Raw genomic sequence first — 48,718 nt, forward strand, 5'->3', positions numbered from 1 at the left:
TAGCTAATCATTCCGGAAAAACCTTTGGAGATCTGTCCGCCGAAATTGGTATATATCTTGTCTGTCCCGACAGATGGAGGCATAGGGATAGAAACCAGAAGAGGATCGGTTACTTTATAGTAATAGTCTCCGCCTATTCTCAGACGGCTATCCAAAAATTCAAAATCTATACCGAAGTTTTTGTCGATCGTCTTTTGCCATTCCAGCCCTTTGTTGGCGAATTTTTCTATAATAGCACTTGTGCCGAAATGATTTTGGTATTCGGGGTTATAAATATATGTTCCGGACGAAAGATAAGCATCGAAGTTTTGGTTGCCCGGATTACCTATCGAGAACCTCAGTTTCAACAGATCGATCCAATCGACCTGAAACCAACGTTCGTTGTTGATATTCCATGCGATACCGGCTGCCCAAGTTGAGGTAAACAACTTTTGAGCTCCGAATACAGACGATCCGTCGAAACGTAAACTTGCATCGACCATATATCTGTTTCGGTATGAGTAGTTTCCGTTCAGGTAGAAGCTTGTCGATCGACTTGTAGCGTTTTTATATGTCGGCTTTGCGCCCTCGTCAAATCCTGCAGAGAATTGGGGGTTTTGATGGAGATCACTGGTAAATCCGTAAACGGAATATCCTGAGTTTTTGGTGCTTTTTTCACTAAAAGTCCATCCTCCTACGGCATTTATTTGGTGTCTGTCTTTAATGACTTTACCGTAAGTTAGCGTAATGTCTCCATTGTAAGAAAAAGTTTCACTGTCGTTTTTAGAATAAGAACCTTTTTTATCTACGCCTGTGAAATCCGGATGGCTCGGAGACTTGAATGCTTCATTTTGAGAGATCAACTTACTGATTCCTATACGGCCTCTCAATTGGAACGATTGAAGAAATCGCCATATAATGCTGAAATTGTCTCGTAAAGTGATGTCATTAGTGGCATCATTGTTAACTATGTTATAAAGATATAGGGGGTTATAGATCGGTTCTCCTGCAACATCAAGAGGTTCTAACAGTTCCGATACAGTACCATCGTCATTCGTTTTTCTGTAATAAGGATTTGCTTCGGCAAATTTTGAGAATTCTACCGGTTCTCGCTTTGAGTTTACCAAATCGACATTGAATTTGTTCGAGAAAATTAAAGAATTCTTGCGATAGGTGAGGTCGATGTTTCCGCTCATAATTTGTCTGTCAGAACCTTTCATTACTCCGCTTTCATCGTTATAGCTTAGTCCTATACCATACTGCATGGCTTTGTCCCCTCCGTCTACATATAGGTTGTGAGAGTGATTGAAGACCGCTCGCAAAGGTTCTGACAACCAATAAGTATCTACGCCTCTTTTTATCTCTTTCAGTCGGCTGTAATAGAGGGCGTCTAATGCATCCTGACTTTCCATATTGTCTTTAGCCGTGTAACGTCCGGCGAGAAGTTCGTATTGTAGCTTTTCTTCTCCGTTCATAAGATTGTATCCTGTTAGATCAGGCATCTGCAATTGGAAGTTTCCACTGTAAGAAACTCTTAATTGTCCGGGTTCGGGTTTTACGGTTTCCACAACAATGACCCCATTGGCAGATTTTGACCCGTATATTGCGGTGGATGCTGCATCTTTTAGCACTGTAACGTTAGCGATACGGTCCATGTTCAAGTTCATGATGTCATTTATTGTGACTTCTATTCCGTCCAAAATAAAAAGCGGTTGGTTGGCTGTATTGTCATAATCTGAAGAAAGTTCTCCGACAATACTGGTTTTCCCTCTAATCTCCATATCCGGCATTCGGTTCGGGTCAGAACCCCAAGTGTTGTTGTCCATTACTTTTAGTGAGGGTTCCAAAGTTTTCAAACTTTGAATTAGGTTTTTTGTACCGATTGTCTTTAGATCTTCTTTTGAATAAGTTGTTGCCGAACCGGTAAAACTGTCTTTTTTACGAACATAGATACCGGTAACCACGACATCCTGTATTTTTTTTACCTTTTCTTCCAGAACGATTATCGCAGATTTTTGTCCGGTGAAAGTAAATTCTTTGGGCTCCATACCCAAACAACTGATAATGATGATTTGCTTACCTTCCGGAATATTTTTTAATATGAAATTTCCGTATGCATCTGTCGAAGTTCCTGATGCCGGTTTGCTTTTGACGTATACCACAGCTCCCGGAAGAGGTTCACCCGACTGATCTTTTACAACTCCCATAAAAATTCTTTCTTTTGAAGTCTTTTCTTTTGAGTCTTTTGTATCCTTATCATTATTTTGGGAAAATAACGGGAAACCGGAGAATAAACATACCAAAAAAATATAAAAATATTTTTGCATGAGTAATATCTAAGAAATTATAGTTTAGTAAGTAGCATATTTTAAAATCAAAAAAGCTTTTATAAGCTGAAAAATAATATTGATAACATAGTCTAGGTTATATTCTTTATGTCTGATTGTTTTTGTATTGTACCCCGGCTATTGAATATTTTATCTAATTAGTTCGAATCTATTATTGTAAATTTCTATTGTTTTTAGTTGTTTTCTTACTTATTTCTTGTATTTTGAAGACATGATAAGCATTTGTGATATTTTGAATGATGCTTAAAATGGTGTGCAAATATAGGTGTTTGTATAGAAATACAGTATTAATTATTCTAAAATAATGATTTTATTATTTAGAATAATTCTTATTAATTGTGTTATGTGTTTGTAATACAAAACTTTGTGATAATATTTATTTTTGTAATTCTTTGTATATTTACTCAATAATTAGACCTACATTTTTTGAAAATGCATATAGGTGGGATGAGAAATGTTTATGGCATTTTGTATTTATTAGTCTAATTAGTAATATATTTTTGTCAGGAATTGATTCTTTTCGGAATAGGTTTATGAAATAATTTATTTTTGATTTTAGAATATTTCTATTTGCATAAAATAGATAATATAGAATAAATATGCATATAAATTACCATCCGGATGTCGCTCCTCCACCTCCGGATCGGCCACCTCCGAAACTACCTCCGCTAAAACCTCCGAAACCGCCGCCCCTTCGGTTATTCCCGGATGCAACGATGATCATAGGTATTATGTAAGTGCTTTTTTTCTGGAAATTACAGTGTGCACAATGGTATATTTTTTCACCTGTTCCGGTTGAAAACGGAGTTGGTGCGATTAGTATGCGATCTCGATCTAAGCTGTAAGCTTTTGCATGGCATTGCGGACAGGAACTGTATTTGGTATAACGATTTTCGTATGGATAAACTTCTGTATTTCCGCACTGGTCGCATAGCCAGACATCATAATCGACCGATTGTAGTTTTTCTTCGGTGTTTTCTTGCGGAGTTAAATAACGGTTATCTTCCTCTTCATTGAGTTTTCTCATTTTTGATCCGCATAGGTCGCATTTCCGAGGTTTGTTTCTCAATTGTTTTAATCGGATCGAAGCCCATATATACAGGAATAATACGAAAACCGGGAAGATAAAAGAGAGTACGGTTAAGGTATTTTTATATCCTGACAAAGCTCTATATTGCTCATAATTGTCTTTCGTTTTCGATGATTTCACGGAAGACCGTATCATAAAAAGCAATATCATGGAAAATAAAAGAGAGGTGATTGCATAATATTGTAATACTTTACCCCAGTCTTCTTGTGCGGTTTGACTCTGTACCCACAATTCATCTTGAGCTTCCGGAGTACTTAATCTGTGATGTATGGCATTCAATCCCTGTAACATTCCTTTATCGTAATTCCCTGTTTTAAATTCAGGAAGCATGTATCGAGTTTGGATGCGTTTGCAGATGGCATCCGGTAAAATACCTTCCAATCCGTATCCTGTTTCGAATGTGATTTTACGTTGGTCTAAAACGAATAATATCAACAGTCCGTTGTCTTTTTCCCTTTTTCCTATACCCCAATGTTCGAATAATGCGGTAGCGAATTGCTTTATATCGGCATCCCCAATGGAATTTACGGCTACGACGGCAATTTCAGCACTTGTTTTCGTTTGAAGAGAGTCCAGCAATAAGTTTATTTGCTGTTCTGTCGAGGGGGAGAGTATTGCATCCGGATTGCTTACGTATGCTTTGGCATTCTGTAAATGCACATTGGGGACGGTTTCGATGGTGTATTCTGTTCCGAAAAGTAATGTCGTAGAAAAAAGGAAAAAAGACAGTATGGAAAAATATATTCGTTTCATTGTTATTCGTTGTTGGTTATAAAGCCGGAAGGCTCATTCCGTTTATTTTTCGATATAAGTCCAGCGCATATACATCTGTCATGCCGGAGATGTAGTCGATAACGGCTTGAATTCTTTTATAGATATTTTCGTCCCGGGTTTCGTATTGCCCCGGCACTTTATTCAATAGCAGTTGCGAATATGCTTTACCGGGATTGATGACCGCATCGATCAGTTTATCCAATAGAACAGAAATGATGCGGTTACCGGCAAGTTCTATGTCCAGAACATCCGAAGCTTTGTAGATGTGTTCATAAGCTACATCGGAGCAATTTTTATAGGCATTTCGCGGAGTTTCGCCAATGTGGTTTATAAGTACGCCATCGAATTCTCCTCTCAAAAGCTCCTCTTCTCTTTCACAAAAAATTCGAGAGCATTCATCTACCAATACTCCTACTACGCAGGAGCGTAAATAAGCGATTTGCTCGTTGATGTCCGATACTATATTCAACGTTTCCTGAATGTGTTTCAAACGAGAACCCGAAAAGAACCCGAGAAACAGTTCTTTTGTTTTCTCGGTCGTTAATATTTTGAGCTTGTGTGCATCTTCTATATCCATTACCTGATAACAGATATCGTCTGCTGCTTCTACTAAGTAAACGAGCGGGTGTCGGCAGTATCGTATTCCGGGAATGTCCATACGCAGCATACCTAAAGTGTCTGCTACTTTGACAAAATCATCGGCTTCGGAAGTAAAAAAGCCGAACTTTCCTCTTTTTCCTGCAAGGTTCGATGCATAAGGGTATTTTACGATCGATGCCAGAGTCGAATAAGTCATAACGAATCCACCGGCCCGTCGTCCGTTAAATTGATGAGTCAGTAATCGAAAAGCATTTGCATTCCCTTCAAAATGGGTCAAGTCTTTCCATTCGTCTGTTCCCAGTTTATTTTTTAAGCTAAGACCGTTTCCTTCTGAAAAATAAGTGGCGATAGCTCTTTCTCCGGAATGTCCGAAAGGCGGGTTGCCCATATCATGAGCCAGGCAGGCGGCAGCGACAATAGCTCCGATACCGTGTAATTTCCCGGCCCAAGGTTCATTTGCATACTTTTCAAATAGGACGGAAGAAACATTGTTGCCTAATGATCTACCGACACATGAAACTTCGAGACTGTGAGTTAACCGGTTATGTACAAATACGCTTCCGGGAAGAGGAAATACCTGGGTCTTGTTTTGCAATCTTCTGAACGGAGCAGAAAAAACAAGGCGGTCATAGTCTCTTTGAAAATCGGAACGTGAATGTCTTCGTTCTTCGTGATAGCGTTCCAATCCGAATCGTTTAGAGGAGAGTAAACGCTCCCAAGACATTCTGGATTCTGTATATTTCATTTTGTTTCGAATACGATGTTGTTTGGCAAAAATACAAAAAAAATAATACCTCGATAAATGATCTCGTTTCTCTTTATTTAGAAGCGGATATTTATGACAAGATTAAAAATACAAAATAACTGAGGCAAATCGATTGTTTTTATAGAAAATAGTTCAGAGAAAGCATTAAAAATAAAAAAATAGCAAGATAGTTTAAGGTTATTTCGTTATTTTCGCAAGTTAATATATTGGGTTTTCGATAATGAAAACACGATCGAAATAAACAGGAAATTGTTGATTATGGAAGTTAAAGTAAAGATAGTTAACCGGTCGAGACATAAATTGCCGGAATATGGTACGGAGCACGCTGCAGGAATGGATATTCGTGCTAACTTGGATGAACCTGTGGTACTTAAACCGATGCAGCGGGTACTGATTCCTACGGGATTATATATCGAACTTCCCGAAGGATATGAAGCCCAGATACGTCCTCGTAGTGGGCTGGCGTTGAAAAAGGGAATAGGGATTCTCAATTCTCCGGGTACGATTGATGCCGATTATCGAGGAGAGATTGGTATTATTTTGATTAATTTTTCGAATGAAGATTTTGTCATTAATGATGGTGAACGCATCTGTCAAATGGTTGTAAAAGAATATTGTCGGGTAGATTGGGTCGAAGTGCAAACCCTTGAAGATAGCGACCGAGGAGCAGGAGGTTTTGGACATACGGGTGTAAAATAAAAGTGTTTTTGTATACAATTTTTTTTGTAAATGAGATATATAGATTATCGTTTATTGCTCTGTTTGACATTATTGTCAGTTTGTTTTTCTTGCGGAAGTAGTCGTAATTTCAGCAAAAAGCGAACGGATGTCGGAAGAGTTTTGTCTGAATCGGATCAACGTAAGTTCGACTATTTTTTTCTGGAAGCCGACCGGATGAAAAATCTCGGGAAACAGGATGCTGCTTTTGATTTGTTGCAGCAAGCTGCTGCTATAGATACGTCGAGTGCCGTTGTCAAATATAATTTAGCCAATTATTACCTGCATTTAAAAAAGCCGCAGCTTGCGTATGATTGTTTAAAAGAAGCTGCGGAGAAAAGTCCGGATAACTATTGGTATAATGTTATGGCTGCCAATCTTGCTCAGAATCTCGGTGATGCTGAGCAGGCGATTTCTCTGATTCGACGGATGATCGAATATAATCCTAATAAGCCGGAGTTGAATTATATGTTGGCGGAGGTTTATGCGCAAAAGGGCGATTTTCAGCAGGCCATAGATGCGTATAATCAATTAGAACAATCGATGGGTGTCGTAGAACCTATAATTCTTCAAAAAGTAAAACTGTATAAGGCCTTAAAACAAGATGACAAGGCTTTTGCCGAAGTGCAGCGTTTGATCGATGCTCATCCGAAAGATATTACTTATCTTATTTTGTTGGGAGATCTTTATCTTGATTCGAATCGGGATGAAGATGCCTGGAAAGTATATCAACATGCCGGTGAAATAGAGCCTGACAATGCATATTTGATGGTGTCTAAAGCCAACTATTACAATAAGAAGGGGGATAAAGAAGCTTATCAGAAGCAAATTCTGGATGCTTTGCTGAGTAAAAATCTGGATGTGGAGACTAAACAGAAAATATTGACCGGTTTTCTTTCGGAGTTGTTGCAGAAAAAAGAGAATTTGGATCAAGCGGATTCGATGTTTTCCGCATTGCTCGAAATGCATCCTCAAGAGGAGGAACTTCATAAATTGTATGCTGATGTATTGTGGATACGTCAGAAAAAGAACGATGCCATTGCGCAGATGCAGATTGCTGTAGATTTAGCTCCCGTACGTTTGGAATATTGGCAGCAATTAATAGGTGCTATTTTGGATCAGAAGAAATATGACGATGCTATTGTCGCAGGAGAAAAAGCTCTTTCTTATTTACCCGATGAAGCTGTTTTGTATATCTATTTAGGTTCGTCCTATATGATGAAAAAAGAGTATGATAAGGCTGTTGCAACATTAAGAACCGGCTTAAAGCATACCAATCCTGAAAATCGCGCCCTTATTTCTGATTTATACGGACAAATAGGCGATACCTATTATCAGGCGCAGCAACCGGATTCTGCTTATGCCGCATTCGATAAGGCTTTGGAATATAATCCCGGAAATATCGGGGTTTTAAATAATTACAGTTATTATTTGGCTCTTCAGAAGAAAGATTTGTCGAAGGCTGAAAGAATGAGCGGAGATGCTGTTAAACAAGAACCTGATAATCCGACTTATCTTGATACGTATGCATGGGTATTTTTCCAACAAGGAAATTATACGCTGGCAAAAATATATTTAAAAAGTGCATTGGACAAGGGCGGAAATGAAAGTGCTGCATTGTTGGAACATTATGGAGACGTTTTGTTTATGACGGGGGATGTCGATGGTGCTTTGGAGTATTGGAATGATGCCCTTGAAAAAGGCAGCGATTCTAAAATGTTGCCTCAGAAAATAAAAGATAAAAAATATTACGAAGAATGAGAAGATTCATTTGGGCTGTGTCCATAGCTTTCGGAGTTCTGTTTGTCGGATGTAAGACTTCCCATATCGGAGAAAAGATGAAAATATCCGGAGAACAGTCGGAGTCGGAAAAACGTGTTTTTTCCGATTGTCTGAAGAATAGTCCGGATTATACGTCTTACTCTGTGAAAACTTCTTTTGTGATAACCACAAGTGCGGGAAATTTGAAAAGTAAAGCGACAGTACGTATAATAAAGGATAAGATTTTACAAATATCGGTTCAACCGTTTTTAGGGATCGAAATGTTCCGTGTGCGGCTAACTAATGACAGTGTTTGGATTTTGGATAAAATGGGAAAACGTTATGTTGCGGAATCTATAGCGGCATATAAATCGAAATTACCGGTCGATTTGTCTCTTTCTACTATACAAGCATTGTTTTTGGGAAGACCTTTTTTACCGGGGAAAGATCGTTTGGATATATCGGATTACCGAAATTTTTCTTGGATGAAAGAAAAATCGGATTGGAGCTTTTCTATAAAAGATCTGTCCCGTTTTTCTTGTTTATTCGAGTTGGATGAGTTGGCACGTTTAAGAGAAACACGAGCTTTGGATATATCCGGACAGATGCAGATAACATGGAGCTATTCGAAATTTACGAATCAAGGGGAATTTTGGTTTCCTTCGGAAATGGAGGTCCGGACAAGCGGAATAGGAAATAAAAACTTGACTCTTAAAATGGAGAATATTTCTCCCGAGTGGAACAAGACTTTTAACGTAGATTTTTCGGTGTCTTCACAATATAGAAAAGTGCCGATACGTGATTTGTTAAATATGTTTTTGAAATGATAAAGCGTATATTGATAATTTGTTTGATGGCTGTGGTTGCCGTGACTTCTGTTGCTCAATCGTCTAAAAAAGTAAAAGATTTGCAGAAACAGAGGAAAGAAGCGTTGCAATCTATTGCGAAGACCGATAAGGAGTTGAAGACTACGAAAAAGTCGGCTCTCCAATCTTTGCATCAATTGAACAAGTTGACGGCTGAGATAACGAAACATAAGGAAGTGATCGCAGCTTTGAATGCCGAAATCTCGAATATTAATAAACAAGAGAGAAAGATTAATGAAACGATATCCCGACTCGAGAAAGATTTGAATGCCAAGAAAGAGGCTTATGCCAAAGCTATCCGGGGAATTGCAGGTAGAAATTCGGGTTATGAAACTTTGATGTTTGTTTTTTCATCGAATTCTTTAAATCAATCTTATCGAAGGATTCGTTATTTGCGGGAATATTCGGCTTGGAGGAAAAAGGAGGCGATAAAGATATCCGAACAACAGGCAGAGTTGGAAAAGAAAAAGGCCGAATTGGCTAAAACTCGTTCTGAAAAAAATGCGATGTTGGGAAAGCGTACCGATGCTGCAAATAAGTTGAAACAGAAAGAGAAGTCGCAGAAAGAGGTTGTGGCAGATCTTAAGAAGAAAGAAAAAGAACTTCAGAAAGAACTGAATGCCCAAAGAAAACAGGCTGCAGCTTTGAATCGCCGTATCGAACAATTGATTGCCGAGGAGGCTCGTAGAGCCGCAGAAGAAGCAAGACGTGCGGCGGAAGCGGCAAAAAAAGCGGCAAACGCCGATAAAAAATCCGGGAAGAATGCTTCTGCTTCTGCTGGGGAGGTTCGCAAATCTCAGACAAAAGGCGGTTACGCCATGACTAAGGACGAACTTGAGTTGTCGAACAGTTTTTCTCAGAATAAAGGACGTTTGCCTATGCCTTTATCCGGCAAATATATGATTGTAGGACATTTCGGACAGCAACAGCATCAAGAGTTGAAATATGTGCAGGTAAACAGTAGCGGTATAGATATACAAACGACACCGGGAACAACGGCCCGTTCTGTTTTCAATGGTGTGGTTACCCGTGTATTTGTAATGCCGGGTTATAACAGTTCGGTCATTATCCGACACGGGAATTACCTGACGATCTATTCCAATCTTAGCGAAGTGTTTGTAAAGGCCGGAGATAAAGTGACTACGAGACAATCTATCGGGAGAATTTATTCCGATCCGGAAGAAAATAACCGTACCGTATTGCATTTTCAGCTTTGGAAAGAGACTACTAAACTTAACCCTGAACCGTGGTTGAATAAATAATAATCAGGCAATATGGAAACCCGGATCGAAATACAGCAATATATTCCGGCTTTACAGCCTGAATGGGATTGTTTTATTGCAAATTCCAGAAATGGAACATTCCTTTTTTTTCGGAATTATATGGATTATCATTCAGACAGATTTATCGATAATTCTTTGTTATTCCGTTATAAAGGAAAGTTGATTGCCGTGTTGCCTGCTAATCGGGAAGGAGATGTATTGTGGTCTCATCAAGGATTGACGTACGGAGGTCTGGTGCTGTCTTCAAAATGTACGGCAGATAGGGTATTGAATATTTTTTCTCTGTTGTTCTCTTGGCTGTCGGAACAGGGTTTTTCTAAGCTCGTTTATAAATGCGTACCGGATATTTATCATCGTTATCCTTCTCAAGAGGATTTATATGCATTATTCAGGAATAATGCGAGGTTGGTTGCTCGCAATCTTTCCACGACAGTTTCTATTCCGTGCAGGATTCCTTTCAGCCAACTGCGTCGTCGCGGAATAAAAAGGGCTCTGTCTTGCGGGATTGTTGTACAGGAATCTTCTGATTTGGAAAACTTTTGGCGGGTGTTGTCTGAAAATTTGTCGGATCGTTATAATAGACTGCCGGTGCATACCGTAGAAGAAATGTCCCTTCTGAAAGGACGTTTTCCGAATAACATACGGTTATTTACAGCTTGCAAAGGGGAACGAGTTGTCGCCGGATGTGTGATTTTCGAGATGGATGAATGGGTTCATTCGCAATATATATCCGCATCTCCAGAAGGGAAAGAATTCGGAGCTCTTGACTTGTTGTTCCACTACCTGATTACTGATCGCTATTCAGATAGGAAAGTTTTTGATTTCGGACAATCTACAGAGAATAAAGGTTCTTTTCTTAATTCCGGATTGATCGCTCAAAAAGAAGGATTCGGAGGAAGAGGCATCGTATATGATACGTATGAATTGAGTTGGTAACCGAAGATTAACCTTGATTTAAACGAATGGAAAGAAAAAGTGATGTGATATTGGCGATCGAGAGAATGCCGCAATGGGTATTTTTATCGATTCTGTTTTTGTTCCAGCTCATATTTATTCCGCAAGGTCTCGATTTTGCTGATGAAGGTTTCTTTATGACATTTTATCAGCAAATTTTTAATGATCCTGAATCGGTTACATACGCATTTATGTATTGGTTTGCAGGCGTATTGGGAGGATCGCTTTATGCTTTGTTTCCTGAAGACGGTTTGCTATTGATGCGTTTTGCCGGAGTTTTGATAATTGTTTTAACAGCAGCGTTTGTCTGTCGTATTTTAAAACCTTACTTACCGCTTTGGACTATCCGTGTCGGGGTAGCTATGTCTGTTCTGTATATTTTCGATGATGTGCCGAGTCTTTATTATAATAATGTCAGCGCGTTATTGTATGTAGGGGGGATCGGTTTGTTGTTAAAAGGAATACGTGCTGAAAATAGTAAGGGCTGGATTATCGGGGCCGGGATGATATTTGCACTGAACGCATTTACCCGGATTCCGAATGTTCTTGGAGTCGTATTCGTTTTAATAATTCTTTATGAAGCTTGGATTTTCAGGAAAGGAATCAAATGGGCTGTCTGTACTGCAGCTTATTTTCTGACGGGATATTTCTCAGCACTACTTTTGGTTTTTTTGTGTATGTGGAGAGTCGGTCATTTGCACCCTTTCTTTACATGTCTCGATTGGATATTTCATATAGGTCAATCTTCTGAGGCATCTCATAATATTTATTCGATGTTCAGAACAACGGTCAGACAATATTTAGAAATAGGGTTTACCGGGTTGTTTTTTGCATTTTGGGGAATATGTTTCTTTTATTTGATAAGGAGATTCAGGAATAAGACTTTTATCAGAATAGTCGCTATTTTTGCATTTCTTGTTCTTGCTTCTTTTTTATATTTTTATGGAGCGTTATATTTGCTTTATTTCCTTTCGTTAGCTACAGTTTTGTTTTTATTGTGGAAAGAACCGTCGTCTATAAAAACTGTGGCTTTAGCTGCCGGAATGTTACTGGTTATTCAGCCTTTGGGGAGTGACGGAGCTGTTGATCTCGTGGGTAGATTTTCGATGTTTTTGACTTTGCCGTTGGTTGTAGCTTATTCGGAAAAGGAGGTTCGGGAACTCTCTGTTTCGAGAGGAATTTCGAATCGTATACTGAGAAAAACGGGATCGATTTTGTTGATATTGTTTGTCTGTTTATCGGTTCAGAGACATGTAAGTTATACCTATTTCGATCAAGGATCGCGTTTTAAGAAAATCTATTCGGTCGATCATCTTTTTTTAAGAGGAATTTATACTTCTCAAAAAAGGGCTTCTGTATCTCAGGAAGTGCTTTCCGCATTGGACAGATATGTTTCGGAAGGGGATTATACATTGATTTATGATAATTCTCCGATGTTGCATTATTTAACACAGACAAAGCCCTATGCATATAATCCTTGGCTCTATTTATATGATAAAGATCTGCTACAAGAGGCTTTATCCCGTGCCGGTAGAGAGCGTCAGGCTCTTCCGGTAGTCGTACTTCAGAAATTCAAAGGACTATGGATCGATTGGCCGGATGGTTATTCGGATGATTATATGGCAAATGATGCGAATAAAGGAAAGAATCTGTTGATAAATCGTTTCTTGCACAAGAATAAGTACCTTAAAATTTGGACTAACGGCTATTATGAAATCTGGCTTCCGAAATATGAAAAATAAAGTATAATAATGTCAGAAAAAGGCTCTGTCTCAACATATCGACGTATTGTAAAATCTACCGGGTTATTCGGTGGAGTGCAGGTTATCGGCATTATTTGTTCCTTTGTAAAGGTAAAGTTTATTGCAATATGGCTTGGGGCGGAAGGAGTCGGTATCATAAATTTATACAATGCGGCGCTTGAGATGATTGCTGCCGTTACCGGATTGGGCTTGCGTCAAAGTACGGTACGGGATGTATCGAAAGCCGTATCGCAGAAAAACGAGCATCGGCTGTCAGAAGTGGTAACTGTCGTTCGGCGTTGGTCGTGGTTTGTGGGTTTGGCCGGGGCAGTGATCGTTTTGTCGTTTGCGCCCTTATTGAGCCGCTTGACATTCGACAACGATCAGCATATTTGGGGGTTCGTTTGGCTTTCATGCGCTTTGCTTTTCAATGCCCTGTCTTCGGGAGAGCAGGCTGTCTTGCAGGGATTGGGACGGATAAAGGTTCTTGCCAAGAGTAGTGTTTGGGGAGCTGTTACCGCATTATTGCTATCACTGCCGATGTATTATTTTTGGCGCATAGAGGGTATTGTGCCTTCTTTGATTCTTGTTGCTTTGACAAGTTTGATTTTTACTTGGATTTATAGTCGGAGAGTCCCGGTACGAGCAGCCAAATTATCGGCTGGAGAAACGTGGAATATAGGAAAACCTATGGCTATGCTCGGCATCTATATGACGATAAGCGGCTTTATAACGACGTTATTGAATTATCTTTTTATAGCTTGGCTTAACTCCCATTCCGGTATGGCGGATGTCGGGTACTATACTTCAGGATATACTTTGATAACTCGTTATGTAGGGTTGGTCTTTACGGCTATGGGAACAGAATATTATCCTCGTCTGGCTGCAATAGCCGATGACCGGAAACTGGTCGGAGAACAGGTTTCGAGGCAGGCAGAAGCCTCATTGATTATTTTGCTGCCTGTCGTCTGCTTGTTTCTTGTTTGCCAGTCTTGGATTATCAGGATTCTTTATACAACAGATTTTTTGCGGATAGGGGATTATATATCTTGGGCGATTATAGGAGTTTTGTTTAAAGCGGTTTCCTGGACTATGGGGTTTGTGGTGTTAGCAAAAGGTGCTGGAAAATTATTTATGATTACGGAATTTTTTTCTGATACGGTATCTTTTGTTCTGAATATAACGGCATATATGGTTTGGGGACTTGAGGGAATAGGCATCGCTTATTTGATGAATTTCTTTCTTTACGGAACAGGTATGTGGCTCTTGTGCCGGCGATATTATAGATTGAGATTCGAGCATTCGTTTTATCGAGTGTTGATAACGGTACTTTCGATTTGTCTGCCTGCATTTGCGTTCTGCCGGTTCGGTCAAACCGGCTGGTATATGTTGGCAGCGTGGTTGTTTACAGGTATATCTGTGATTTATTCAATAACGATGCTGAAAAAAAGGCTCGGTTGGAAAATGTTGAATAAATCGGACGAAAATGATGATAAATAGATTGATATTATGGTGAAGTTATCGATAATTATACCGGTATATAATGGTGAGGAGTATATAGATCGTTGCTTGCAAAGTTGTTTGCGACAAGATATACCTGCCGATAGCTATGAAATTGTCGTTGTAGATGACGGTTCGACCGATAGTAGTAATGTCATCTTATCACGTTATGCGATGGAGCATGCCAACGTTGTCGTATTGACTCAGAGTAATAAAAAACAGGGGGCGGCCCGTAATTACGGATTGAGCAAGGCTCAGGGTGAATATATTTGGTTTGTGGATAGTGACGATTGGATAGAAGCCAATTGTTTGGGACGTCTGCTGGCATTGTGCGATGATAATGGTATCGAAGTATTGGCGATAGATCGTATAAATACCGATGGAAAGAGTTTTCAGGAAAAATTAAGAAATACACCTGCCGATAAAATTTTTTCCGGACTCGATTTCTTCAAAGTATTGAATAATAATTTGGCCATTTGCCTCTATCTGTGGCGACGTGAATTATTGTTACGGCATAAGCTGCGTTTTGTAGAAGGGGTTGTTCATGAGGATACTGAATTTATTCCTTGTGCGCTCTTTTATGCTAAATCGGTTTTATATAGTCGCCAGCCTGTTTATTATGTATATTGCCGTCCGGGCTCGACGACTCGAAAAGCGTCTTTACAACGTTGCCTTGATTTGATAACGGTAGCTGAACGTCTGATCATTTTCTGTAAAGAGCATAATGAGGTTGCATCATATATAAATCGTATGGTAGGAGACTGTATATGTACGGCAGTGCGGTTGAGTGATAGCCTGTCTGTGAGAGAACGAAAGGTATTTTATGCACGTATATCGGCTTATAAAGTATCATTTTGTAATGTATTGTATCATCGCGGAGGATGTAAGAATAGGATAGAAGGTTTTCTTTTTTATATAAATCCGAGGCTGTACAACCGGATTGACCGGTGGGTGGGTCGAGTAAAAAAACGATAAATAAAATTAGAAATTATGGTATTACATGTTCTGGTTTGTACCTTAGATGAAGGAATAACACGAGTGCCACATTTGTTAAAACCTGAGCGGGAAGATGTACGTTATGTCGTTTCTTTTCAATATAGTGACGAGAAATTTCTCTCGCTTATTCCTGATGCGTTGAGACGGGAAGATGTGCGGATAGTTACTTTACCGGGTAGGGGATTGTGCCGAAACCGTAATCATGTAATGACATTTGTCAATGACGGAATAGCGCTTATTGCCGATGATGACCTTTTTTATTTTGAAGATACGTTCGATACGATTTTAGATACTTTTCGCACTCATGAAGAGATAGACCTTGCATTTTTTAAAACAAAGACTCCTGATGGAGAACCGGAGTATAGAGAGTACCCTTCGATAGAGAGAGCTTATACTCGATGGAAAGGATATGCTCCTTGTTCCAGAGAGATAGCTTTTAGAGTAGAAGCCGTGAAGCAAAAAGGAATATGGTTTGACGAACGGTTCGGGTTGGGAAGTGCCCGGTTATCCGGAGGAGAAGAACTCATGTTTGTTGATGCCTGTTTGAAACAAGGGTTGCAAGCTCGTTTTTTCCCTAAATATATTGTTCTTCATCCATGTATGTCTAACGGCGATAGTAGTGCTTTTACTTTGCGTGCGGCAATGACGATGGGTGCGTTGTGCCACCATTTTAAGGGCTGGTTGGCTTTTCCGGCAATGGTGAAATTTACTTGGCAGGCTTTCAGAAAAGGAGAAAAACGACCGGTATCGCCTTTCAAATACTATATTTGGCTTGTTAAGGGTATTTTATATGAACGTGCGACGAGATAGATTATCGGGATTCCCAGAAATGAAGGTATTCTCCGGCTACTTTGATATGATCATGATGTTTTTCTACGAAATGACGACTGTTTAAAGATAGTTGTTCTAACGATTCCCGATGCATTATCAATGATTCGGCTTTTTGGTAAATATCCTGTTCGTCCGGTAAAACATTGATAATAGGTCTGTTTTCTTGTTCTCCCATAAGATCGTACATTTCCGGTTCTCCTCCTCCGATAACGACCAGTCCTTTCGCCATGGCAATCAATCCGTTCATCCCCGGAGTATATGAATATAATTGATCGAGCAGAATGTCCGATCCGTACATCATTTGCTTATATTCTTGATAAGGAACAGAGACGGCTTTGGCTATTTTTACTATATCAGGATAATCTCTTGCCAGTTTTTGCAGAACATTGAGCATTCGGTCTGTCCCTTTTAATTCATTGCGGTCTTTTTGTATTCCGATAAAAAATTGTACCTGTTCGGGGTATTTCGGAATGTTGCGTAGCGGGTGTTCTTGCAGATTTATCGGTAAGGGCAAGTATTTGGCTTTTTCTTTAAATTCGGAATAATAAGAAATATAATATTCATACAGGCAGCATGATATCCCGTTTGCTTCTTCTGCCATTTTTTTATTTATTTCGGCTTTTTCACCAGTCATCCATTCCTGAATGGTTTTTTCATTACCAGGAATATACGTGTTGAAACTGTCCCCTATGTAAAAGTCCGAGTATCTGAATGTCTTTTTATCGAGACAATGTTTTACCCAATAGTGATCTGTTCCGAAAGCTCCTAAAAAGATCTTTTTATTGTGCTTTTTGAGGAATCTGAATATTCTGTAACAAGTGCTTGCTTTGAAATCGAGAAAGCAGGGATGATTGATTTGTACGATATCATATCCTGTCAGGTCTTTTAAATGGTATATAAGCGATCCTGCATAGCGTAGAGTGTCGGGAAAACTATAACTTTTACGTTTTAGATTGATGTCGCGATTGTTGTTCATCCATACGCTGCCGTTAGATATGACAGTAACTTTATGTCCGAGAGATCGGAGACCCTCAGACAAAGTCCAATGCAGATTACTGGCTTCTCCTAATAGCAGTATTTTCATCAATATTCCGATTTATTGACAAAGATAGCTTTTTTATCCAGCTTATGGGAAAGTCATGAAAAAAATGTATCTTCGTTTCCAAATCCTGAGTTATGCTTGAGATCAGTATTATTATCCCCGTATATAATGCGGAATCCTATATAGAGAGATGTTTGCAAAGTATTATATCTTCTTCTGTCCCAGAAGGTAGTTATGAGATTATAGCGGTAGACGACAGTTCTTCGGATCGTAGTCTGGAATTGTTGCAGAAGATGGAAGGACAAATACCGCAGTTGCATGTTTACCACCGGCGAAAAGCCGGACCGGGAGGAGCACGGAATTTGGGGATGAATTATGCCAAAGGTCGCTATATCATGTTTGTCGATGCTGATGATTATATCAATACGGCATCTTTTTCTCATTTGCTGTCTTTACTGATTTCTCAATATGATCAAGATATTGTCGGGTTCGATTATTTAAAAGTCGATTCGGAAGGAAATGAAAAACCGTATAGCAATCAATTGTTGCCCTATTGCAGGGAGATGTCCGGTGCAGAATATATGAATATGCAGCAACCGTTGGGGATTCTTTGGGGATATTTTTTTAATCGAAGATTTGTGCTTAAAAATAACTTGAAATTTCAGGAAAAAATAGCACATTCGGATGAGGATTTTGTATCACGGGCATTTTGTGTTGCCGAGACGGTTACGTTTTTGCCGGTGTTGCTTTATTATTACTGTTATAATAGTGAGTCTGTAATCAATAAACAGGGAAAAGAATATGAAGAAAAACGCTTTTATGATAATATGAAGGTGATTGACGGATTATGTATATATCGTCAGGAATTGTCTGATTCTTTTGTCGGGAGCGGATTGGATAGAAAAATAGATTATCTGGTAATAAGCGTGATCAGATTGTTAGTCAGAAAACGTATGGATGATGAGTTTATCAAAATGTGCTTGAGTTTTTTTACAGAAATAAATCTTTATCCTTTGCCTTATCGCAGATATGACTGGAAATATTCTTTTTTCAGGGTTCTTACATATACTCCGAAACGAATTTTATGGTGGAAAAGGTATATTGACACACCGGTTATCGGAAAAATAGCGGAGAAAATCTTTTAACAGAGGAACATCTCCGAAAAAACTCTCAACCCTGATGTAAGCAAAATTTAGGCAGGCTCTAAAGAAAGCCTGTCCAATAATTTTATGTATAGATCGATTGCTTCTCTGATTTCGCTTTTCAAAATAAATTCGTTTGCCGTGTGTGATCGTGCCGAATCTCCCGGACCTATTTTTACGGAGGTAAAAGGCATTAAGGCCTGATCTGAAAGGGTCGGAGATCCGAAAGGCTGTAATCCTAACATTTTTGCCCGTATAATAATCGGATGATCCGGTTCTATTTTTGACGAATTGAGCCTGAAAGATCTGGCCTTCATTTCACAGTTGATGTTTTTCTGCAAAATGGAGAATGCCTCTTCATTTTTATAGAGTTCGTTTGTCCGGACATCGACTACAAAGTCGCAACGGTCGGGTATTACATTATGTTGAGTACCCGCTTGAACTTGTGTGACGCTGAGTTTTACAGCTCCTAATTGTTCTGAAACTTTCGGGAATTGAAAATCTCGGAAATTCTCGATTATTTTTAACGCTTTGTATATTGCGTTTTCTCCTTCATTCCGTGCTGCGTGTCCCGATTTGCCATATACCGAGCAATCGAGAACCATCAATCCTTTTTCTCCTGTGGCAGGCTGCATTCCTGTGGGTTCTCCTACCACAGCTAAAGAGATGGTCGGTAATTCCGGTAATACAGACTCTATTCCGTTTTTTCCCGAAACTTCTTCTTCTGCAGATGCAAGAAAGATAAGATTATAAGGTTGTTGATTTTCGGTGAGAAAAATGAACACATGCAATAGACTTACTAATGATGCTCCAGCATCGTTACTACCCAATCCGAAGATTCGATCATCCGTTTCCGTGGCGGTATAAGGTTCTTTTTCCCAACCGGATACCGGTTTTACCGTATCGATATGAGAATTGAGCAGGAGAGTAGGACGTTTTTTGTCAAAATGCGGTGAAACAGCCCAGACATTATTCCCTTTCCTGAAAATTTGATTTTTGTAGGGATAAATGTTTTTTAAATATTGTTCGAGAACATTGGCCGCATTGTTTTCTTCCCGGCTTATGGATGGAGTTTCTATAAGTTCTTTCAGAAGATCGATAGCCTGGTAATAAAGTTCGTCAGTACTCATTTAGACTTTTTGTTTGGGTAACTTGACAAAAGTAATGAATAATTCGGGTTTAAAGAAAAATGTTAAAACAAACTGCATTAAATCATTGTTTTTCTATGTAAAAGGGCTTATTCTCCCTTAAAACTTATTAAAATAGTAAACGTTTGGTTTTTATCATTACCTTTGCAACTGATTTTATTTATATATTATATGGCAATAAAACACTTTTCTCTGTTGGTGCGCAGTCAAGCGGAGAAGTATGGTGACCGGGAAGTATTCCGTCATAAAGATTTTGAGAATGACAAATGGATATCCACTTCTTGGACTCAATTTTCGGAACAGGTAGAGCTTATTGCGTTGGCTTTCCTTACAATGGGTGTCCGAGAACAGGAAAATATAGCGACTTATACGCAGAATAGACCGGAAGGTTTAATTATAGATTTTGCCGCATACGAAAACCGGGCAGTAGTTGTACCTCTTTATGCAACCAGTTCACAATCCCAAATCGAGTATATTATTAATGAAGCGGAAGTCCGCTTTTTGTTTGTCGGAGGACAATTTCAGTATGATAATGCTTATGCTGCCCGTAAAAACTGTACTTCGTTAGAAAAGCTCATTATTCTTGATCCTTCTGTAAAATTGGCTGAGGATGATACCATATCGATTCGTTTCGAAGATTTGTATAAGATCGGTAAGCAGGCAGATAACGTTCTTCATTATACTTTGGAACAGCGTATGCTGAGTGCTTCGGATGAGGATTTAGTAAGTATTATTTACACTTCCGGAACGACAGGAGAACCTAAAGGGGTGATGCTTACGAACTCTAACTTCAATGAGGCTATGCGTATTCATATTCAAAGGTTGAAAATGGTTTCTGAGAAAGATATTTCTTTATGTTTTTTGCCGTTGACTCATATCTTTGAACGTGCATGGACTTATTTTTGTCTGGTGAAGGGTATCCGAGTAGTTATAAATCAAAAACCTGATGAAATACAGTCGATTATAAAAGAGGTTCGTCCTACTATTATGTGTAGTGTCCCTCGTTTTTGGGAGAAAGTCTATACGGCTGTGCAGGAAAAAATTTCTACAAGTAAAGGCATTCAACGAATAATGATGATGAAGGCTGTGGAAACCGGTCGAAAGCGAAATATAGATTTTCTTCGTTTAGAGAAAAAAGTGCCTTTCTTTTTAGAGTGCCGATATCGTCTTTGGGATAAATTGGTTTTATCTAAAATAAGGAAGGCGATAGGTGTTGAAAACGGAAATATATTTCCGACTGCCGGAGCGCCTTTATCAGATACGATAAATGAATTTTTGCATTCTTGCGGCATAAATATCATATACGGATACGGACTTTCGGAAACAACCGCCACGGTAACTTGTTTTGAGATTTCGGGCTACGAATTCGGAACAGTAGGTACTACTCTGCCCGGTATTCAGGTGAAAATGGGTGAGGATAACGAAATTTTGGTAAAGGGCGGTACTGTCATGAAGGGGTATTATAAAAAACCGGAAGAGACGGCAAAAGTTTTTACGAAAGACGGATGGTTCAAAACCGGAGATGCCGGGAAATTGAATGCTGAAGGATCATTAGTATTGACCGAACGTATTAAAGATTTATTTAAGACATCGACCGGTAAATACATAGCTCCGCAAGCTATCGAAACAAAGTTGGGAGAAGATAAGTATATCGATCAAGTCGCTGTTATCGGGGATCAGCGTAAATATGTAACGGCGATTATTATTCCGGCTTATGAAGCATTAAAAGAATATGCGGCTCAAAAGCAGATACAATATCGAAATTTGGAGGAATTGGTTAAGAATCAAAGTATTCAGAAATTGATACAAGAGCGTATCTCGGAATTGCAGGCTAATTTTGCACGATTCGAACAGATCAAACGTTTTACGTTGCTGCCTCGTGCATTCAGTATGGAAACCGGTGAGCTGACGAATACCTTGAAAATCAGGAGACCGGTTATCAATCAGCTCTATCGTGCCGAGATAGAAGCTATGTATATGTAATAGTTGCTTATTGAAGCAGTAATTTGTAAACGCCGTGTTGCGTGAAGTCGATTGTATTATGAAACTTGCGCAGTACGGCGTACTTTAATTTGGTTAATATATTTGAGTTAAGAAATGATTACGACAGAACAACTAAAAGAGACGGAAGAACGCAAGTTGGCGTTGAGGAGGTATCTTTGACATCGATGCGAAATTGATTCAGGTCGAAGAGGAAGAACTGAGAACTCATGTACCGGATTTTTGGGATGACCGAAAAAAAGCCGAAGTCCAGATGAAAAAAGTGAAAGATCTTAAATTCTGGATAGAAAGTTATGATGAGGTTGCAAAATCAGTGGACGAATTGAAAATTGCTTTTGATTTTGTAAAGGAAGAGGTGATTACAGAATCAGAGTTGGATGAGATTTATGCAAGGACGATCACTTTAATTGAGAATCTTGAATTGCGGAATATGCTTCGTAGAGAAGAAGATAAATTGGGGGCTGTTCTGAAAATCAATTCAGGTGCAGGAGGAACGGAAAGTCAGGATTGGGCTTCTATGTTGATGCGTATGTATTTGCGCTGGTGTGAGTCTCATGGCTATAAAGCCTCGATTTCGAATCTGCTCGAGGGAGATGAAGCCGGAATTAAGAGTGTTACGATACAGATCGAAGGAGATTATGTATATGGATATTTAAAGAGTGAGAACGGAGTGCATCGTTTAGTGCGTGTTTCACCCTTTAATGCTCAAGGTAAACGTATGACATCGTTTGCCTCGGCTTTTGTAACACCTTTGGTCGATGATACTATCGAAGTAGAGATCAGTCAGGCTTGCATCTCGTGGGATACATTCCGTTCGGGAGGTGCTGGAGGACAAAATGTAAATAAAGTTGAATCCGGTGTGCGTTTACGGTATCAATATAAAGATCCTTATACCGGAGAAGAAGAGGAGATCTTGATCGAAAATACCGAGACTCGAGACCAACCGAAAAATAAGGAAAATGCTTTGCGCCAACTGCGGTCTATCTTATATGATAAAGAACTGAAGCACCGTATGGCGGAACAGGAAAAGATCGAGGCCGGAAAGAAAAAGATCGAATGGGGATCGCAAATACGCAGTTATGTGTTTGATGACAGACGGGTTAAAGATCACAGAACCAATTATCAAACTTCCGATGTACAAGGGGTAATGGATGGGAATATCGATGCTTTTATAAAAGCTTATTTAATGGAATTCGGTGGAGAAAATGTTTAGAAAATGGAAAAATTGACATTGATAAAAGTCGGGGGTAAAATTGTAGAAGAACCCGATACTTTACAGAGTCTGTTAAAAACTTTTGCTCAAATTCCCGGACATAAAGTTTTGGTACATGGAGGAGGACGTTCAGCGACTAAAGTTGCTGCTCAGTTGGGGCTTGAAAGCGTAATGGTAAATGGCCGACGAGTTACGGATGCGGAGACGTTAAAAGTCGTAACGATGGTTTACGGAGGCTTGGTGAGTAAGAATATTGTTGCGGGATTGCAGTCTTTGTCTGTAAATGCACTGGGAATGACCGGTGCGGATATGGATATTATCAGATCTGAAAAGCGCCCTGTAAAAGAAGTGGATTACGGTTTTGTCGGGGATGTAAAGAAAGTACGTGGCGATATGCTGGCTACGTTGATTCGTACGGGAGTCGTGCCGGTTTTAGCTCCGCTTACGCATGACGGAAAGGGTCAATTATTGAATACGAATGCCGATACTATTGCCGGAGAAGCCGCAAAGGCTCTTGCTGCGTATTTTGATGTGACTTTGGTTTTCTGTTTCGAGAAGAGAGGGGTTTTGAAAGATGAAAATGATGATGATAGCGTGATTCCGGTTATTAATAGAGTGCAGTTCGAACAATATGTGCAAGACGGGATTGTTCAGGGTGGAATGATTCCTAAACTCGAAAATGCTTTTCAGGCGATTGATGCCGGAGTTAAAGAGGTCGTTATTACTCAAGCTTCGGCAATATTATCCGATACGGGAACACGTATTGTAAAGTGATATTCGATAAAATCGGAATAGGTATGAAAAATGAATCCCTGATTTGGTAACCGTCCTAAATCAGGGATTTTTATGTAACAACAGTTTTTTAATCTTTACTTAAAGCTTTATCTATTTTATAGATTTGGTATAAGTAAGTATTTTTCAATTCTTCTGTCGGAGCTTTATTCGCAGCATTTCGAAGAGATGATTTAAAATCAAGCAACATTCCATACCATTCATGTGAGCGCTCCGGGAGGACATTAAAGCGGACGCTTTGCATTGCCGACATTCCTTCATTCTCTGTTGTGGAATTTATAAGTTCCGGATATTTTCGAATATAATCGTAATATTGCAATACGTTTTTCTTATTTGTATCTTTTAATGCCAAACTTAATATTGAAGAGAAAGAAGATGAAGTTTCGGAAACTTTTCCTGTCAAATTGGACCATCGGATCAGATTATCTACAAACATGCTTTGCAACGATATTTTGTTGTCACTCGGTATTTTTCCGGCATTAGATTCTTTCATTAAAAAATTCATTACATCACGAGCAGCTTCGAGTTGTGTATAAGGATCATCTGATTTGCTTTCGCTCAATGCCATTGCATTTAGTTGTACGAAAATAAAGTTCCCGAAATAGTTTTGTGCAAAATTGCTAATGTTACTTTCAAGGCCGCAATTTTTAATTAAATCGGAATTGTCTAACCAAGTTAAATCCTCGATTTGTTGCATGATCCATAGTAACGAATTTTTTTGAATCTCTTTCGGTACGGATTGATATGTAGGGTTCGGATCTCCTGCATATTTTTCATTTATATAAATTCCTCCTACATTTTGAAAAACATGTATCATATAATCATATACTTGATTGATTATATATCCGTAAATTACTTTTCGGAAAGAATAGTCATAATCCTGTTTGTCGATCCAATTATTCATGCCGGCAATTACTTCGGACAAATTTTTAAAGGCAAACCCCACAGATTCAACGGCATTGTTTCCTAAATCTCTTGACATAGATCGAGGATCGTAAAAAGCTCTTCTGTTTTGTCGTTTCCCGTACATGTAAACCGGATTTCCTGATTTCTCCGATACCAGTTTTTTCAGCATAGCAGATTCTTTTTCAGGAGTATCAGCATTAGAAAAAGATCCGTATAGCCATCGTATAGCCCAATAATCATATTCTCCGATCGACTCCTGACACCATGAGTCCCCTTTTTTATAATGATCGGCAGATAGCAGATAGTTGAATGTCAGATCGTCCATTACCGATGAGCTGAGGCCTTTTTCTTTTGTGAAACCGGCAGAACGCAGAGAGTCGGTAGAATATGCTGCCGATCCGGCCAAATTGTCGGTCAGACCCAGGCAGTGACCTATGTTACGCATCAGCATGGAGACAAATGCTTTTCCAAAATCTTCTTCGTTCAAAGTCAACGTACGAGCACTTTTGTCGTAAGCTGCGGTTTGTAATAGCCGATCTCTCTGAATTTGCATCGGGAGATTATGACAAATATAAATATTTGCACTGATAATTTCTCCGGTGCGAGGATCGGTCCATACATTATCATTGATTCCTTCGGATGGAGAAATGACATAACGAATACAAGAATATTTCAAATTCGTGTCGTTGAAAGTTGAATCATTTTGCGGATATATTTTTGTACGGATAGCATCTTTATATCCGATTTTCTCAAATGCTTTATTCCATTGCGCTACGCTGCGAGAGATATATTCCTGCCATTTTTCAGGGAAAGTATTATCTACGTAAAAAACTATAGGTTTTTGTGGTTCAGAGAGTTTTCCAGATAGGAAAGCATCTTTATCTTTAGGTTCTAATCGCCAGCGGTTGGCATAGTACCTGTTTCTTGAGCCTTGCTGGTCTCCTGAAAATTCAATATATTGGGAGTAAGCAGTCCCGACTCGGGCATCTGCTTCGCGAGATATGAATCCTTCATCCGGAAGTTTCAGGAAAGTTCGTTTTACTAAGGCTGTCAAAGGTTTGTCTTCTACCATTTTAAAAATTCCGAATAGAGAAAGAGAAACAGAATAACTTAAGCAACTTGTTACCGATGCATTATCCGGATAGGCTTCTACGCTTGCGATTTGAGATCTGTTGCGTTTAAATGTTCCGGTTCTTTTTACATATCCTTCCAGACTATTATAGGCTTTAGGGTCTAAGGGATCGAGAGACTTATCATCGTTGATGAAAAATGATGTTGCTTCAAATACTATAGCTGAACTGTCCGGGGAGTATGCTGCAATCGGGAAAGATGCAATGACCGCTCCAATCTGACTTTTAGCAATTGCGGACTGGCCTTTTTTCTCTTTATCGAAAATTTTAATTTTCTCATTGATTTTACAAATATTGATGAGGGAATCCGATTTTTCGAAAATGACTTGTATAGGAGGCATCGGCTGAGCTCCTACGGAGGATTCTAATGGATCGCTGATTTTTTCTACCGTCGATCCCATCAGCATTCGTTGTCCGAGCGTACCGACAGGAACCTCCATATAGACTTTTCCCTCTGCCAAATGCATGGTGAAGAGCCCCTTTGCCTGAATATGTTTTTTATCTTTGAACAGTTTCTCGTATTTTGAGATATCTTTTACCTCTTCTGTTTTTGCACTTTGTTTATTCTTCTTTTTACGAGCAGAGGCATCAGGCATTCCTGCGGCGGTGAAAAGATATATTAATATTATGATTAGTTTTATATTGTTCATTTTCAAACTCCTTATAACTTCAATGAATTATCAAGATTATGCAATAACAACTGGTAGTGCAACCGGGTGTTTTTGTCTGGATGATTTATTTTCCCTTTCAAAATATTCCGTATTTTAAGCAAATAGCCGTAATATAATCCATCTTGCGGGCGAGCAATAAAGTAAGTTGCCGATGACGGTTCGTATCCGGCAACCGGATTCAAAGAAACATTTTCCACATGTTTGGATGCATCCGGACGACATGAACAGAAAGAGCTGTGGGCTATTGGAGATGACCCTCTCAAGAAATCTGGAATACCGATGAATCCTTCTCCTGACAAAGATTTTGTTTTGGCTTCTTTCCCGATTTTTATTCCGGCGCCGATTCCTACATATTTCACAAAAAGATTTTGCATTTTTATTTGATTCTCGGATAGTTTTTCGCCGGATAAGGTAGGTTTCCATACATATTGATAAACATCTTCTAAACAGTCTGTTACAGTATAAGCGTTTTTCTCTGCTTTGAGTGCGGATAATTCTACTTTATTCGGAGAGGCGATAACAGCTTTCATAACTTCATTTCTCAACAAATCTGCAGGAGACCCCATCAGGGATATTTCTTTCATCAGTTCTTTGTTATCGATCCAGTCCATAGAGGATATTTGGTCTAACAGGAATTTTACGGCAGCTTTTTGTTTCTCGGCAGGCACACTCATCACCGCTTCAACCTTATCTCCTACATGTTTCTCATTTAAATAAATACCGCCTACATTACCGTAAACATGCATTAAATAAGTGAGATACTGCATGATTACTCCATTATAAATAGAAGTTCGGTAAGAATAATCGGGATCTTCTTTGTCCACCCAATTGTTTAGATTTTCCAGAATGTATTTTAAATTTTTTATGCCGTATTCGCTCGCTTTCATTGCATTATCGCCTAAATCTTCTGTCTGGGATTTCGGATCGATAATCTGTCCTTGCTGTTTCCCGTAACGGTATATAGGATTCCCGGATAACTCTGAGATCCATTTAGATGTTATCTTATATTCATCTTTAGCTGTCGATGTGTTAGGTAACGGTGTATAGTTCCATTTGACAAGAAAACGGTCATATTCTCCAAAACGGGGTGGAGTTAATTTTACTCCCCTCTCCATGTCTCCCGGCTGTGCTACATAGTTGAATCGGGCGTAGTCCATGATAGACGTCGTCGTACCGTATTTTTGTGTAAATGAGGGAGACCGTAATGAATCGACGGGAATTACGGAAGACGCACTCATGTTATGCATAAAACCTAAACAGTGTCCGACTTCATGTGAGATAACATAACGCAATCCGTCTCCGATGATCTCGTCCGGAATAAGCGTATGTCGCACCCGTTTATCAGCTTGAGATGTTTGGATGAATAACCAATTATTTAATAATTCTATTGCATCGTGGTATAAATAGACCGAGGCACTTAGAATTTCTCCGCTACGCGGATCTACCCATGAGGGACCCATTGCATTTTCTATGGCAATCGGAGCATAACGGATACAGGAATATTTGATGTTATCGGGATCGAATTCCGGATCGTTTTCAGGGAAATCGACAGCTTTGATAGCATTTTTAAATCCGATTTCCGAAAATAGTTCGTTCCATTGATTTACACCTTCTTTAATATATTTACGCCATTTTTCCGGGAAGTTGTTGTCTATATAAAAAACAATCGGTTTTTTAGGTTCGACTTTTTCTCCGCGTTTGTAAGCTTCCATATCCGAAGGTTCGAGCCGCCATCGATAGGCATAATATATGTTTTTGGTTTTTTGCTCTTTTGCAGAATAATCGGTTATTTGTACGGGAAATATGGCTATTCTGCTATCTGTAATGCGGGGGCGATATGGGGTTTCTTCCAACAGAATGATAGACCGAGTCATCAATGCTGTGAACGGAATGTCCTTTGCTGATGTTCCGCGGCTACCCGAAATGGTATATGTATAAGACAGATTACTACGAATTAAAACGTTGTCGGGAAAGGCTTTTATTTCTCCTAAACTCGATTTATCTTTTTGAAAGATTTCTGATCTTCTCATGCCCCAACTCAGATTGGCGCTATATTTGTCGAATGGAGTCATCAACTTATTGTCCCCTACAAAAAAATCTGTTACGTCAAATACTACTGCACTGCTATCCGGTGTATAGACCGAAATTTTGAAAGTTTCTAATATCGCATCTATGTTACTTTTTGCAATGGAGCGTTGAATATTTTCATCTTGATCGGAATTTATGTTTTCTGATTGAACAAGATTCATGCAGATAATATCATTCATTTTTGAAAATCGGAAATGAATCGGATCTGTCGGTTTAGAACCGATAATTGCATTTGCATTATCACTGATCTCGGAGACCGTCGATCCTAAAAGCATATCGCGGTTTAAAAGATTTATCGGGAGTTCGAAATACAGTTTCCCTTTCATTTTGTGCATCTTTATCAAGCCGTTTACAGTCGTATGCTTTTCAGAAAAGAATTTGTCGTATTCACTCTTTTCTTTAACAGCTTCTTTGTTCGCCTCATTTTTTTTCTTTTTCTTAAAAATACCTGCCGAGCATTCCGGCTGATATAATCCGAACGCAAAACTGCATGTCAGGATCAACAACAATTTGTTTACTTTTATCATTATATAGTTGATTATTGATTTTGAGTCAAGAAATACAGGCTATCCATTAATATGCAAAAGCAAAATTAAACTATTATTCTTTATCTTTCTGTACATTAAAAGTTTTTTTCAAGCAGAAACATAATAATCATATTCGATATGATTATGAAATTAATTATTAATATAGAAGCAAATAATAAATTTTTACTATCGGATTGTATTCAAGCAAAATTGTGTACCTTTGTTTGGCTACTGATAGCATCTGAGGTTTCAATGGTATGTATCTGGAAATAATCATAAATATTGAGAGAATATGAGTTTTAATATCGTAAGAGATAATAAAAAGCGTGTCGTTATTGTGGGAGGTGGATTCGGAGGCTTGAAATTGGCGAATAAGTTGAAAAAATCGAATTTTCAGGTCGTATTGATCGATAAAAATAATTACCACCAATTTCCGCCGTTAATATATCAGGTCGCTTCGGCCGGGATGGAACCGACTTCTATATCTTTTCCGTTTCGTAAGATATTTCAACATCGTAAAAATTTCTATTTCCGTATGGCTGAGGTCCGGGCGATCTTTCCCGAGAGAAATATAATTCAGACTTCTATCGGAAAAATTGAATATGACTATCTTATTTTAGCAGCCGGTACGACGACTAATTTCTATGGCAACCGACATATTGAAGAAGAGGCGATACCGATGAAAAATGTGTCTGAGGCAATGGGCCTTAGAAATGCTCTTTTAGCGAACTTTGAACGGGCTCTTACTTGTGCGACTAAACAAGAGCAGCAGGAACTTTTGAATGTTGTGGTTGTAGGTGGAGGCGCTACTGGGGTGGAGGTCGCCGGGGTTCTTTCGGAAATGAAAAAATTTGTATTACCGAATGATTATCCCGATATGTCCAGTAATCTGATGCATGTTTACTTGATTGAGGCAGGACCTCGTCTGCTTGCAGGAATGTCCGAAAAATCTTCTGCTCATGCAGAACAGTTTCTTCGGGAAATGGGCGTGAATATTCTGTTAAATAAAAAAGTAGTAGATTATCGTAATCATAAAGTGGTTCTTGAAGACGGTAGTGCAATAGCAACACGTACGTTTATTTGGGTGAGTGGAATAACTGGCGTGCCAATTAGAAATATGGACTCTTCTTTAATAGGGAGAGGAGGCCGAATCAAAGTGAATGAATATAATCAAGTAATAGGGCTGAATAATGTGTTTGCGATTGGCGATCAGTGTATTCAGTTGACCGATAAGAAATACCCTAATGGACATCCTCAGTTGGCACAAGTCGCAATACAGCAAGGAGAATTATTGGCAAAAAATCTGGTCCGGTATGAAAAGGGAATGAAAATGAAACCTTTCCATTACCGAAATTTGGGTTCTATGGCGACCGTGGGACGTAATCGGGCTGTGGCCGAATTCAATAAGGTGAAAATGCAAGGTTGGTTTGCTTGGATAATGTGGTTGGTTGTTCATTTACGATCTATTTTAGGTGTTCGGAATAAGGTAATCGTGTTGTTGAATTGGATATGGAATTATCTTACTTATGATCAGTCTATGCGTATGATAGTATATGCCCGTAAGGCCAAAGAAATACGTGATCGGGAAATTATAGAAGCTACGACTCATCTCGGAGATGATTTGATGCAAGAACAACAGCAGAAAGAGCAGCAAAAAGTAGAACGATCTGAATAGTAATTTTTAATAAATTCTAAAATTATTCAATTATGAAAGTCGCAATTATCGGGGCCGGAAATATGGGAGGGGCTATTGCTAAAGGATTAGCTCAAGGAACAATTATCAAGAACAGTGACATAATAGTGGCTGATCCGGATATAAAAAAGTTAGAACAATTGCAGAGTCATGCTCCTGAAATATCGATTGTAACTCAAAATCAAGAGGCCGTAAATTGGGCGGATGTGATTATTCTGGCTGTGAAACCTTGGTTGGTGTCCGAAGTATTGGGACAGTTAAGAATAGATCCGGAGAGACAACTTTTGATTTCTATTGCCGCAGGTGTAAGCCTTGAGCAATTGGCTCAAATAACTTCTTCTAAAATGACGATCTTCAGATTAGTTCCCAATACGGCTATATCAGAAATGGCAAGTATGACATTGATTTCATCTTTCAATGCGTCGGAAGAACAAGAACGGCAAATTGTTGATATTTTTAACGAAATGGGATTGGCAATGCTTATTCCTGAGTCGCAGATTGCGGCAACAACGGCTTTGACTTCTTGTGGAATCGCTTATGTCCTGAAATATATATATGCAGCAACGGAAGCCGGAGTAGAGATGGGAGTGTATCCGAAAGCGGCAATGAAAATGATTGCACAGTCTGTAAAGGGAGCTGCCGAACTGGTATTGAATAATGATACTCATCCTGCTATTGAAATAGACAAGGTTACTACTCCCGGAGGAATAACGATCAAAGGGTTGAATGAGTTGGATCATGCCGGATTCACTTCTGCAATTATTAAAGCAATGAAAGCAAGTCGATAAATCCGAAAAAATGTCGTTTGAAGAAGCCGTATTCTTATGAGGGTTTTGTATATTTGGAAAATAATCTAATTAAATATATATGTCAGTAAATAAAGTTATTCTTATTGGAAACGTGGGTAAAGATCCCGATATAAGATATCTCGATAATAATGTATGTGTCGCAAATTTTCCACTGGCGACAACCGATCGGGCATATACTACTCGTGCAGGAGTTCAGATTCCTGAAAAAACAGAATGGCACAATATCGTTTTGTGGCGTGGATTGGCGGAAATAGCAGAAAAATATGTCCGTAAAGGAACTCAACTTTATATTGAAGGAAAGATTCGCACTCGTTCTTGGGTAGATCAAAGCAATATCACTCGTTATACGACAGAGATTTATGCGGATAATATGGAACTGTTGGGACGTAAAAACGAACAAATCGGGGCGTCTCCGGTTTCTCAAATCGATAATCCTGTGCAACCGTCATTAACTTCTCCGGTACAAGGGAGTAATGTGGATTCTGGGAATAATGATATAGATGATTTGCCGTTTTAATTTTTTAATTGTACTTTTGCCAAGAGTACAACATACTCACACATAAATAGTTCCTTCCCGGTTTGACAGGAAGGCACTATTTCTTGTATGGCGGAGAGATTCCGAGAGGAGTATCTTCGATATGTTTAACTAATATTTATTTACTTGGACCCGGACAGTTATTTATCGACATTTCTTACCTCAATAGAGGTTTTACCTATTACATCAGGTGGTATTTTTGCGCTCTTTATGGCGTTTTTGTGTTTAGTTTTTTCCGGTTTTGTATCTGCTTCGGAGATTGCGTTTTTCTCCTTATCTCCGCAAGACCAAGCCGAAATCGAAGAAGAAAAGAAGACTCAGGATGTTTTAATAAAAAATCTGTTAGCCCGTTCTGAATATCTGTTGGCGACAATCTTGATCGCTAATAATCTTGTCAATGTTGCGGTAGTAATGCTTTGCAATTTTTTCATTTCGGAAACGATCATATTCAGAAGTCCGGTTATCTCTTTTTTGTTTCAAGTTGTAATTTTAACATTTCTATTGTTGCTTTTCGGAGAGATTATGCCGAAGATCTATGCAAAACATAACTCTCTGACTATGGCACGCAGAGCAGCAGGAGTGTTGACCCATCTTGAGAAAATGTTTCGTTGGTTGTCTTGGGCTTTGATTAAATCTACTCATATTATTAATAAACATATTTCGCGGAAAAATACTAATTTGTCTATGAACGAACTTTCTCAAGCATTGGAGATGACTCAGGTCGATGAGAATGAAGAGAAAGAAATGCTTGAGGGAATTATCAAGTTCGGGGGAAAGACTGTGGAAGAGATAATGACTTCTCGCGTTGACATGACAGATATAGATATACGTATCAGCCTTTCTTCGTTAATAAAGATAATCGTTGAAACCGGATACTCCCGATTACCGGTGTATGAAGGTTCACAGGATAATATTAAAGGGATTATTTATATTAAAGATTTACTACCCTATATAAAAGAGAAAGATTTTGATTGGTCGAGTTTGTTAAGGCCTGCATATTTTGTTCCGGAAACAAAGATGATAGATGATTTGTTGGAAGAATTCCGGAAACAGAAAATTCACATGGCTATCGTCGTAGATGAGTTTGGAGGAACATCCGGAATCGTTACGATGGAAGATATTCTGGAGGAGATTGTCGGAGAAATCAGTGATGAGTATGATGAAGAAGAACAGCAGTATGTGAAGATCGATGATAATACTTATATTTTTGAAGGAAAGACGTTGCTAAATGATTTTTATAAAATTACCGGCATCGATGAAAACGACTTCAATGAAATTTCGGAAGATGCGGAAACTCTTGCCGGTTTGATTTTAGAAATAAAGGAAGATTTTCCTGCTGAGAAAGAGAAAATTTGTTATGGGAAATATCTGTTTACTATTTTAGAAGTAGATAAACGTCGTATAATTAAGATTAAAGTCAGAATCGACCGTGAAGAAAAAGAATAAACAAGCTCGGACTTTGTATTATTATGGGTTCGGAATATTCCTTTTTATGTTGTTGATACTGCTTACAGTAGCGGGCTGTCGTCAGGATTATTCTCCTAAACCTGACGGATATTTGCGAATCGATCCTCATCCGAAAGCGTATAAATTAATTGATAAAACCGGTTTTCCCCTTTCTTTTGAAATATCGCAGAGCGCACAAGGTATCATAGACAATTCTGTTGCATCTGCATGGATAAATATTATATATCCTCGTTATAAAACTACGGTTTATTGCACTTATATTCCCATAGATAAAAAAAATAAAACCTGTATTTTTGCTGAAAGTAAAGAGCTTGTATATCGTCACGGAATCAAGGCGGAAAAAATTCAGGCTCAATTGTATGAAAATGCTGAACGGCATTTATATGCTACTTTATATTCGTTAACAGGAAATACGGCGACACCATTGCAGTTTACGGTTACCGACAGTATTTCCTATCTTTTTCGAGGGGCATTATACTTCGATACTCCTGTTAAGAGAGATTCTGTTGCTCCGGTGATAGAATATGTGACACAAGATATTATGCACTTGATAGAAACCGTACAACCTCAAAAATAATATGCCGTTAATCTCTATACAAGAAATGATTCCGGGTGTTAGGATTGCTCTTTGGAAACCTGAGGAAACTCCGGAAGAACTGTTATCGATATTAGGAAATACACATTTGTATGAGTCGATAATGGCGTCTTGTAAAACAGAAAAACGGAAGATAGAAAAGCTTACGACCCGAATTCTGATAAATTTGCTGCAAAAAGGAGAGGCGGAAATAAAATATAATGATAATGGAAAGCCTTATCTTGTTTCTTCATCTGAATATATTTCTGTTTCTCATACTCAATGTTGTATTGCCGTTGCAATATCTTCCCGGCCGATAGGAATCGATGTCGAAAGAATTGCAACAAAGGTTCTCGCTCTAAAGGAAAAATTTTTAAGTGTTTCTGAAATACAGTCGATCGACTCGAACAAAGAACTCATCCACACATTATTACTGTGGTCTGCCAAAGAGTCTATCTTTAAATTAATGGATGCGACAGGAGTAGATTTCAAAAAGAGCATCCATATAAAAAAGTTTATTCCTGAAGTTAGCGGTTTATTTGTAATTGGCGAATCGCATACGCAAAAGCACAACTTTTATACGATTTTTTATAAAGTATACCCACAGTATGTTCTGACAATTTGTTTTTAGAAACTGTTTAAAATTCTTTTGTAAAGAATGAACAGTTTTTTAATTGTTTGTATTATATCTATTTTAATACAATAGAAAGCTTTTACTCTTTAAAAACTTGATTTATTATAAATTTAATATTCTATGTAATAGAAAATAATACACTTTTTTATTATCCGTATATTTATTTTGTACAACACACATAAAAAATAAATTATCATGAAAAATCTTTTTATTGGTAAATATTTGGTTATTGCCTTATGCCTGTTGTCGGTTCAATCTCTTATAGCAAAAGACATATATTTGTCTGTTAATGGAGTGGATACCAATAATGGGTTATCTGAAAGCGGGGCGGTAGCTACGTTGACAAAAGCCCTTTCATTAATAGAGGACGGCGATAATATAAGGGTATCTGGGATAATAGACGTGTCTAAAGAAGTTTCCGGGATAGAGGGAGTTGCTATACCGCAAATGGGGTTTTCGATTATTGGAGATTCTCCTTCGACTTCAGGTTTTACGGGTAACGGTGTTACACGGATTTTTAATATTGACTCTAATGATAAAGAGACACAGTATAAAAATTTATCTTTTATAAATGGTGCGCAAAATCAGACAAAAGGGTCTGCAGTCTTTATCCAAAATTCAAGATCTGTATTTACAAACTGTATTTTCAAAAACAATATTGCTGTATCTTGTAAGGGAACAGTATACCTCTATACTCCGAATCAAGTAGAATTTTATGATTGTATATTTACGGATAATCAGGTGCAGCAGGGAGGAGCTGTTTTCTCTGAAATGCGTGGAAAATTAGTAATGGATCGATGTATGATCACAAATTGTAATCTTCAGTCGGTTGCGAATTCTAACGGTGGGGGACTTCAGATACTCGGAATAGAATCTTTTGTATTGAAAAACTCTACTGTTCGCAATTGTTCGGTGGCACAAAGAGGCGGAGGTATCAATATAGAAAATAATATCAACACGAACGAAATAGTCAGAAGCTCGATACGTATCGAAAATTCTCTTCTTGCAGAAAATAATGCAACAGATGCCGGAGGTGCTATTGCTATAAAAAATGCACTTTCTGATAATATTATGGATATGCAGATAATAAATTGTACGATCTGGAAAAATTATGTGAAGACTCAGGGGGGAGCTGCTTTATATATTCCTTCGGCTCAGAAAGGCAGTAGTGTAAGTATTGTTAACTGTACCATAACCGAAAATACGGCTTCTGGCAACAGAGGTTTTGGTTGCGGATTATGTTTTTGGAAAGAGAATGATAATACTTCAACCCAGCTTTTGGCAAAACGGATATATAACTCGATCGTTGAATCGAATATGACCGATCCGCAAGGCCAATCTTCAGATATGGGTTTTCGTTATACTCCTGTAGAAGGGGAAGATCTTTTTATCTCTAATACTTATTTGGGCTTCGGGGTTCAAACTGGCGCTCCTCTTAAATTGGAAACAGGAAATGGAAATGTTTCGGGATATGAATTGTCTCGCTTATCCGGACTTGTATCTTCAACCGAAGAATATGTAAATCGTCAAAACTCTATTCCTTTGTTTCCGAATTGTGATGCGTTGACTGCAGGAAAAGCTTCGTTTTTGCAAGATCTTGGAATAAATACCGATCAAATAGGGAATATCCGTTCATTCGAAAATGGAACTTGTGCCGTCGGTGCTGTGGAAATGGCTGCGACGTTAGATCCGGGAAAAATAGACGGAAGTTATCAGCATATAATCATGTATGGACAGAGTCTATCGACCGGACATCAGTCTTGGCCGGTCATATCGACGGAGAATGTTTCGGGAAATTTTATGATCGGAGATCAGGTATGGATCAACTATGGTAATAAAAACTTTGACGAGATAAAACCTTTGATAGGAAATGTATCAGCTGCTTTTGCGAATAATAGTAATATCCGAAACCGGAATGCTGGGACAATTGCAGAATGTCCGTTGTTAGGTGCAGTAAACCATATTCAAAAGAAACTTCAACCGGGAACAAATATTTTGGCAACCTCTGCCGGGACAAGCGGGACGAGTATCGAAGAGCTTTCTAAAGAAAATGAATTTTCTACCTGTTACAGCCAATTCAGCAATACTTTGTTGCAGGGTTCTAAACTTGCCTTTGAAAATAATAAGAGTATTTCTTGTCCGGTAATATTTTTCATGCAGGGCGAATATAATTATACATCGTACGAAAATAAAGGTATGACTGTCGGATCATACAGTACTACTGACGGAAAGTTATATTATAAATATTTATTGCAGTTAAAGAACAACATGCAGGATGCCGTAAAGAAATATTATGGACAAGACGATGCTCCATTGTTTATTACATATCAGACAGGGGCTCAATATACTCGGGGCACTACGTTAGAGGTCGGTATGGCTCAATTAAATGCTTCTAATGAAAATGAAGATATTGTATGTGCCGGACCGGTATATCCGATGACCGATCGAGGGGGGCATCTCGATAGTAACGGTTATCGTTGGTATGGAGAAATGTTGGGGAAAGTATATTATAAAACTTGTATTTTGAAAGAGGATTTTAAACCGTTGCAACCGATTGAGATTACCCGTAATCCGGAAAACGCTAATGAGATATCTATCCGGTTTATAGTTCCTAAATTACCTCTTGTTTTTGATTCAAAATTGGTTGAGTCTCAAAAAAATTTAGGATTTGTTCTTTCTAATAATGGTGTGGAACAGACTATTACAAATATACAAATAAAAGATGATTGTGTAGTATTGACGAGCGCTTCTCCGCTGACCGGGAATGTAGAAGTGTCTTATGCTACACAAAAAACTAATGGACATGGAAATCTTCGGGATAGTGATGATTACGAGGCTTTTTTCAACTATATTGATTTAGATAAAAAGGTCAATGGAGAATATGTGTATCCGAGAGATGAGAATGAAACGACTTTAAGACCAAATTATGAACCGAGAGATGAAAATTTCAAAATTATTTATGATCAACCTTATCCGTTGTACAATTTCAGTGTAGCTTTTTATTATAAGATACCTCAGGGAGAAAATATATATAAAGTTCCAAGTCTGTCTGCAGTAAATAAAGTGACGGAAAATATGCCGCTGATATACCAAAATGGAAATAATTTGATTGTGCAGTTACCGAATAATGAAAAGGGTACGGCAATGATTTTCAATATGTACGGACAAAATTTAAAATCGGTTATTTTGGATGAAAATAAGACGAGTATTCCCGTTGCATCTTTGGATAAAAAGATTTATATCGTCAAAATTTTGACCAAAAACGGAAGTATAACTCAAAAAGTACAGATTCGATAAGGTTCGGGAATAATCTATGTAGAACCTTGTAAATTAATGATATACTGTGAGAAAATATATGATTGATATTAAAATAGGAAATAGCGTTTTTTAAGAAATTTTCCGGAAAAACGTTCATTTATTTGGACAAATATAGAATTTTTTAACCCAAAAAACAATCTTGCTAAAAATATTTTTATCTTCAGCACTTTAAAGGTAAGAATAAAAATTTAAAATTTTCCGGAAAACTAAGTCCAAATAAACGAACGTTTATTTAAAGTGATTTGCTGAAGTGTAAAAAATATGGTCATCACATTGATTTTATTTTATTCTCATAAACGTTCATGAACAGGATAAAAAGAATTTGTATTAAATATGTTTTAACCATGAGAAAAATAATATTGTTATTTTTTATATTCTTGCCGTTTTTTCTTAATGCACATGAACCTAATTATGGATTGTATTTTAAATCCCATAGATATATGGGAGCGGAGCGTACGGCATTGGTTCTTAATAATAACAAACCTTTTAGCCTGAATAAAGAATTTATTCTTTCATTCGATATGAGTTTGAGAAATGAATTCATTTTCGGTACTGTATTTAAAATAATAAGTGATACGCAAGATGTCATATCGCTCAATTTTATTGCTGATGAGAAAAATAACCAATATCCTATACTCTCTATAAATGATAATGTATACCCTATAACCAATAGAATAGAATTGAATAAATGGTTCTTTGTGAATATTCGATTCTCTGCGAAAAAAGATTCGGTGCTGTTGGATTATGACAAAATACATCTGGCAATACCTTTTTCTTTTAAAGATTGGAGAGAAGTGAGCCTTTATTTCGGAGTATGCAGGCATTCTAATTTTTCATCAGCTGAAATTCCTCCGATGAATGTCCGGGATATAAAAATTCATTCCAATAATAAATTGATTCGATATTGGCAACTTAAACGGCATACGATAGATTGTTGTTATGATGAAATCCAAGATATTCCGGCTATTGCCGTAAATCCGGAATGGATTATTGACAATCATACACGATGGGATTTTTTATATTCCAAAGAATTTCCAGAACTTACAAATCCCCAATATGCCTTTGATCCTCAAAAAAATCTTATATACATAGTTCCTGACCATAAAACGGTTATATGTTATAATCCAAGGTCTGGGAAAGATAGTATCATCCTTGTAAAAGGGGGGTATCCGGCATCGAGAAGTACAAATCAACTGATTTTTGATACGGTAAGGAACAAGCTTGTTTCTTATAATTTGGATGAACGTACCGTGTCGGAATTTTCGTTCGAGAATGACTGTTGGAGTAAAGAAACGCCTTCGGTCAAGGAACATAGTTTTTGGCATCATACCACATCTTTTTATGAAAAAGGACATTCTATATTTGCTTTTGGGGGATATGGTTTTTATTTATATAAAAATGATTTGTTCAAAATAAGCCCTGAAAAAGCGGAATGGGAAAATGATAAACTTATTGTGATTCCTCCGAGATATTCTTCTGCATCGGTAATCGTTGATGACCATCTTTATATTTTCGGTGGACGCGGATGTAAAACCGGCAAGCAAGAACTGAATCCGCATATATATTATGATTTATATTCTGTAAATCTGAAAACAAAAGAGACGAAGCTTATTCGGCAATTCAAAGAAAAACGGCAATTCTTACCTTGTGGAAATATGATTTATAATTCTGCAGATTCTTGTTTTTATGTCTTGACCAATTGGCAAAAGGGAACTTTATTTAAGATTTCTTTAAATCATGCTGACTTGCAAGAGGCATCGAGCCCTATAAACCAGTCGGCAATAGAATCGGATTATACATTTTATACATTGTTTTATTCGGAACAAGATTCGAAACTATATGCGTTGTTCTGTAAAAATTTTAAGACAGGAAGTTCTGATATTTCTATATTCGAGATAAATTATCCTCCGATAGCTCAATCCGATATTGTGCAGGAAGTTCCGGACAAATCTGCTCAATTGATATGTTGGGGAAGTTGTATTGGATTAGGGATTGTTTTGTTGTTTTTGATTGCAATTTATATCTATCGGAAAAAAAAGAGAAAAATTCGTTTTCAGGATATGTCTCATGAAACAGATGCATTTGAACAGCCTCATGCCAATAAGACGAAAAATAATTCTCGACAATGCATCAATTTGCTTGGAGGATTTAATATCATAGACAAGGAGGGACGGGACATTACCGTACATTTTACTCCTATATTGAAGAACCTCCTGCTTCTTATATTATTATATAGCGAAAATGACGGAAAAGGTATAAACAGTAAAAATATAGAAGCGATCTTGTGGCCGGACAAAGAGGAGAAGTCGGCGCGTAATAATCGTAATGTTTCCATTACTCGGCTTAAAACCCTTCTTTCTGAGATAGGGAATATTCAACTATATAATGATAATCGATTTTGGAAGTTGACTTTAGGAGAAGACGTGTCTTGTGATTATTATCGGGTATTGGATCAGATGAGAAAGATCAAGGAGCATCCGGAATTAAAAGAACGGCTATTGCCCGAAGTGCTTGATTATTTAATGTTAGGGCCTTTGCTCCCTCATACGCAGATAGATTGGGTAGATAAATTTAAGAGTGACTATACGAGCCTTGCTATTGATTTCTTGAATAGACTTTTGCAAGAAAATGATTCTAACGATGTAACCAAGTTACAGCTTACGGATGTAATTTTTCTATATGACTCGTTAAATGAGGATGCTTTAACTATGAAATGTTATATTCTGTATAATTCTGGGAAAAAAGGTCTGGCAAAAAATACGTATGATAATTTCTGTAAAGAATATTTCTCTTTATTGGGTGAAAAATATAAATATAGTTTAGCTCAAATTTTGGAATTTGCAGAACATCAGGATAAAGTGAAACATGCATAAAAAAGACGTGAAATGACCTTTTATGTTATGAATTAGACGTATTAAAATAGTAGTCATAAAAGTAGTGCTGCTTTAACTTATTTATATATGAGTTAAAACAGCACATTCTTAATTCAGGAATGTTATTTTTATCGATTTGGATTTTGCATTAAAAAGATTTTGATACTATAAGAGAAAGGGGCTATCCGATTTTTTGGATACCCCCGAATGCAATTGAGCAAATTGTAACGTTATTTTATAAATTTCTTTGTAACGACTTTCCCTTTTGACGATGTACATTTTACGATATATGCACCACGTTCCATATTTTGAGTAGTTATAACAGTCGTGTTTTTTTGCTCGGCAACTTTATATCCGGATATAGCGTATATTTCCATATCGACTGGTTCTGTAACTCGGATTTCTTTGTTGCTGATAACAATTTCAGGATAAAATTCTATCGTATTGGTCGAAATTCCTGATAATTCACCATTAAAGTCGGGATCTACACTTCCGGTAAATCGTACAAACCAATATTGGATATTATTATCTGCATATATCCAAATTTCATCACCGGCATTATATGTGTAATCTGTTGAGAATGGCTCAAATCCGTTAGCTCCTTCTACAATATTCGTGTTTCCGGTAGTTAATACAGATATTGTGCCTGCATTATATTTGCTGATAATAACATTTCTGTCTTGTCCTGTACTTCCGGTAATTGCACCTACGGAGATCGATCCATCCGAAGTAGGTTTAAATTTTATGACGCGGTTTGCCGGGATATTTGTATCAGGATCGATTTTTGAATCGCCTCCGGCTTTTAATTGTCCTGCTAATTTGGTTTTTGTTCCATCGATATTGAAACTTTTATTACTGGAGGCCCAAGTCATGGTTAATGTTTTTGAAGACCCTTCTGGTGTAGGACCTACATATATAACCAGTCCGTCTTTTATACATGTTTCTGTAAACTCTCCTGTCGCACTGTAAAATGTTGATAAATCCCATAATTTATTGCTTATTACAGGTTTTTCTCCGTTAGGAGTATATCTAATAGCATAAAAGTTTATTCCGGCATTGGTTGTGAGAGTAAGAGTCGTTGCAGGACCGGTATAATTCATAGTTATGTAATCTGTACTTTCATCTCCTTCAGCTTTTGTGAACAGAGTATATCCTTCTATGGTGAATGATCTTTCCGGTTCACTGGTACTGCTCGATAGAGCTGCTATTTCGATTGTCCCCGGTCCGGTTACAGGAAAGGTGAGGGAGCGATCTCCTCCACCGGATTTTAATCTTTTAGTATATTGGTCAGTACCGAAAGTTTTGGTATTGGGTTCTACTGTCCACACTTTACTGGCATTAATCTCTAATCCGTTTATGGGTGTATTTTCCGTAATTGTTCCATCAGAGAGATTTTCAAAAGACCATGTCGTAGTTTGCGCTTTAATTCCTAATGAAAGAGCTGCGAATACAAGAAAAGTAGTAAATGTCTTTTTCATATATATAAATTTTAGTTAATGATCGATATGCAAATGTATTTGTATCGAATGCTTTGGAATAGGAATTTTTGATGCTTTATGTGGATAAATTGGAATAGAAAAGGAAATCTTTCTTTTGTCCTGTTTTAGAAAGGTTTTTATTGATTGATTTGTAAGGGAAATTATAGAGAGGTTATAGAGCTTGTCGCACATTTGTACGTTAGTTAATAGATACATACCTTTGAATAGACATGGAGCAAGATCGAAGAGCTTGTGGTTCAAGAAGCCGTTTGAATTTTGTCCCGGTCAGGTTTTAAAATTTCTTTATCGAAAAAATTAGATAAGCTCATTAGGGGGGGTAAAATAAAAAAAGACAACTTTAAAGCTGTCTTTTGAGCCGATAGAGGGATTCGAACCCACGACCCCGAGATTACAAATCACGTGCTCTGGCCAACTGAGCTATATCGGCAAGTGGGTAAGCGACCTACATCGCGTCGCTACGACCGGCTACCCTTGCTGCGGTCAAGCCCTGGGGGATTGACCGGGAGCTGACCGTGTAGGACTTACCCGGCTGCAAAAGTAGATATTTTTTTCTGTTCCGCAATAGCTGTGTCTGAAAAAAATATATAGAAAGAATTCATTCGTTTAAAAACTAAATAGTTAGTTCAGTATATTTTTTTTGTTTATCTTTCTCTGATTAATCCTAATTTGCACATTTTATTGTCTCATATCGAAGTTCATGACATAAAAAATAATAACTTTGCCGTTGTTGATAAAATAAGTTTTATAGCAAAATAAGGTTACGAATGTTACGAGAAGCACCTAAAAAGTCGATCGCGCGTTACGCAATGGAATATGGAGTTTATTTCGGAATATATTTGATTGTGAAATTTGCATTGACTACATTTAGTTTGAATAACTTTGTCGCGAATTTTGTATCGGAAGTTTTATTGATAGCGATTCCGTTTATACTTTATTATATTATGCGGCATTATAAAAAACAAGACGGAGGAAATGTGCGTTTCTCACAATTGTGGATGTTCGGAATATTTTTGTTTTTCTTTGCATCGTTGTTGAGCGGAGTTGCCGAATATGTTTATTATAGATATATAAATCCGACTTACATAGAGATGCAAATGGCTGCAGTACTCGACCTGATTGAGAAGATGACACAAGCTCAGGATTCGGAAATGTTACAAGTGATGAGGGACGGCTTAGCAAAAGGCGGAGCTCCTTCTCCGATTGAGATGGTATTTCAGACGATTTGGGCGAATGTGTTTTTCGGGTCTCTGTTATCTATAATTATAGCTTTGATAGTTTCCCGAAAAAAGAAAATAAAAACCTTATAAATTAGAGTATGGATATTTCATTAGTTATACCATTATATAATGAAGCTGAATCTCTTCCTGAACTGACGGAATGGATTACCCGGGTGATGAATGCGAATAAATTTTCGTACGAGATATTATTCATAAATGATGGAAGTACCGATAATTCGTGGAAGGTGATTGAGGAGTTGAGTGCAAAAGACGAGCACATCAAGGGCGTTAAATTCCGTCGTAATTATGGAAAATCTCCGGCTTTACATGTCGGTTTTGGTAGAGCTGAAGGAGATGTTGTAATTACTATGGATGCCGATTTGCAAGATAGTCCTGATGAGATTCCGGAATTGTATCGTATGGTTATGGAAGATGGCTATGATCTTGTATCGGGCTGGAAGAAAAAACGTTATGATCCTTTATCGAAAACTATTCCTACGAAGTTGTTCAATGCAACGGCAAGAAAAGTTACCGGAATATATTTGCACGATTTTAATTGTGGATTAAAAGCATATCGAAACGAAGTGGTTAAAAGTATCGAGGTATATGGTGATATGCATCGGTATATACCCTATTTGGCAAAAAGTGCAGGCTTTTCGAAGATTGGGGAAAAAGTAGTTCACCATCAGGCGCGCAAGTATGGTGTGACGAAATTTGGTCTGAGTCGTTTTGTAAATGGGTATTTAGATTTGCTGACCCTTTGGTTTTTTAATAAGTTTGCGGTGAAGCCGATGCATTTTTTCGGATTTTTGGGAAGTCTGATGTTTGTGTTGGGATTTTTCTCGGTAATAGCGGTTGGTGTATATAAATTATATTCGATGTATCATAATATGCCGTATCGATTAGTAACAGATTCTCCGTATTTTTATCTTTCGCTTACGGCAATGATTTTGGGAACTTTGCTTTTTTTAGCAGGTTTTTTAGGAGAATTGATTTCTCGGAACTCAGTAGAACGTAATCGATATAATATTGAAAAAGAGATAAAATAATTTCCGGATTAAAGATATAAAATTATGAAAAAGACCGATGGTGATAATGAAGGTTTCGATTTGCTGACTTTAGCGCGTCTGCGATGTTCTGTCCGGGCATATACATCTCGTGCTGTAGAATCGGAAAAGCTTGAATATATATTAGAAGCCGTTCGATTAGCTCCTTCGGCAGTAAATTTTCAGCCTTGGCTTTTTATTGTAATTCAGGATGAGAAAGACCGGAAAAAATTACAACAGTGTTATGACCGAGACTGGTTTACTCAAGCTCCGGTTTATATTGTTGCATGTGGAGATCACCGACAATCATGGAAGCGGAAAAGCGATATGAAAGATTTTTGTGATGTGGATGTTGCGATTGCAGTCGAGCATCTTTGTTTAGCAGCAACGGAACAGGAGTTAGGCACATGCTGGGTGTGCAATTTCGATACGAAGTTATGTGCTGAAATCTTGAACCTTCCTGAGGATATCGAACCTCTGGTTTTAATACCGATCGGTTATCCCGAAAATCCCGATGTATTCGCCTCTACACCGAAAAAACGAAAAGCGTTTAATGAAATTGTAAAATGGGGAAAATATTAGATATTATTTTAGTAGTTTTTTTGCTGGGAATAGGATTTGTATCATGTGGAGACGATGGCTGTATGGAAAATCGTAGCAGTATCCCGTTGATAGCTTTTTATTCCGATGCCGATACGACTCAACGAGTTGCGATAGACTCGCTGACGGTATGGGGAATAGGTCAGATAAATGATTCTTTGCTTTTGGATACAGCCTCGGTAAATCAATTCATGGCGCCATTGAGAGATGGTGTAGATACGACAAAATATGTTTTGCGCTATGACCAGGAAAACCTGAATCCCAGATACAAATTCGATACGTTGACATTTGTATATCATTCGTATGTGAAATTTGAATCGGCCGAATGTGGTGCAATGTTTAATTATGTGATCGATGATTTTAGATATACGACTCATCAACTTGTCTCAGCGACATTATTGACTAAGGAGATCGATAACCTGAATATTGAGAATGTAAAACTTTTCTATCATGTTGAAGAAGCGGAATAACTTGCTATCGGTCATTTTTTTGTTGATCGTTTCTGCAACATTCGCTCAGCAACGACAGTCGACAAATTCAGTTCCTCAGAAAAAAGAGGAAAAGAAGGAATCTAAATATAAATTCCCATTATTGAACGGACTTATTTTGGGCGTTGATTTGTATAATCCTGTAGCGAATTTGTTCGGGCAGAAGTATGGAAATTATGAAGCGAGTTTGGAGTTGAATATGTATAATCGCTTTTTACCTACTTGGGAGATTGGGATAGGGCGTGCCGATAACAGACCTGAAGAAATGAATTTTACTTATGTCGGTAAGCCTGCGCTTTATAACCGTATCGGTATAAATTATAATTTTCATTATAATAATGACGGTCCTGGAACTTTTTTCGTAGGATTGCGGTATGGTTTTTCTGCTTTCAAGTATGATATAACAAATATAACATTAGAATCTCCCTATTGGGGAACTTCTTATAGTGAGAGTATTACCGGACAAAAATCTAAAGCACAATGGATCGAGGCGTTAGGCGGTATTCGTGTTCGTTTGTATAAGGATTTGATGATGGGGTGGACTGTCCGTTATAAATGGCTGATAAAGGCAAAAAGTAATGACTTTTCTACTCCGTGGTTTATCCCCGGTTATGGGAATAAAGGTTCTGTTTTGGGGATAACGTATTCGATTTACTATAAATTTCCTTTGAGAAGAAAGGTGGCCGATAATAAAACAGATGCGTCGGTTAAAAAATAAGATTTATAACAAAAGGCTGTTTTGTTGAATTACAAAACAGCCTTTTGTTATGGGAATTATACTCTTGTTAATTCGTTTGAGAACTGTTTTCTTTTATATGAATGGCATATCCGCCGCTACGTGCAATAGGAATAGCTAATTCTGATTTAGAATTTACTCGATAGTTTTTGATGGTATAGGATTGTGGACGGGTTTCATAATCGGCATCTTCTCCATCAGCATATATAGTTGCGATATAGTTCTTGCCCGGATCAAGAAAATTTAAGCGGATATTTGAGACTCTTTTATTTTCATCTGTAATGCCACCGATGAACCATTCGTCTTCCCCTTTCTTTTTTCTGGCGATAGTGATATAATCTCCGGGTTCGGCTTCCAATATTCGAGTATCGTCCCAGTCAACAGGAACATCCTTGATAAATTGAAAAGCATCAGCAAATCTTTCATAATTTTCCGGTAAATCCGCAGCCATTTGTAAAGGACTGTACATCGTTACATATAAGGCCAATTGTTTTGATAATGTTGTGTTAACCCTATTTTTAACATTTGGATCATAATAGCTAAAGTCTGTTTGGAAAATTCCCGGGGTATAATCCATCGGACCTCCGATAAGCCTGGTAAATGGTAATATGGTCTGATGATCTGGTTTGATATTTCCCAATGCCTCATATTCTGTTCCTCGAGCCGATTCTGCAGCCAAATAATTGGGGTAAGTACGATGCATTCCTGTCGGGCGTACAGGTTCGTGAGCATTAATCATGATTTTATAGTCAGCACCTTTTTCGATAGCTCTCAAGTAATGATTTACCATAGTTTGTCCATAATGATGCTCTCCCAAAGGAATAATTGTTCCCACATATCCCGATTTTACGGCATCATAGCCGTTATCTTTCATAAATTGATAAGCTTCATTCATTCGGCGTTCGTAGTTTGGAATCGAAGCTGATGTCTCGTGGTGCATAATCAATTTCACTCCTTTTTGTGCCGCATATTTTTTGAGCTCATTTAAATCGAAATCCGGATAAGGTGTAACAAAATCGAAAACATTCTCTTTCATTGTTCCAAACCAATCTTCCCATCCGATATTCCAACCTTCCACCAATACTCCGTCAAAGCCGTGTTTAGCTGCAAAATCTATATAGCGTTTCACGTTCTCAGTGTTCGCTGCGTGGCGTCCGTTCGGTTCTATCCGAGAATAGTCGATTTCATCAAGCTTTATATTAGACGTGTCTGCATAAGCCCAGGAACCTCCATTTGGAATGAACATTTCCCACCAAACACCTATATATTTCATTGGCTTTATCCATGAGGTATCTTCGATTTTGTTGGGCTCATTTAAATTGAGAATGGTCTTTGACGCCAGAATATCTGCAGCATTATCGCTTATTAATATTGTTCTCCAAGGAGTTTGAGTTGCTGTTTGCATTCTGCCTTTTCCTCCTAACGGGTCTGGAGTCAAATGTGTTGATAATATCACTCCGGTACTATCCAGTTCCAATAACATAGCAGGATAATCTTTTAAAGCAGCTTCATGGATATTTATATAGACCCCGTTACCTTTAAGCATCAGAGGAGTTTGTACAGATATCTCTTTAGTTGGTGTTTGTGCCGAGATTTCTTCGGTAGCGGCATCTATTTGGTGTGAGACTTCTGATAATAATGATGTCGTATAATTATATTCGTTTGTATCGTAGTCTCCTCTTATCCAAAATGCAGTATAATCTTTTCCTAAATTAAATTGAGTAATTTCTTCGGCAATTGTAAAATAAGAAAGATTTTTTTGATTTGGAAATTCATACCTGAACCCAAGTCCATCATCGTATAATCTGAATCGTATAATAACAGTTCTTTTCGGACTACCTTGTTCCAAAGTAATTTCCAGTTCATTATATTGATTTCGTATTTTTTTTACCTCTCCCCATACGGGTTCCCATGTTTCATCAAAAGCAGATGTCGAACTTTTTAATATACTGAAATTATCTACCATAGATGGAATATTTTTCATTTCAAAACCAAGTCTGCTTTTTTCAATAATTATTTTCCCTTTATACAGTAAGGAATAATACGGAATGCCGTTATCGACGTGAAATGTCAGATTTAATTGGCGATTAGGCGATTCAATACTTTGAGCGTGTCCTGTGAGTACCATAATAAAACAAAGAAATAAAAATAAGTTTCTGTACATAATATGTTTTATTTGCCGTTATTTAAAAGAAATGTATTTATAGAACAACGGAGACCTTAGATTTGTTATTGTCAATTTTTCTTTTTTATGAAAGAGGTATTTTCGGAAAATACAAGCTTAATATGAAATGATCTCAGTTTTATGTAGCTTTTTATTCAAAAAAGTTTTTGTGTATAATTGAGTTATTTGCAGGCAGTT

Annotated in this window: 35 protein-coding genes and 1 tRNA gene (1 of these 36 only partly in view); 26 read left to right on the plus strand and 10 right to left on the minus strand. The window is 37.9% G+C overall.

The window, feature by feature from the left end; genetic code table 11:
- The 3 genes from AC0UMU_RS00440 to dgt all read right to left on the minus strand — a co-directional run.
- A protein-coding gene (locus AC0UMU_RS00440; RefSeq protein WP_031258970.1) for a SusC/RagA family TonB-linked outer membrane protein crosses the window boundary here: on the minus strand, positions 1-2,186 show its 5' portion. Its footprint begins 742 nt before the window's first position; 2,186 of the gene's 2,928 nt are visible here — the first part of the coding sequence; the start codon lies at positions 2,184-2,186; its stop codon lies beyond the left edge, outside the window.
- A gap of 751 nt (positions 2,187-2,937) precedes the next feature.
- Positions 2,938-4,170, minus strand: a complete 1,233-nt coding sequence (locus AC0UMU_RS00445) for a TPM domain-containing protein (protein ID WP_288639877.1) — start codon at positions 4,168-4,170, stop codon at positions 2,938-2,940.
- 16 nt (positions 4,171-4,186) lie between these two features.
- Entirely contained in the window at positions 4,187-5,515 is a 1,329-nt protein-coding gene (dgt, locus tag AC0UMU_RS00450) for a dGTP triphosphohydrolase (RefSeq protein WP_288639897.1), read from the minus strand.
- Positions 5,516-5,815: 300 nt separating this feature from the next.
- On the opposite strand from dgt, the gene dut reads away from it, so the two are divergent.
- The 9 genes from dut to AC0UMU_RS00495 are packed head-to-tail and all read left to right on the plus strand — an operon-like array spanning position 5,816 to position 16,186.
- Positions 5,816-6,256: a dUTP diphosphatase gene (dut, locus tag AC0UMU_RS00455; RefSeq protein WP_022390085.1), complete on the plus strand. Its 441-nt coding sequence runs from the start codon at positions 5,816-5,818 to the stop codon at positions 6,254-6,256.
- A 30-nt stretch (positions 6,257-6,286) separates the two neighbouring features.
- Positions 6,287-8,035, plus strand: coding sequence for a tetratricopeptide repeat protein (locus AC0UMU_RS00460; protein WP_022390084.1), 1,749 nt, complete (start codon positions 6,287-6,289; stop codon positions 8,033-8,035).
- Positions 8,032-8,862 (plus strand): lipoprotein insertase outer membrane protein LolB1, encoded by an 831-nt coding sequence (gene lolB1 / locus AC0UMU_RS00465; RefSeq protein ID WP_278714963.1) that lies wholly within the window; start codon positions 8,032-8,034, stop codon positions 8,860-8,862. The genes AC0UMU_RS00460 and lolB1 overlap by 4 nt, the downstream gene beginning before the upstream one ends.
- Entirely contained in the window at positions 8,859-10,163 is a 1,305-nt protein-coding gene (locus AC0UMU_RS00470; RefSeq protein WP_278714961.1) for a murein hydrolase activator EnvC family protein, read from the plus strand. The genes lolB1 and AC0UMU_RS00470 overlap by 4 nt, the downstream gene beginning before the upstream one ends.
- 12 nt (positions 10,164-10,175) lie before the next feature.
- Positions 10,176-11,120, plus strand: coding sequence for a GNAT family N-acetyltransferase (locus AC0UMU_RS00475; RefSeq protein ID WP_278714959.1), 945 nt, complete (start codon positions 10,176-10,178; stop codon positions 11,118-11,120).
- A gap of 26 nt (positions 11,121-11,146) precedes the next feature.
- On the plus strand, positions 11,147-12,880 hold the full coding sequence (locus AC0UMU_RS00480; protein ID WP_022390080.1) for a hypothetical protein: 1,734 nt from the start codon (positions 11,147-11,149) through the stop codon (positions 12,878-12,880).
- Positions 12,881-12,889: 9 nt separating this feature from the next.
- Positions 12,890-14,380 carry an O-antigen translocase gene (locus AC0UMU_RS00485; protein ID WP_009317947.1) on the plus strand — a complete coding sequence of 497 codons (1,491 nt, stop codon included), beginning with the start codon at positions 12,890-12,892 and terminating at the stop codon, positions 14,378-14,380.
- Positions 14,381-14,389: 9 nt separating this feature from the next.
- A complete protein-coding gene (locus AC0UMU_RS00490) occupies positions 14,390-15,355 on the plus strand; it encodes a glycosyltransferase family 2 protein (protein ID WP_009317946.1) in 966 nt (321 codons plus the stop codon).
- 15 nt (positions 15,356-15,370) lie between these two features.
- Positions 15,371-16,186, plus strand: a complete 816-nt coding sequence (locus AC0UMU_RS00495) for a glycosyltransferase (RefSeq protein WP_009317944.1) — start codon at positions 15,371-15,373, stop codon at positions 16,184-16,186.
- Between the two features lies 1 nt (position 16,187).
- Here the strand turns inward: AC0UMU_RS00495 and AC0UMU_RS00500 are convergent, their stop codons facing one another.
- Positions 16,188-17,291, minus strand: a complete 1,104-nt coding sequence (locus AC0UMU_RS00500) for a glycosyltransferase (RefSeq protein ID WP_009317942.1) — start codon at positions 17,289-17,291, stop codon at positions 16,188-16,190.
- 92 nt (positions 17,292-17,383) lie between these two features.
- Here AC0UMU_RS00500 and AC0UMU_RS00505 point away from each other — a divergent pair, with 92 nt between their 5' ends.
- A complete protein-coding gene (locus tag AC0UMU_RS00505) occupies positions 17,384-18,394 on the plus strand; it encodes a glycosyltransferase family 2 protein (RefSeq protein WP_009317940.1) in 1,011 nt (336 codons plus the stop codon).
- Positions 18,395-18,441: 47 nt separating this feature from the next.
- Here the strand turns inward: AC0UMU_RS00505 and AC0UMU_RS00510 are convergent, their stop codons facing one another.
- Positions 18,442-19,521, minus strand: a complete 1,080-nt coding sequence (locus AC0UMU_RS00510) for a M20 family metallo-hydrolase (RefSeq protein ID WP_009317938.1) — start codon at positions 19,519-19,521, stop codon at positions 18,442-18,444.
- 189 nt (positions 19,522-19,710) lie between these two features.
- On the opposite strand from AC0UMU_RS00510, the gene AC0UMU_RS00515 reads away from it, so the two are divergent.
- From AC0UMU_RS00515 to argB, 3 genes are all read left to right on the plus strand, one after another.
- Positions 19,711-21,522 carry an AMP-dependent synthetase/ligase gene (locus tag AC0UMU_RS00515; protein WP_009317937.1) on the plus strand — a complete coding sequence of 604 codons (1,812 nt, stop codon included), beginning with the start codon at positions 19,711-19,713 and terminating at the stop codon, positions 21,520-21,522.
- Positions 21,523-21,636: 114 nt separating this feature from the next.
- Positions 21,637-22,753, plus strand: a protein-coding gene (prfB, locus tag AC0UMU_RS00520) for a peptide chain release factor 2 (RefSeq protein WP_122303684.1) whose coding sequence is annotated in 2 segments (ribosomal slippage) — positions 21,637-21,699 and positions 21,701-22,753 — 1,116 coding nt in all. Because the reading frame shifts where the segments join, the coding sequence is not laid out codon by codon here.
- Positions 22,754-22,756: 3 nt separating this feature from the next.
- On the plus strand, positions 22,757-23,527 hold the full coding sequence (argB, locus tag AC0UMU_RS00525; protein ID WP_022601811.1) for an acetylglutamate kinase: 771 nt from the start codon (positions 22,757-22,759) through the stop codon (positions 23,525-23,527).
- Positions 23,528-23,615: 88 nt separating this feature from the next.
- Here the strand turns inward: argB and AC0UMU_RS00530 are convergent, their stop codons facing one another.
- Together AC0UMU_RS00530 and AC0UMU_RS00535 are read right to left on the minus strand one after the other, a co-directional pair.
- Complete coding sequence (locus tag AC0UMU_RS00530) at positions 23,616-26,231, minus strand: zinc-dependent metalloprotease (RefSeq protein ID WP_288639881.1); 2,616 nt, start codon at positions 26,229-26,231, stop codon at positions 23,616-23,618.
- Between the two features lie 11 nt (positions 26,232-26,242).
- On the minus strand, positions 26,243-28,867 hold the full coding sequence (locus tag AC0UMU_RS00535; RefSeq protein WP_288639884.1) for a zinc-dependent metalloprotease: 2,625 nt from the start codon (positions 28,865-28,867) through the stop codon (positions 26,243-26,245).
- 292 nt (positions 28,868-29,159) lie between these two features.
- Here AC0UMU_RS00535 and AC0UMU_RS00540 point away from each other — a divergent pair, with 292 nt between their 5' ends.
- The 8 genes from AC0UMU_RS00540 to AC0UMU_RS00575 all read left to right on the plus strand — a co-directional run bounded on the left by AC0UMU_RS00540 (position 29,160) and on the right by AC0UMU_RS00575 (position 40,770).
- On the plus strand, positions 29,160-30,542 hold the full coding sequence (locus AC0UMU_RS00540; RefSeq protein ID WP_022601817.1) for an NAD(P)/FAD-dependent oxidoreductase: 1,383 nt from the start codon (positions 29,160-29,162) through the stop codon (positions 30,540-30,542).
- A gap of 32 nt (positions 30,543-30,574) precedes the next feature.
- Positions 30,575-31,348 carry a pyrroline-5-carboxylate reductase gene (gene proC, locus AC0UMU_RS00545; protein ID WP_009317928.1) on the plus strand — a complete coding sequence of 258 codons (774 nt, stop codon included), beginning with the start codon at positions 30,575-30,577 and terminating at the stop codon, positions 31,346-31,348.
- A 79-nt stretch (positions 31,349-31,427) separates the two neighbouring features.
- A complete protein-coding gene (locus AC0UMU_RS00550) occupies positions 31,428-31,886 on the plus strand; it encodes a single-stranded DNA-binding protein (RefSeq protein ID WP_009317927.1) in 459 nt (152 codons plus the stop codon).
- Positions 31,887-32,030: 144 nt separating this feature from the next.
- Positions 32,031-33,350, plus strand: a complete 1,320-nt coding sequence (gene gldE, locus AC0UMU_RS00555; RefSeq protein ID WP_009317926.1) for a gliding motility-associated protein GldE — start codon at positions 32,031-32,033, stop codon at positions 33,348-33,350.
- Positions 33,334-33,948, plus strand: a complete 615-nt coding sequence (gene gldD, locus AC0UMU_RS00560; RefSeq protein WP_009317925.1) for a gliding motility lipoprotein GldD — start codon at positions 33,334-33,336, stop codon at positions 33,946-33,948. The genes gldE and gldD overlap by 17 nt, the downstream gene beginning before the upstream one ends.
- A 1-nt stretch (position 33,949) precedes the next feature.
- Positions 33,950-34,576: a 4'-phosphopantetheinyl transferase family protein gene (locus tag AC0UMU_RS00565; RefSeq protein ID WP_009317924.1), complete on the plus strand. Its 627-nt coding sequence runs from the start codon at positions 33,950-33,952 to the stop codon at positions 34,574-34,576.
- Positions 34,577-34,774: 198 nt separating this feature from the next.
- Positions 34,775-37,876 (plus strand): T9SS type A sorting domain-containing protein, encoded by a 3,102-nt coding sequence (locus AC0UMU_RS00570; RefSeq protein WP_009317923.1) that lies wholly within the window; start codon positions 34,775-34,777, stop codon positions 37,874-37,876.
- A 365-nt stretch (positions 37,877-38,241) separates the two neighbouring features.
- Positions 38,242-40,770: a Kelch repeat-containing protein gene (locus AC0UMU_RS00575; protein ID WP_278715612.1), complete on the plus strand. Its 2,529-nt coding sequence runs from the start codon at positions 38,242-38,244 to the stop codon at positions 40,768-40,770.
- Between the two features lie 230 nt (positions 40,771-41,000).
- Here AC0UMU_RS00575 and AC0UMU_RS00580 read toward each other — a convergent pair whose 3' ends face one another.
- Entirely contained in the window at positions 41,001-42,248 is a 1,248-nt protein-coding gene (locus AC0UMU_RS00580) for a T9SS type A sorting domain-containing protein (RefSeq protein WP_288639890.1), read from the minus strand.
- Between the two features lie 374 nt (positions 42,249-42,622).
- Positions 42,623-42,696 (minus strand) — tRNA-Thr (locus AC0UMU_RS00585).
- Between the two features lie 337 nt (positions 42,697-43,033).
- Here AC0UMU_RS00585 and AC0UMU_RS00590 point away from each other — a divergent pair.
- Genes AC0UMU_RS00590 through AC0UMU_RS00610 form a run of 5 tightly spaced genes read left to right on the plus strand, consistent with a single transcriptional unit; the run spans position 43,034 to position 46,338 of the window.
- A complete protein-coding gene (locus tag AC0UMU_RS00590) occupies positions 43,034-43,576 on the plus strand; it encodes a DUF4199 domain-containing protein (RefSeq protein ID WP_009317920.1) in 543 nt (180 codons plus the stop codon).
- Positions 43,577-43,584: 8 nt separating this feature from the next.
- On the plus strand, positions 43,585-44,535 hold the full coding sequence (locus tag AC0UMU_RS00595; RefSeq protein WP_022389739.1) for a glycosyltransferase: 951 nt from the start codon (positions 43,585-43,587) through the stop codon (positions 44,533-44,535).
- Positions 44,536-44,559: 24 nt separating this feature from the next.
- Complete coding sequence (locus AC0UMU_RS00600) at positions 44,560-45,114, plus strand: nitroreductase family protein (protein WP_009317918.1); 555 nt, start codon at positions 44,560-44,562, stop codon at positions 45,112-45,114.
- The gene (locus AC0UMU_RS00605) at positions 45,099-45,602 is read left to right on the plus strand and encodes a DUF6452 family protein (RefSeq protein ID WP_009317917.1); all 504 of its coding nucleotides are present in this window, start codon (positions 45,099-45,101) and stop codon (positions 45,600-45,602) included. Before AC0UMU_RS00600 ends, AC0UMU_RS00605 begins: the two co-directional genes overlap by 16 nt.
- Complete coding sequence (locus AC0UMU_RS00610; RefSeq protein ID WP_009317916.1) at positions 45,583-46,338, plus strand: DUF6048 family protein; 756 nt, start codon at positions 45,583-45,585, stop codon at positions 46,336-46,338. Before AC0UMU_RS00605 ends, AC0UMU_RS00610 begins: the two co-directional genes overlap by 20 nt.
- A gap of 67 nt (positions 46,339-46,405) precedes the next feature.
- Here the strand turns inward: AC0UMU_RS00610 and AC0UMU_RS00615 are convergent, their stop codons facing one another.
- On the minus strand, positions 46,406-48,520 hold the full coding sequence (locus AC0UMU_RS00615) for a glycoside hydrolase family 97 protein (protein ID WP_022389738.1): 2,115 nt from the start codon (positions 48,518-48,520) through the stop codon (positions 46,406-46,408).
- Between the last annotated feature and the right edge of the window lie 198 nt (positions 48,521-48,718).

The sequence above is a fragment of the Coprobacter fastidiosus genome (assembly GCF_982245605.1).

What these genes read in the sequence shown, in the direction of transcription:
- AC0UMU_RS00445 (WP_288639877.1), bottom strand. Translation starts at nt 4,170, where the DNA reads ATGAAACGAATATATTTTTCCATACTGTCTTTTTTCCTTTTTTCTACG.
- dgt (WP_288639897.1), bottom strand. Translation starts at nt 5,515, where the DNA reads ATGTCTTGGGAGCGTTTACTCTCCTCTAAACGATTCGGATTGGAACGC.
- dut (WP_022390085.1), top strand. Translation starts at nt 5,816, where the DNA reads ATGGAAGTTAAAGTAAAGATAGTTAACCGGTCGAGACATAAATTGCCG.
- AC0UMU_RS00460 (WP_022390084.1), top strand. Translation starts at nt 6,287, where the DNA reads ATGAGATATATAGATTATCGTTTATTGCTCTGTTTGACATTATTGTCA.
- lolB1 (WP_278714963.1), top strand. Translation starts at nt 8,032, where the DNA reads ATGAGAAGATTCATTTGGGCTGTGTCCATAGCTTTCGGAGTTCTGTTT.
- AC0UMU_RS00470 (WP_278714961.1), top strand. Translation starts at nt 8,859, where the DNA reads ATGATAAAGCGTATATTGATAATTTGTTTGATGGCTGTGGTTGCCGTG.
- AC0UMU_RS00475 (WP_278714959.1), top strand. Translation starts at nt 10,176, where the DNA reads ATGGAAACCCGGATCGAAATACAGCAATATATTCCGGCTTTACAGCCT.
- AC0UMU_RS00480 (WP_022390080.1), top strand. Translation starts at nt 11,147, where the DNA reads ATGGAAAGAAAAAGTGATGTGATATTGGCGATCGAGAGAATGCCGCAA.
- AC0UMU_RS00485 (WP_009317947.1), top strand. Translation starts at nt 12,890, where the DNA reads ATGTCAGAAAAAGGCTCTGTCTCAACATATCGACGTATTGTAAAATCT.
- AC0UMU_RS00490 (WP_009317946.1), top strand. Translation starts at nt 14,390, where the DNA reads ATGGTGAAGTTATCGATAATTATACCGGTATATAATGGTGAGGAGTAT.
- AC0UMU_RS00495 (WP_009317944.1), top strand. Translation starts at nt 15,371, where the DNA reads ATGGTATTACATGTTCTGGTTTGTACCTTAGATGAAGGAATAACACGA.
- AC0UMU_RS00500 (WP_009317942.1), bottom strand. Translation starts at nt 17,291, where the DNA reads ATGAAAATACTGCTATTAGGAGAAGCCAGTAATCTGCATTGGACTTTG.
- AC0UMU_RS00505 (WP_009317940.1), top strand. Translation starts at nt 17,384, where the DNA reads ATGCTTGAGATCAGTATTATTATCCCCGTATATAATGCGGAATCCTAT.
- AC0UMU_RS00510 (WP_009317938.1), bottom strand. Translation starts at nt 19,521, where the DNA reads ATGAGTACTGACGAACTTTATTACCAGGCTATCGATCTTCTGAAAGAA.
- AC0UMU_RS00515 (WP_009317937.1), top strand. Translation starts at nt 19,711, where the DNA reads ATGGCAATAAAACACTTTTCTCTGTTGGTGCGCAGTCAAGCGGAGAAG.
- argB (WP_022601811.1), top strand. Translation starts at nt 22,757, where the DNA reads ATGGAAAAATTGACATTGATAAAAGTCGGGGGTAAAATTGTAGAAGAA.
- AC0UMU_RS00530 (WP_288639881.1), bottom strand. Translation starts at nt 26,231, where the DNA reads ATGAACAATATAAAACTAATCATAATATTAATATATCTTTTCACCGCC.
- AC0UMU_RS00535 (WP_288639884.1), bottom strand. Translation starts at nt 28,867, where the DNA reads ATGATAAAAGTAAACAAATTGTTGTTGATCCTGACATGCAGTTTTGCG.
- AC0UMU_RS00540 (WP_022601817.1), top strand. Translation starts at nt 29,160, where the DNA reads ATGAGTTTTAATATCGTAAGAGATAATAAAAAGCGTGTCGTTATTGTG.
- proC (WP_009317928.1), top strand. Translation starts at nt 30,575, where the DNA reads ATGAAAGTCGCAATTATCGGGGCCGGAAATATGGGAGGGGCTATTGCT.
- AC0UMU_RS00550 (WP_009317927.1), top strand. Translation starts at nt 31,428, where the DNA reads ATGTCAGTAAATAAAGTTATTCTTATTGGAAACGTGGGTAAAGATCCC.
- AC0UMU_RS00565 (WP_009317924.1), top strand. Translation starts at nt 33,950, where the DNA reads ATGCCGTTAATCTCTATACAAGAAATGATTCCGGGTGTTAGGATTGCT.
- AC0UMU_RS00570 (WP_009317923.1), top strand. Translation starts at nt 34,775, where the DNA reads ATGAAAAATCTTTTTATTGGTAAATATTTGGTTATTGCCTTATGCCTG.
- AC0UMU_RS00575 (WP_278715612.1), top strand. Translation starts at nt 38,242, where the DNA reads ATGAGAAAAATAATATTGTTATTTTTTATATTCTTGCCGTTTTTTCTT.
- AC0UMU_RS00580 (WP_288639890.1), bottom strand. Translation starts at nt 42,248, where the DNA reads ATGAAAAAGACATTTACTACTTTTCTTGTATTCGCAGCTCTTTCATTA.
- AC0UMU_RS00590 (WP_009317920.1), top strand. Translation starts at nt 43,034, where the DNA reads ATGTTACGAGAAGCACCTAAAAAGTCGATCGCGCGTTACGCAATGGAA.
- AC0UMU_RS00595 (WP_022389739.1), top strand. Translation starts at nt 43,585, where the DNA reads ATGGATATTTCATTAGTTATACCATTATATAATGAAGCTGAATCTCTT.
- AC0UMU_RS00600 (WP_009317918.1), top strand. Translation starts at nt 44,560, where the DNA reads ATGAAAAAGACCGATGGTGATAATGAAGGTTTCGATTTGCTGACTTTA.
- AC0UMU_RS00605 (WP_009317917.1), top strand. Translation starts at nt 45,099, where the DNA reads ATGGGGAAAATATTAGATATTATTTTAGTAGTTTTTTTGCTGGGAATA.
- AC0UMU_RS00610 (WP_009317916.1), top strand. Translation starts at nt 45,583, where the DNA reads ATGTTGAAGAAGCGGAATAACTTGCTATCGGTCATTTTTTTGTTGATC.
- AC0UMU_RS00615 (WP_022389738.1), bottom strand. Translation starts at nt 48,520, where the DNA reads ATGTACAGAAACTTATTTTTATTTCTTTGTTTTATTATGGTACTCACA.